This is a genomic window from Micromonospora palythoicola (assembly GCF_036689795.1).
Taxonomy (GTDB): Bacteria; Actinomycetota; Actinomycetes; order Mycobacteriales; family Micromonosporaceae; genus Micromonospora; species Micromonospora palythoicola.
The window spans coordinates 1-57,671 of the sequence record NZ_JBAGKI010000011.1 but is presented as its reverse complement, the minus strand read 5'-3'; the positions used below and the strand labels follow the sequence as shown (position 1 = coordinate 57,671).

The following is a 57,671-nucleotide window of genomic DNA, read 5'->3' as shown; positions in this document are numbered from 1 at the left end:
CGCTGGCGGGGTGTTCCGGGGCCGGGCCGCCTGATCCTGTTCTGCCTGGTGCTGTCCGGACCCCTGCTCTGGTCGAACACCTACCCCGACTCCTCGATCGGCTTCCTTCAACACGTGACCTCGGGAATCCCCGTCTTCGTGCTGTTGTGGCTGACGCGAGTGAGCTTCCGGACCGAGCCGCGACACGCCGCGGGCCGCGGGCGTGGGGTGGCGGGTACGGTGCGGTGACGGCACCGGCCGACCGACGCGAGCGCGTCGCGACGATCCCGCGTCCGCGCCGGCGGGCACTGTTCGCCCTGCTCGTCGTGGGGCTGTCCGGTCTCGGGAACTTCCTCGTGGCGGTCACCGTGGCCCGGCTGGAATCGGCCAGTGGCCTGGGTCAGTTCGCCCTGGCGTTCTCGTTCTACGTACTCGGTTCCGGGCTGGCGCGCAGCATGGTGACCGACACGGTGCTGGCGGCAGGAGACGGGGCGGCGTCAGCCGCCGGCCGAGTGAGCCTGCTCGGCGTGGCCGGCGGCATCCTGCTCTGCGGCGTCGGGCTGGCCCACGACCTCGGGTACCTGACGCTCGCCGGTCTCGCGCTACCCGGACTGGTGATCTACGACTACACCAAGGCGATCGCCGTCGGCATCGGTGCACCCAGGGCGGCGTTGAGCCAGGAGGCGGCCTGGGCGGTGCTCACCGTGGTCGTCGTGGTACCCGGCCTGCTACGCCTCGTCGACGCGCCTGTCGTCTTCGGAGTCTGGGCGCTCGGGGGAGCGGCCATCGGCGTTGTGGTCGCGACGCGACGTCGGTACGCGGTGCTGCCGGCGTGGCGGGCCGGGCGGGACGAAACCAGAGTCGCCGCGGGTTTCGGCGCGCAGTTCCTGCTGACCACCGGGTCGGCGCAGCTCGCCCTGACAGGGGTGGCCGCCTTCGCCGGTACCGCTGTGGTCGGGGCGCTCAGTGCCGGACGGACCCTGCTGGGGCCGGCGAACCTGGTGCACTCGACGGCGGCGACCCTCATGGTGCCGCACCTCGCCCGAACCCGGGCGGAGTCCCGTTCGGTCCGGACCCGGGCCGCCGGCCGGATCGTGCTGCTCGTCGTCGCCGGACTGCTGCCGATGACCGTGGCCGTGGCCCTGCTGCCCGATTCGATCGGGACGACGTTGCTCGGGGCGAACTGGACGCTGGCCCGCGAGTTGTTGCCGCTGCTCGCGCTGGAGAGCCTGCTCGCCGTGCCGGCCGCCGTCGGCTTCGCTGGGCTGCGGATCGAGCGGGCGAGCCGGCGGGCGGTCACCCTCGGACTGGTGCTGGGGGTGCTTCGCGTCCCCGTGGTGGTGGCCGGGGCGGTCCTGTTCGGAGCCACCGGAGCGGCCGGCGCGCTTGTGGTGCTCGCCCTGGTCAGCGCCGTCGCCTGGGCAGGCAGCTACCTGCTGCTCCTGGGCGCGGGCACCAGGACGGCTCCGCCCCGCGGTCCCGCCGACCCGGTAACCGCGACGACGGCCCAGCCTCGGCGGGGCCGCGTCACGGCGCGGCGCGGCTGACGGTGGCCAGCACCCCACGGAGGCGTTCGACGACTGTCTTGACCCCGGGATCGTCCAGGTCCGCGTAGGTGGGCAGGTTGATGCCCCGGCGGCTGAGGTCCCGAGCCACCGGGACGACCGCTGCGGGATCGTGGTGCGCGGGCAGCTCGGAGACGGGCACGAAGAAGGGGCGGGTCTCCACGCCCACCCGGTCGAGGGCGCGGGCCAGCGCGTCGCGGAGGAACTCGTCGCCCTCCGGGCCGACCAGGAACGAGGCCATCCACGGTGCCCGCCGTACCCCCGCCGCGACCGGCTGCGGCGTCAGCAGAGCCTCGTCGGCCAACTCCTGTTCGTACCGTGCGATCACCCGCCGGCGCCGGGCGATGATGTCGTCGGCCCTGTCGAGCTGGGCGCAGAGCAGCGCGGCACCCAGGTTCGTCAGCCGGTAGTTGTAGCCCAGTACGGGGAAGTGGTACCGCCGTTGCGGATCCATGCCCTGGTTGCGCAGCAACCGCATCCGGTCGGCCAGCGCCGTGTCGCAGGTGGTCACGCAGCCACCCTCGCCGGAGGTGATCACCTTGTTGCCGAAGAAGGAAAAGGTGGTGGCGTCGGCCAACGAGCCGGTGGGGCGGTCGTCGAGGGTGGCGCCGAACGACTCCGCCGCGTCGGCCACCAGGAGCAGCCCGTGTTGGCGGCAGAGCTGGCGCAGTGCGGGGTAGTCGGCCGGATGACCGTACAGGTCGACGGCGATGACGGCCCGGGTGCGCGGTCCGATCGCGGCGCGTACCGCCTCGGGGTCGACGCACCAGGTCTGCGCCGACACGTCGACGCAGACGGCGCGGGCACCGCAGTACGCGACGGCGTTGGCGGTGGCCACGTAGGTCAGCGCGGGAACGATCACCTCGTCGCCCGGTCCGATGCCGGCGGCGGCGAGCACCAGGTGCAGGGCGACCGTACCGTTGCTGGTGGCCAGCGCCACGTCGGTGGCGCAGCGCCGGGCGAAGCGTTCCTCGAAGTCGCGCAGGTACGGCCCCTGGGACGAGACCCAGCCGCTTCGCAGCGCGTCGAGCACGTATCGCTCCTCCAACTCGGAGAGGCTCGGCCGGGCGACCGGATAGGTCTCGTCCATGCTGATCGTCACGCTTCCTGGTCGGCGAGGGTGGCGGCGAACGCGGATCGTGGTACCGGATCGGATCCGCCCTGCGCTGCCCATCGCAGCACGTCGAGATAGTCGCGGCCGGTGGCGGCCCAGGTGCGGCCGGCCAGGCGCTCGTTCGCGCGGCGCGCGGCGGCGGCATAGTGTTCGCGGTCGTCGAGCAGCCGCCGTACCGCGTCAGCCAGGGACCGTGGTTCCCGGGCCCGGAAGACGGTTGCCTCGGCCCGGGTGAACTCCAGCTGGGCCCGCAGCGGCTCGACGTCGGCGCAGGCCACGGGCAGTCCCCAGCTGAACGCCTCGAGCATCGCGCCGCTCGCCGCCTCCCACAGCGAAGGCACCACCACGGCGTCCGCCCGGGCGTAGAGGGCGTTCAGTTCGTCGAGGCTGACGAAACCCGGGAACGACACCCGTCCACGCAGGTCGGGCCGGGCTGCCCGGGCGAGCAGCCGACTCGCCTCGGGCTCGACGAGCGGCCCTGGGCAGATCAGCCGGCAGCCCGGCAGCAGCACCATCGCCTCCAGCAGGGTCATGTGGTTCTTGTGTTCCGCGGTGGAGGAGGGGTAGACAAGCAGCCCCGGCTCGGGACGCGCGTGCGCGCGTTCCGGTGCCGGCTGGAACGTCGGTGTCGGGATGAGTACGGTCCGCTCGGCGGCCTCGGGGAAAAGCCGCAACGCTTCTCGGTACGGGTGCGGCCAGGTGACCACGATCGCCGACGCGCGGGCGACGTTCTCCCGGATCACCGCGGCATATCCGGGCGAGTGGAAGTCGGCGCCGAAATGACGCAGGTCGTGCAGGACGACGACGGACGCGCCCCGGCCGATCGGGGCGCTGTGGACCGGGTGAAGCGTCGCGTCCGTCTCGGCGTGCCGCACGACGGAGCGCTGCCGGACGGCGTTGACGGCCGTGCGTACGACGACGGAGTTGCGCAGCCGTGCCGGTGTCCACCGGCGCAGTACCTGGCCGGTGGGGTTGTCGGAGCGTAGCGGCTGAGCCACCTCGGTCCAGGTGATCCGGGGGCTGGGCACCTGGCTCCGCCACTGGTCCAGCGTGCCGCGCAGGACGTTCACCCGAAGGTCGCAGTCGTTGTCGACAGCGGCCATGCCGGTGAGCAGGCCGTAGGTGAAGGCTTCGAGTCCGGCGGCGTGGCCGGGGCGGATCGGCGAGGCTTCGACGGCGACCCTCACCGGTCCACCCGGACCAGTCGTCCCATCCGCTCGTCCTCGAGTAGTTGCCGATCGGCGTCGACCATGACCCGGACCAGGTCGCTGAAGAGGGTCTTGGGTGCCCAGCCGAGGGCTCGCCGTGCCTTCGTGTAGTCGCCGATGAGGGCGTCCACCTCGGCCGGACGAAGGTACGCGGGATCGGTCGCGACGTACTGCCGCCAGTCCAGCCCGACGTGGCCGAAGGCCGCCTCGACGAACTCGCGTACCGTGTGGCCCTCGCCGGTGGCGATCACGTAGTCGTCCGGGTGGTCCTGCTGCAGGGCCAACCACATCGCCTCGACGTACTCCGGTGCGTAGCCCCAGTCCCGTACCGCGTCGAGGTTGCCCAGGTAGAGCTTGTCCTGGATGCCGGCCTCGATCCGGGCCACCGCCCGGGTGATCTTGCGGGTGACGAAGTTCTCGCCGCGACGCGGGCTCTCGTGGTTGAACAGGATGCCGTTGACGCAGAACATGTCCCACGACTCGCGGTAGTTCACCGCCGACCAGAAGGCGTAGACCTTCGCGCACGCGTACGGGCTGCGTGGATGGAACGGCGTCTCCTCGCGCTGCGGAGGTGGGCTGGAGCCGAACATCTCCGACGAGGACGCCTGGTAGAACCGGCAGCCGACGTCGGCCGCCCGGGCCGCCTCCAGCATGCGCAGCGCGCCGACTCCGGTGACGTCCGCGGTGTAGCCGGGGATGTCGAAGGAGACCCGGACGTGGGACTGCGCACCGAGGTTGTATATCTCGTCGGGCTGGATGTCCCGGATCAGCGCGGTCAGCGAGGCCGGATCGGACAGGTCACTGTAGTGCAGGAACAGGCGGGCGTCGCGGCTTCGTGGGTGGACGTCGACGTGATCGATCCGTTCGGTGTTGAACGAGGACGACCGACGTTTGATGCCGTGCACCGTGTATCCCTTGTCGAGCAGGAATTCCGACAGGTAACTGCCGTCCTGACCGGTGATGCCGGATACGAGCGCCACTCGCGACATGGATTTCCCTCTCCTGCTGCGTACATTCTTGTGCACGTTCCTTATATCTGATCCGGGACGGCCGATCGTGGGGTTTCGGGTACTGGCGGTGAATTTCTCGGCGCGCCATTTCCGAGTCACTCATCGGGCCTCCGATCGTTGTCTCACTCGATCCTGTGTCGCGAGCGAGGAGCGAGGATGGCCGGCGAAACCACCCCCGCGGCGGACGTCGGAGAACTGCTGGCGACGAACAACGAGAACAAATTCCGCGTTCTTGTCACCGCTGGCTACTTCGCTCCCGGATGGCGCGCCGGAGGTCCGGTGCGGTCCATTTCCGACGTGCTCGAAGCGGCCAGTGAGGACATCGAGACGACGATGCTCACCCGGGACCGCGATCTCGGCTGCCGCGATCCCTACCCAGGGCTCTCCGGCCGATGGACCCGGGTCGGCCGTACCAGGGTCTTCTATCTCGGCGTCCGTCGGTTGGGGCACTGGCGATCGCTGTGGCGCTCGCTGCGCAAGGTGCGGTTCGACCTGCTCTACGTGAACAGCGTCTGGTCCGTGTTCTCGATTCTTCCCATCGTCGCGGCCCGGTTCGGCCTGCTGCGCACCAGACGCATCCTGGTGGCCCCCCGGGGCGAGTTCGGCGCGGCCGCTCTCGGGCTGCACCGGATCCGTAAACGGATCTTCCTGGCCGGTTGGCGATGGGTGCTGCTCGGTCCGCGGGTCCTGTGGCACGCCACCACGCCGATCGAGGCCGCGGACATCCAGCGGGTGCTGCCCCGGGCGCGGATCGGCGTCGTCGCCGTCGCCAGCGGCCCCGAACCGGAACCGCCACCGGCCGAGCTGTTCAGCGCCGACCGTGCGCGGCTGGTCTTCATCGGGCGGATATCGCCGATGAAGAATCTCGACCTCGTGCTCGCCGCGCTGGCCTTCGTGCCGGTGCCGGTATTGCTGGACATCTACGGTCCGGTCGAGGATCCGGCGTACTGGCGGCGCTGCCGGGACCTGCTGGACGCGCTGCCGGCCTCGGTCGTCGTCAACTACCGGGGCGAGTTGCTGCCCGACCAGGTCCGCCCGACCTTCTCCCGCTACGACGCGTTCGTGCTGCCGACCAGGGGGGAGAACTTCGGCAACGCCATCGCCGAGAGCCTCTCGGCGTACTGTCCGGTGCTCTGCTCGGACCGGACACCGTGGACCGCGGTGCTGCGTGACGGCGGCGGCCTGGTCCTCCCGGAGCTGACCGCGACGGCGTTGGCGGAGCTCGTCACCCGGGTGGCCGCCGCCTCGCCGGAGCAGCGGCAGGCGGCCCGGGTCGCCGCGGGTGCGGCCTACCGGCGGTGGCGGGCGGGCAGGGCGTCGATCAGCGTGCTCGACCAGGTCCGGCGGGTGGTCCGCGATTCGTCGCACCGGGTGCCGCCGCAGGGACGCACACCGTGAGACCGATGACCGAACAGCGACCAGGAGGCGACACGTGACCCGGGTGATGACCGTTGTCGGCACCAGACCGGAGATCATCCGGCTGGCCCGAGTGATCGACGCCCTCGACCGCACCGTTGACCACACGTTGGTGCACACGGGGCAGAACTGGGATCCCGCGTTGTCCGACGTCTTCTTCACCGAGTTGGAGGTCCGGCCACCGGATCTCTTCCTACGTGCCGAGACCCGCTCGCTCGCCAGCCTGCTCGGCGGCGTTCTGGTCGGCACGGAGAAGGCCATCGCGGAGCTACGCCCGGACGCGCTGCTGGTGCTCGGCGACACCAACAGCGCGATCTCGGCGCTCATCGCCCGTCGGATGAAGGTGCCGGTGTACCACATGGAGGCCGGTAACCGCTGCTTCGACCTGAACGTCCCGGAGGAGACGAATCGTCGTCTGGTCGACCACGTCTCGGACTTCAACCTGGTCTACTCCGAACACGCGCGCCGCAACCTGCTTGCCGAAGGACTGCATCCGCGTCGCATCCTGCACACGGGCTCACCGATGCGCGAGGTGCTCGACCACTACCGGCCGCAGATCGAGCGGTCCAAAGTGCTCGCGCAACTCGAACTCGAACCGGGCGGCTACTTCGTCGTCAGCGCGCACCGGGAGGAGAACGTCGACCATCCGGACCGGCTGCGTCGGCTGCTGGACTGCCTACGGGCCGTACGGGACGAGTGGCGGTTGCCGCTGCTGGTCTCCACGCATCCGCGTACCCGCAAACGGCTGGAGGCGCTCGCCGCCGACGGGCTGCACCTCGACGGTGTGGCCTTCCACGAGCCGTTCGGCTTCTTCGACTACGTGACCCTGCAACGCCATGCCCGGTGCACCCTCTCCGACAGCGGAACCGTGAGTGAGGAAGCGGCGATACTCGGGTTCGCGGCGGTGACCCTGCGGGAGTCGATCGAGCGCCCGGAGGCGCTCGACTCGGGTTCGATCGTGATGACCGGTCTCGACCCGGGCGGTGTGGTGGAGGCCATCCGGGTGCAGGTGGCCCAGGTCGCCGCCGGGTCGGTCACCTGCCCACTCGACTACCAGGTGCCGGACACCTCACGCCGGGTGGTCGACTTCATCCTGTCGACGGTGCGCCGCCACCACGACTGGGCCGGCATCCGCCGCTGAGCGGCGCGCCGGTCGGGCCGGTACGCCCGTCACCACGACGCCGTCGGCGACGTCCCGGGTGACGCACGCACCCGCGCCGACGACGGCGTCCCGCCCGACCGTCAGTTTCGGCAGGACGGCCGCGGTGGTACCGACCATCACGCCCTCCGCCAGCCGGCAGTAGCCGGAGACGGCGGCGAGGGGGTTGACGGAGACGTAGTCGCCGAGCACGGCGTCGTGACCCACTGTGCAGTTCTGGTTGAGATGCACGTGCCGGCCGAGAACCACATTGGTCGTCACCCGGGCCCCACCGGCAGCGAACAGTCCCTCCCCGTGCACGCAGTCCGGCCCGACCTCGGCGGCCGGATGCACCACGGTGGCGGCCGGTAGGCCGTACCGGGCGATCGCCTGGTCGGTCTCGCGGCGCAGCCGCGGCTGCCCGACGCCGAGAGCGACGTGGGTGGTGGTCGGCTGACCGGCCAGCCAGTGGCTCGATCCGAGGAACGGAACGCCGAGGCGGTGGACGAGGTCGACGTGCGACTGGTCGGGGTAATCGTCGACGAAGCCCAGCACCCGCCACCTGGGGAGGCCGGTGGCCAAGCGGTTGAGCAGACAAATTACCCCATATACCTCACGGCCCATTCCTCCCGCTCCTACGATCACTACGTCGGTCGTCAACCGTCACACCTCCGCTTCGGGGAATCCTGGCGGCACTCCGTCATCTGAACCGCCGTGAAGGGCCGGTGGTGACGGCCGGGCGACGGCCGAGCGCCCGAGGGCCGCGAGCGACAGCTCCGCCGACTCCGGACGTCACATGCGAGCCGCTGCCGTCGAGCACGCTCTCGCCACATCCTGACGCGTTGCGGGTACGACGTGGGTGCCGACCCGCGCCGGCAAGTAAAGGTGAGTCGTACGTGAATGAGCTGACCGAGGCCCGTCACCCCGAAGGTGTCGAGGCGCCACCGGCATCGGCCCGGCCGGCCGCCGGATACCGGGTTGTCGCCACCGCTGGCGTGTTCGAGCCCGGCTTTCGCGGTGGCGGGCCGATCCGTTCGCTGCGCTTCATCCTGGACACCCTGCCGGACGATCTGGACGTCACGCTCGTCACTCGGGATCGCGACCTTCGCGCGTCCGTACCCTATCCCGGACTGTCCGGGCGGCTGGTGCGGCGCGACGACCGCTCCGCCGTTTTCTATCTCGACCCGTTCGCGCCACGGCACTGGGCCCGGCTGGTCCGGCAGATCCGGTCCCAACCGGTCGACCTGCTCTACCTCAACAGCCTCTGGTCGCTCTTCTCGGTCCTGCCGATCCTGGCGGTGGCGCTGCGGCTGGTGAGTGTGCGGGCGATCCTGCTCGCTCCGCGTGGTGAACTGTCACCGGGTGCCCTCGCCATCAAGACGTACAAGAAGCGGCTGTTCCTGGCGATGTGGGCCCCGCTGCTGCGCCGGCTCGGCGTGCGCTGGCAGGCGTGCAGTTGGCTGGAGGAGAACCAGATCCGCGCGAACGTGCCCTGGGCACAGGTGATGGTGAACGGCAACGAGTGCCCGATCCCGGACCGGCCGGCGCCGCCGGTCGTCGTGCCCGACGGGCCGCTGCGGTTGGTCTTCGTCGGTCGCATCTCACCGATGAAGAACCTGACCACCGCGCTCGAGGCGATGACGGTGGTGACCCGTCCGATGGAGTTCGACATCTTCGGGCCACGGGAGGACGAGCAGTACTGGGCGCGCTGCCGCAGCCTCGTCACGGCGATGCCCGAGCACGTCCGGGTCCGGTACCGCGGTGAGCTCGCCGCGGACGAGGTGATGCCCACCTTCAGCCGGTACGACGCCTTTCTCTTCCCGACCCTCGGGGAGAACTACGGCCACGTCATCCTGGAGAGCCTCGCCTCCGGCTGCCCGGTCGTCTGCTCCGACGCGACACCGTTCAGCGCACTGATCGCCGACGCCGGGGGAGTGGTGGTTCATCCCGTGACGGCGGCCCGGCTCAGCGCGGTGCTCGACCGGCTCGCCGATCGTCCGGTCGGCGAGCGGGCTGCGGCGAAACAGACTGCCGGGCGGCGGTACCGGCAGTGGCGGCGGGAGGTCCGGGAACCCAATGTGCTGGATCACGCCCGCCGGTTCTGCGGTTGAGCCGGCTGGCAGCCGGCCACCGCCACGTCACCCGGTACCGGGCCGGCTCGTTGCCTGGTATGGCCGGGTCGATTTGCACAGGTCCGGGTTTTCGGTAGCAGCCGGGTCAGATGAGCGAGGACAGCAGGTGCCCAGTCGCGTTCGTACCTACGTCCGGAGGGTGCGGGACCACCTGGCCGCCTCCCGCGACCCCGAGGCGTTCGTCAGGTCCCTTGGCGTCAACCTGAACGGACGGGTCAGGTTCTACGGTGTCAACCGGGCGATGTTCGGCTCGGAGCCGTGGCTCATCACCATCGGGGACAACGTCTACATCACCTCCGAGGTGCAGTTCGTCACCCATGACGGCGGGACACTGATCCTCCGCAAGGAGTACCCGGACCTGGACTGGACGGCGCCGATCACCATCGGCGACGACGTCTACATCGGCATGAGGTCGATGATCCTGGCGGGGGTCACCATTGGAAACCGGTGCGTGATCGGAGCGGGATCGATCGTCACCCGCGACATCCCGGACAACACGGTCGCCGCCGGGGTGCCCGCGCGACCGCTGCGCAGCACCGACGAGTATCTCAAGCGTCTACAGGCGAAGTCGCTGGGCATCGGGCACCTGCCGGTCCCGGCCAAGCACGAGGCGATGAAGCGGATCTACGGGGTGACCCCGGCCGGGCCGAGGGCCTGAGCCGGCGTAGCCGCCCAGGGCGGGGCAGGGTGGTCAGGCACGCCGGTACGCGATGCGCGGCGGTGGGAACTGGTGGACTCCGGCGACGGTGATCATGCCCAGCGCACCGATCGTGCCCGTCACCTCGTAACCGAACCGGTCTCCGGTCATCGCCGACGAGTTGGCGCCGATGTTCAGCGACGTGCCGGCGCCGGCGTTGGTCCGCAGGGCGGGTGCGGTGGTACCCGTCACCTGCCAGACGTGGGCGTACCAGTGCCAGCCGGCGGGCAGCGTCACGGGCGTGCTCAGGACCGATTCCTGCACTCCGGCGGAGGTGACGGGGAGGCTACCGAAGTCCGCGATGGGACCGAGGGTGGCGGGCCGGCCCGTCGCCGGATCGTGTGCGTACACCCCGTGCCGCACCACGCCGGTGCCCGCCGTGGTCACCTCGACGCAGACCCGGTCCACCGGGGTCGGCTCGGCCAGGTAGACCGGATGCAGCAGCAGCCGTTGGAAGGAGCCGGTGCAACTGGTGCTTTGTGTCGGCCCGGACCGGGGCAGGAAGTAGGTGCCGCGCGCGTAGCTGGTGCCGGGCAGCGGTCGGGTCCGGGCCTCGTCGGGGTCCGCACGCCACATCCCGTAGCCGGGGGAGACCGGCACGCGGTACGGGATTCCGTCGATGGTGACCCGGTCGGGCACGGCGAGGTTGGTCGGCCCCACCGGGACGAGCCGCCGGTGGAACAACTGCGGCGCCGCCAGCCGTGCCTGGGTGACGGTACCGACCCGTTCGATCATCACGAATTCCTGGTCGCCGTCCGAGACGACGATCTCGGTGGCCGCCGAGGGCGGGGCCAGGTAGCGGCGGTAGGCGGTGCCGGTGACCGATTCCCCCGCGTCGAGGACGCGTCCCCAGACCAGCTGCGGGTAGTTCTTCTTGAGGCTGGAGCTGATGAACCAGCACTTGGTCGTGGTGTACCGGGACCGTACGGCCGGCAGCGCGTCGGCGGTCGGTAGCAGCCCCACGGAGATCCCCCACTGCTGGGCGCCGGCACTGCTGACCACCCACTGGGTCATGCTGCTCGCCGGGGTCAGCTTGTCCCGCAGGGCCGCCGGGGTGACGTCGGCGATGGTCGTGAGGGTGTCGAGGTTGGCCCAGACCGACCAGTTCAGACCACCGGCGGAGCCGACGTTCGGCATGAACTGCCGGCGGGTGCTGCCGGTCGGAGCGGTCAACGGGCCGCACTGGGTGACGCCCGCGTTGAGGGCGAACCGCGCCAGGGCGGTCACCGTCTGGGTCACGAGCAGTCCTCCGGCCGACCAGCGGTAGACGTTCGTGATGCGGCACAGCGACGGGATCCGGGGCATGATCGTGGCGATCGGCGTGCCGATGCTGGCCCGCGCGGTGTCGATCATGCCCGGGTAGCTGGGGACGACGTACGACTCCCTGATCACCAGTTCCTGACCGGTCGACCGGCCGTCGGGGACCAACCGTCCGTCGAGGTCGACGCTGACCGCGTGGGAGTGGGTGGCCGGGCGGATCTGCACGTCGGGCGTCAGGCTCGTGATCGGCACGGTGTTCCGGTTGGTCGCGCCCGAGACATGGGTCAACGGTGCGGCCGGCCGCACCCGGGCGCCCTGAGCGATGCCGTCCACGACCACGTACGGATTGCCGAACAGCAGGCTGTTGACGTTGGTGACGGCCAGCAGCGTGAAGACGCGGGTGCCGTCGGTCCACTGGGAACCCACGTCGGCGGTCGTCTTGCCGTGCCCGGTCACGGCGATCTGGCAACCGACGTTGTAGCCGTGGTTGCCTCCCACGTACGACCAGCCGGTGTTGATCGGACAGTTGTCGTCGGACGTGTCGTGGATTCGGGTGCCGACGGCGGTCAGCACCGGCCACACCTGGGCGTCGGTCGCCGCCGAGGGCACCAGGGCGACCTGGGGGAGCCCCGAGTGCCACATGCCGACCATGCCGCCGGAGTACGCCAGGTTCGCCGGCATCACCAGGTCACGGGTGTTGTCGAAGCGCGACCTGATGGACATCAGCGCGTTGGACCGGTACACGATCAATTCAGCCACTCGACACCTCCACCGCGACCGCGACGATGGTGACACTGTCCGCCTTTCCGCTGGTGGCGGCGGTTTACGGTCGGCGTGACGACACCAGCTCTGGTCATTCAGCCGAGCCGGTTATGCGCAAGTTCGTCAAGTTTGTGGCAAAACTCGTTATCGTTCCTTTGTGGTGGCCCGCGAATCGGTCCGGTCCGCAGGGAGCCGGGGCCACGTACCGAGGAGTGGCGATGCGAGTTCTGATCACCGGTGGGGCCGGCTTCATCGGGTCCAACCTGGTTCGCGCCGCGCTCCGCGAGCCTGCCGTGAAGGAGGTGACGGTGCTCGACGACCTCTCGGTCGGGCTGCGGGCCAATCTCGACGGGCTGGATGTCGACTTCACCGAGGGATCGATCCTGGATCCGGGTGCGCTGGCGGCGGCGATGGCCGGTCGGGACGCGGTCGTCCACCTCGCGGCGCTGGGCAGCGTCCCCCGCTCGCTCAACGACCCGGTGGCCTCTCACCACGCGAACGCAACCGGAACGTTGATGGTCCTGGAGGCGGCCCGCCGGCACGATGTGGGCCATGTGGTGATCGCCTCCTCCTCGTCGGTCTACGGCATGAACCCGCAACTACCCAAGAGCGAGTTGACCTGGACCCGCCCGATGAGTCCCTACGCGGCGAGCAAGCTCGCCACCGAGGCGTACGCGCTGGCGCATCAGGCGTCGTTCGGGCTGCCCACCCTCGCCTTCCGGTTCTTCAACGTCTTCGGCCCCGGGCAACGGCACGACCACGCGTACGCCGCCGTGATCCCCCGCTTCGTCCACGCGGCCCTGCGTGGCGAGCCGGTTGTGGTGCACGGGGACGGCACCCAGTCCCGTGACTTCACCTTCGTCGGCACGGTCTGCGAGGTCCTCCTCGACGCGCTGCGGCGCAGTGTGTGCCATCCGCATCCGGTGAATCTGGCGTTCGGCGCACGAGCCAGCCTGCTCCAACTCCTCGACGAACTCGGCGACCTGCTCGGGCGGCCCCTCGCCCGGCAACACGCCGCCCCGCGCGACGGCGACGTCCCGCACTCCCTGGCCGACGACGGCAGCCTGCGAGGGCTTTTTCCGGACATCGAGCCGGTCGCTCGGGTCGATGGTCTCCGGGCGACCGTCGAATGGATGTCCGGGCGGATGGGCGTCGAACCCCTCGCGTCGCGGTGACCCGGGCGATGAGCCGGGCCGCGACCGGACCGGCCGCCGCGACGACGGCCGCGACCGCCGAGCCGGCCACGGTACGGGTGGTGGCGCCGGCCGGTGGCAGGCGACCGGCGGCGGACCGGGACCGCACGGTCACCGTCGGGGTCGCCACCGCGATGGTGGCGAAGGGGATCGGCATGGCCGCCCCCCTGGTCATCACCCCCGCCTGCTTCCGATACCTCGGCGATCAACGGTACGGCCTCTGGATGGCCGTCACCGCCTTGACCGGGATGGCCTGGTTCGCGGATCTGGGCCTGGGAAACGGCCTGCTCACCCGGCTCAGCCACCTCGGCGACGACGTTCGGCAGCAGGCCCGGGAGATCTCCAGCGCCTACGCCACTCTCGGAACGGTGGCGGTGGCGTTGCTCTGTGGGCTCGTCCTGGCCGGTCCGCTGGTGCCGTGGGTCGGCTTGTTCGGCGTCACCGATCCGGCCGTCGCGGCCGAGACGTCCGCCATCGTGCTTGTCTGCTTCGGGGCGTTCCTGGTGAACGTCCCGCTCTCGCTGATCCAACGGATCCAGTACGCCCGGAGTCAGGTGGTGCAGAGCAGCGTGTGGCAGTCGGCCGGTTCCCTGGCCGCGATGGGGGCCGTACTCGGCGCCATCGCCGCCGGTTGGGGGCCGCTTGGCGTGATCGCCTGCGCGGTACTGGCCGTCCCGGTCACGAACCTGCTCAACACCGTCGTCCATTTCCTGATCCAGGCACCGGCCACCCGGCCCCGCCCGGCACTCGTGCACCGGGCCACGGCCACCGGCCTGCTCCGGCTGGGTCTCCGGTTCTTCGCGATCACCGTGATGTCGTCGATCGCCCTCAACCTGGACAACCCGCTTGTCGCGAACATCCTCGGGCTGGCGGCGGCTGCCCACTACGCCGTCGTATGGAAGCTGTTCGGTGTCCTCGGGGTCTTCGTCGGGTTGGTCGGGATGACCGTCTGGCCGGTGAACGGTGCCGCGCTGGCCCGGGGCGAGGTGGCGTGGGTACGCCGCAACACCCGCCGGATGGTGCTGCTCTACGGGGCGATCGTCGGTGCCGTCGGGCTCGCGCTGGTCGGCTACGGACACCGTCTGGTCGAACTGTGGGTCGGCGGGATCGACGCGTCGGTGGTTTCGGTCCCGGTCCTCGCGGGCCTCGCCTGTTGGTCCCTGCTGGTGGCCGTCACCTCTCCGCTGATCATCGTGCAGAACAGCGTCGGCGCACTTCGTCCGCTCTTCGTCGGCTGGGCGTCCTTCCTGATCCTGGCCACCGCGCTCAAGATCTGGGCCTTGCAGCGGTTCGGGCTCGTGGGCCTGCCGGCGGCCGGATGCGTCGCGTACCTGCTGACGATGTGGCCCGCCGTCCTGGTCGGCTACCGGCGGGCGCTGGAAGGGTCGGGGAGGCGATGACCGGCAGGTGCGGCCGCCGCGAAGAGGCCGGCGCGGTGCGGCACCCGGGCACCTACCGGGTGCTGCGGGTGGTCGGCGAGCTCAACTTCGGTGGCACCGAGATGCGAACGGCCGAACTGTTGCCCCGGCTCAGCGTCGCTGGCGTCGAGGTCCACCTCCTGACGCTGTGCCACCGGGTCGGCCCGGGACCGTTGGCCGCGGTGATCGCCCGGCACGGTGGCACGATCACTCCGATGCCGCTCGATCTCCACTTTCCGGTGCGGTTTCTGCGCCTGCTGCGTCGCCTGCGCGTCGACGCGGTGCACGTCGACTGCGCCAACTTCTCCGGCGTGCTGCTCGCGCTCGCCGCGCTGGGTGCGGTTCCCGTCCGGGTCGCGCACTTCCGGGGCGACGACAACCAGTACCGCAACCTGCGGCGTCGCGTGTCCCGGTGGATCTTCGGCCGACTGCTGCGCGTCTCCGCCACCGACATCCTCGGCGTCTCGCCCAACTCGCTCACCTGTGGCTACGACCGCGACTGGCGTGACGATCCGCGATGCCGGGTGGTGCTCAACGGTCTGGACCTCGACCGGCTGCGCCAGCCCGCCGCCGACGACCTTCGGGCCATGATCGGCGCCGGCCCGCACGACCTGGTGTGCGTGAGCGTGGGGCGGGCCGCACCGGAGAAGCGACGCTGGCTCCTGCCGCCGATCCTGGCCGCGCTGCGCGCGCAGGGCGTCTCGGCGCACGCCGTGCTGGTCGGCCCGGGCGACGACGAGGACGACACCCGGGTACGGCGGGCGGCCGTCGCCGCCGGTGTCGCCGACCGGGTGCACCTGCTCGGCCCGCGCACCGACGTGGGCGGTCTGATCCGGCAGGCGGACGTGGTCGTCCACCCGTCGTGCCTGGAAGGGCTCCCGGGTGGGGTGCTGGAGCCGGTGGCCCTGGGGGTTGGCACCGTGGCCGCCGCCCTCCCGGGCGTGCTGTTCATCGACGAACACCTGCCGGGCGTGACGGTGGTGGACGTCGACGCGACGCCGCAGACCTGGGCCGAGGCCGTGCACCGCGCCGCGGCGTTCACCGCCACGGACACCGCCGAGGCGGCGGCCGCGCGTTTCGCGCGCAGCCCCTTCGCCATCGACACGGCGGTCACCACCCACCTGGCGATCTACCGCCGGTCGGCCCCGGCCGGCCCACCGCCTGCGTCCACAGTACGAATCGGGGGTCGATCAGCAAGCGACCCGGAACGGGGACCGAGATGAACGACGCGACCACCGCCGTCGGCCGGACGGTCGTGCCCGCGGGTGTTCCGAGGCGACGGACCGACCTGCCCCGCCCGTTGCTCCTCGGCGCGTACGCCTTCCCGCACGGGGACGCCACCTCGAACCGACTGTTGCAGCTCGCCCGGTGCGCCGCGTCCGAGGGGGCGCGCACCCTCGTCGTCAACGACTGGCCCTGCGAGGTGCCCTGGCCGACCCGACCCGATCCGGTCACCGGTGTCGAGCTGGTGACCCTGCGGGTCCGGGGGCGGAACAGAGTCACTCGCATGGGGGCTCGCCTGGCCCGCCCGGTTCGAGTGCTGCGGGCGATACGCCGCCGTGGCGTGGGCCGGGGCGACGTCTCCGTGGTGCTGCTGCCCATGGCGCTGATGACGCTCGGAAACTGGGCGGTGCTGCGGCTCGCGTTGCGGTGTCCGGTGGTGGTGGACGCCAGCGAGCGCCACGACCGGCGTCAGTTCCGACGCGGCTGGCTGACCCCCTACTTCGTGCGGCACCGTTGGTCGACGCTGCTGGCGACCCGGCTCGTCGGGCGCGCCACGGCGGTCTCCACCACGCTGGCCGGTTATCTGGCCCACTACGGCATGGAGGTGCTGGTGGTGCCGCCGCAGGTGGACTGCGGCGAGTTCAGCGACCCTCGACCACCGTCGACGGCCGACGGCCTGCGGCTGCTGTACGCGGGAACGCCCGCTCGCAAGGACATGCTCGACGTGATCCTGCGGGGAATCAGTCTGCTCACGCCGGACGACCAGCGACGAGTGCGGCTCACCATCGCCGGCGTCAGCCGGGAGGACGCGACGGCCCGCTCCGACCTGGACGTGGCACTGCTGGACGCGGTGGCCGCTGAGGTGGTCTTCCTCGGCCGGGTGCCCCGGGACACCGTGCTGACCCTGCTCGCCGACTCGCACTTCTCGATGCTGGTCCGCCCCACCGGTGGGTACGCGGCCAACGGCTTCCCCTCCAAGGTGCCGGAAAGCCTCGCCGCCGGTTGTCCGGTGATGCTCAACCACACGAGCGACCTCGCGGACTACGTGCATGACGGCATCGAAGGGATCGTGCTCGGCGGTAATGGACCGGACGACGTCCGGCGCGCCGTCGAGCGGGCGCTACGGCTCCGGGACGAGGAGTGGACGGCGATGAGCGAGGCCGCGCGGGCGAGGGCGGCGGGGTCGTTCGACCATCGGTCCTGGCGGGTCCGGGTCAGTACTTTCCTGGTCAGCGGCACCGCACCGGCACCACGGGATCGGTGACGGCCCTACCGCGTGGTGTGGCACTCCTCGGCCCGTGGCCGGTCCGCCCCCGCGTCCGTCCGGGTGCCCGGACGTCGGCTCGCCACGTCGGCCGGCCGAGCGCCGTCGGCAGCAGCCGAGCGAGCGCGGTCGGACGGACGAGCACCCTCGACCGGCTGTGCTGTGCCTTCGGCGCGACCCGACACGGCCACCTGCCGGTCGCGGGGAAGGTGCAGCAGCACCGCCCCGACCGCGAACCAGAACACGTACGGGTACGTCTGCCCGGTGCCGAACATGGCCGACTCGGTGAGCTGGATCAGCAGGCCGGTTCCGACGAGCCAGACCAGACCCGAGTTCGCCCGGCGCAGGGGTGCCCGCAGCAGGACCCGCCCGGCGACGAGCAGCAGCAGCACCAGCGGCACGACAGCGGTCAACCCCAGCTCCAACAGCAGCTGAAGATAACTGTTGTGCACCACGCTGACCCCGGCGGCACCGACGCCGAAGTACTCGTCGTAGCTGGCCAGCTCGAACAGGTGGTTACGGGAGGCGTAGCCGTAGCCCAGGGTGGGCCGGTTCTGCCACCACAGGTCGACGGTGGTCTGCCACATCTCGGTGCGGCCGTTGGACAGGTCGCCGTTGACAGGGGCGGTGAAGCGTGTCACGAACCGCTGCGTCCAGGCCGCTCCGACGATGCCCGGTAGCAGATCGAACAGGTACGCCACGAGCAGGGCGACGCTGGTCCCGGCGGCCAGCCGGGCCAGCGGGCCGAGCCCGTGTCGCAGCAGGACCCAGAGGGCGCCGACGAGCACGGCGACGAAGCCGGTACGGGACTGGGACAACGTGACACAGGCGACCGCCGGCGCGATGCCGAGCAGTTCGACCCGGTTACGCGAGTGCCGGTAGACCGCCCAGCCGAGCGGGATCGTCAACGCGCAGACGATGCTCAGCATGTTGGGGTTGTTGTAGAGGCCCTGGAACCGTTCGCTGCTGCCGACCGACGCCGCGAGGGTGCCGTCGGTCAACCCTCGGCCCAGGCTGATCACGGCGGACAGACTCAGCACCACGTAGATCACCCGGAGGTCCGCCATCATCGTGGTGCGGTCGCCCCATCGTTTCCGCAGCAGCACGTGCGTCAGCGCGGCAAGCATCAGCAGCGCGAGCCCACGCTGCATGGTCTCCGCCGGAACGATCGACCAGGCGACGCTCGCCGTGGCCAGCCCGCCCATGGCCCAGAGGGCACCGACGAACACGCGGGTCCACGGGTCGAGCCGGGCCACTTGCCGATGCGGCAGGCACAGGCCCCAGACGATCAACGCGCCCACGGCCGCGTACCGGGGGTAGAAGCTGGCCTGGACCAGCGACTCCAGGTTCGAGGAGGCGCAGACCAGCAGGGTGATCGTGAGCGCCAGCAGCCACCGCCAACCGTCGACTCGTCGGGCGAAGGCGAGCAGGAGCAGCAGCGCCGTCGCGACGAACGCGAGCAACGGCTTCTGTACGGCGACGAAAGTGGTAGCCACTACCAGACATCCCGCGCCGACGAGAAGCCCCCACTGGCTGATCTGCTTAACCACGTGATGTCCTTCTGAATCCGGCAGCCGGCGCGGCCGTCGGTGGTCCTTGGTCGGCTCTCAGGCCGGGATGTGGTGCCGGTCCGGCCGAGGCTGACCACCGGTCCAGCGGGCCCGCGCCGCGTGCATCGCCCGGATCATCTCGGGCCAGGACGGTGGCCGGTAGCCGGTCGCCGTGGCGAGCGCGTCAGCGCGCATCGACCGGTCACAGACGAACTCGTCGTACGCGACGAGCTCGCCCTGCCATCCGTACACCTCGGCCACCAGTCGGAGCAGTTCGTACTTGGAGATCGGCTCGGCGGCCACATGGAACAGCCCGGTGAGTTCCTCCCGGGGCAGCACCACCGTGCGGAGCAGCCGCGCGAACTCCACGGTGGTGACCCCGCTGTAGATGGCCCGGGTGTAGCCCCGGACGCGGCCCCGTTGGGAGAGGAACCAGTCCACCAGGGACCGGCTCGACCGCAGTTCATGCCCGATGATCGAGGTACGCAGCGTGAGCGACGGACCGGTTGTGGTCTCGCCGAGCAGCTTCGAGCGTCCGTAGAGGTCGGGTGGGTCCGGCAGATCCTGCTCGACGTAGCCGCCGCGCCCGCCGGAGAAGACACAGTCGGTGCTGACGTGGATCAGTCTGCTGCCCACCTGCGCGCAGGCCGTGGCGAGCTGGTGGGGCAGGAGAGCGTTGAGTGTCACGGTCGTCACGGCGTCCTGCACGTCCGGGCGTTGCTTGATGACGCCCACGCAGTTGACGACCACGTCCGGTCGAAGCTCGTCGAGGACCTGCCGTACCTGCTCGAAGCGGCCCGCGTCGACGGACGCGATGATCCGGGCGAGCAGGTGCGCCGGGAAGAGCACCTCCCGGCTGTCGAGGCTGCGGGCCAGACCGTACACGTCGAGTTCCGCAGTCTCGGCGAGTTCCCGGATGACGGCGTGGCCGAGCATGCCGGTGGCTCCGAGGACGAGGACCCGTCGGCGTGGTCGGTCCGGGTCCCGGCCGGTGTCGCTGCGCCGTCGGGGTACCCGATCCGGTCGCGCGACGGAGCCGGTGACCGCGCTCATGCCGGTACGGCTGCCGTCCCGGCGGCGTCGAGCTGCGCCCGAACCTCCGGCAGGGCCAGCAGCAGTGTCTCGACCTCGGCGACGGAGAGCCGCCGGGCGTTGTGGGAGTTGAAGTCGGCCAGGCCGCCACGCTCGACGTTGCCTTCGTCGAAGTAGAGGGCGTAGTTGAGATCGCGGCTGTCCACCGGCACGCGCAGGAAGTCGCCGAGGTCCTCGGCGTGGGCCAGCTCCTCCCGGCTGGCCAGGGTCTCGTACAGCTTCTCGCCGTGTCTGATGCCGAGGACGTTGAACTTGGCCGGCACGCCGAACAGGTTGCACAGGGCCGTGGCCAGATCGCCGATGGTGCAGGCGTCGGCCTTCCGGATGAACACGTCGCCGGGCTGCCCCCGGTGGAAGGCGTGCTCGACCAGCTCGACGGACTGGGACAGCGACATCAGGAAGCGGGTCATCGACGGCTCGGTCACCGTCGGCAGCACGCCTCGGCGGATCTGATCGATGAACAGCGGAATGACCGATCCCCGCGAATACATCACGTTGCCGTAGCGCACACAGCAGACCCGGGTGCGGGCCGTGACGTTGTTGCGGGAGTGCGCCTGCGCCACCTTCTCCATGAGCGCTTTCGTCATGCCCATCGCGTTGACCGGGTAGACGGCCTTGTCGGTGCTCAGCAGCACCAACGCCTCGACGCCGGCGCGCTCGCTGGCGTCCACCACGTTCGCGCTGCCGACGATGTTGGTACGCACGGCCTCCAGCGGGAAGAACTCGCACGACGGCACCTGTTTGAGAGCGGCGGCGTGGAAGACGAACTCGATGTCGCGTACCGCCTTGGAAACGCTGTCGTAGTCGCGGACGTCGCCCACGTAGTACCGGACCCGGTCGTCACCGAGGCGATGCCGCATGGCGTCCTGCTTGGACTCGTCGCGACTGAGGACCCGGACCTCGGCGGCACCGGCGTCCAACAACCGGGTGACCATCGTCTGGCCGAAGGAACCGGTGCCCCCGGTGATCAGGAAGCGCCTGTCCGATAGCGAGGAAACCACTTCTCCCCCTGCATGTTCGCGTTGGATCACCCTTGGAGATCGGAATATCGTCGACCGTGACCATACAGTTCCAAAATGGTCGTCGCGCCTTTTTCGGAAACAGGAACGCGAATCATGTTGCTGTTCGTGGTCTGCGGGCGGTCGTGTGTGAAGACAATTCATGACGGCCGTCGTGAGACACGCCGGGCCGCGATCCGGCGCACGGCGAGCACAAACATGAAAAGGCGATCCGGCGGCGATGGAGATGGTATGCGTACAGCATGGCGAAAATTGCGGTGAAGACCGCGCGGCCGCACCCGCATGATCCCGGCGCGAATGGCGGCCGGGAGGCGTCGGACCCGGCGCCCCGGCGCCCCTACGATCGCTGGAAGAGGATTCTGGACGTGGTCGGGGCGCTCCTCGTCCTCACCCTCGGCGCACCGGTGCTGGGGCTGGTGGCCCTCGTGGTGCTGGCGGCACACGGACGACCGGTGCTGTTCCGGCACACCCGCCCCGGTCTGCACGGCGAACTGTTCGAGCTGGTCAAGTTCCGCACCATGCGTCACCCGGACCCGGAGCGTGGGCTGCTGACCGACGCTGAGCGCCTGACCCGCGTCGGTCGCTGGCTGCGCGCGAGCAGCCTCGACGAACTACCGGAGTTCTGGAACGTGCTGCGCGGCGAGATGAGTGTCGTCGGTCCCCGGCCACACCTGGTCCGCTATCTGTCCCTCTACAGCCCGGAGCAGGCCCGCCGGCACGAGGTGCGGCCGGGAATCACCGGGCTCGCCCAGGTCCGTGGCCGCAACGCGCTGGACTGGTCCGCCAAGTTCGCCTACGACGTCGAGTACGTGAACCGACGGTCCCTGCTGCTGGATCTGAGGATCGTGCTGGCCACCGTGTGGGTGGTGCTCGCCCGCAAGGGCATCTCCGCGCCCGGCGCGGCCACCTGGCACGAGTTCACCGGAAACCTACCCGCGCCGGCGGTCGAGGGCGGCCAGGAAACCGTGCTCCGCCGATGAACCGCGTGCTGCTGCTGGGCGGTGGCGGATTTCTCGGCCGGCACATCGGTGCCGCGCTCGCCGCGCACGCGGTCGTTCGCGCACCCTCCCGACAGGAGTGTGATCTGGTCGAGGTCGAGCTGTCCGCCCTGGCCGAGCTGATCGCGCGGGAAAACCCGGACGTGGTGGTGTGCGCGGCCGGTCGCATCGTCGGCTCCGGCTACGACTTCGTCCGGGCCCATGTGCTGACGACCGCGAAACTGATCGAGGCGATGGCCGGCGCCGCGTCCGGGGCACGGCTGATCCGCATCGGGTCCGCCGCCGAGTACGGCGTGGTGCCGCACGGTGTCGCGGTCGTCGAGGAACACCCGGCCGTGCCGGTCGGGGAGTACGGTCTCAGCCACCTGACCGCCACCCGTCTGGCGGACCTGGCCGGGGCGAGCGGCCGGGTCGACACGATGGTGCTCCGCGTCTTCAACCCCGTCGGCCCGGGCATGCCGCCGGGCAACGTGCTCCGTCGGGTGACCGAGTTGATCAGGTCGGCGATGGTCGAGGGGAGCGCAAGGATCACCGTCGGTCTGCACGACACGTACCGGGACTTCGTCGACGTGCGTGACGTGGCAGCGGCGGTGCTGGCCGCGGCACGCTGCGAACCAGGGCCCGAACGGGTCTTCAACATCGGCAGCGGACAGGCGGTGTCCACCCCCGAGGCGGTCAGAAGACTGGCCGAGGTGGCCGGTTTCAGCGGTCGCGTGGCGGGCGGCGGCTTTCCACCCGACGCGGGACGTTCCGCGACGGTGCCCTGGATGTGTGCCGACATCCGGCGTAGCGGTCGCCTGCTCGGGTGGGCTCCGGCGTACGACCTGACCGAGTCACTGAAGGCTCTCTGGGCGGAGGGTTCGCAGCGGCCCGCCCGGCCGTTGTCGGACGCAGGAGTCGGTACGGATGCGAGGTGCGGTTGATGCGGATCGGCATGCTCACCCAGTGGTTCGACCCGGAGCCGGGACCAGCCGCGCTGCCCGGGATGCTCGCCGCGGAACTGGCCCGGCGAGGTCACGAGGTGCAGGTACTGACCGGCTTCCCCAACTATCCTGATGGCCGGCTCGCACCGGGCTACCGACTCGCCCGCCGGCTCGACGAGCGACACGGGGCGGTGCGGGTCCGTCGGGTGGCCCTCTACCCAAGTCACGACCGCTCCGCCCTGCGACGGGTGGCGAACTACGGCTCGTTCGCCGTCTCCGCGCTGGCTTCGGGCACCCAGGTGCTGCGCGGTCTCGACGCCCTGTGGGTCGGCAACTCGCCGATCAGCGTCGCCCTACCGATGTGGTTCACCCGTCACCTGTATCGGGTGCCGGTACTGCTGCACGTCATGGACCTCTGGCCGGACAGCGTGGTGGCGAGCGGATTTCTCGGCTCCGGTGGTGTCTCGCGCCGGGTGGAGCGGGCGATGGCCGCCTGGTGCGACGGCATGTACCGCAGCGCCGCCCGCGTCGCCTGCGTCTCACCGACCGCAGTCGATCTGCTCGCCTCCCGCGGCGTTGCCCGGGAGAAGCTCGTGCACATCCCGGTGTGGGCGGACGAGAGACTGCCGGCACCCACCGCGGATCTCCGCGTCGAGCTCGGGCTCCGTTCCGACCAGGTGGTCGTGGTGTACGCCGGTGCGCTCGGCGAGGCGCAGGGCCTGGACTCGCTCATCGACGCCTGTGCCCGGGTGGACGACCACCGACTGGTCTGTCTCATCGCCGGCTCCGGCACGACCGAGCAGCGACTACGCGATCGGGCCGCGGCCGCCGCCGTGTCGAACGTCCGCTTTCTCGGGCAACTGCCCCGGCACCGGATTCCCGCCCTGCTGGCGACCGGTGACGCGCACTACGTGAGCCTGCGACCCGGCGGCATGTCCGCGTACACGATGCCGAGCAAGGTCCAGGCCACCCTCGCCGCCGGGCGTGCGCTGCTGGTGGCCGCGGAGGGAGACGTCGCCGCGGTCGCCCGCGACAGCGGCGCCGGAATCACCGCGCGCCCGGGTGACCCCGACTCGATCGCCGACGCGCTGCGGGAGCTGTGCGAGCTCGGCCGGGAGAAGCTGGAACTACTGGGGCAGGCCGGTCGGCGGTACTACGACCGTGCCTTCTCCGTGGCCAGCGGGGCGGCAAAGGTCGAGCAGGCCCTGTCCGAGGCGGTGCGGAGCAGCCGACGACGGTGACCGTGACCGCCGGCCCGGCGATGGCCTCAGCCGGGCCGCTCAGCCGTCCTCGGCATCGAGGCGCTGGCTGAGCAGTTCCGCCAGCGGCAACGATTCGCCGTCCCGACCACCACGGCCGATCACCAGCGGCGGCGGGGAGGGCTCGGGTGCGGCCCCGAACAGCAGCGACCGCAGGCTGGTCGGCACCGTGAGCAGGTAGAAGTTCCCCTGCGCGTCGACCGCCCGGCTGCGCGCCCGGTCCACGTACCAGCCCACGATGCGGGTGCGGTAGCGGTACCGCCCGTCGTAGGACGTGGCGGTGAGCCGAACCGTCGGCAGTCGCCGTGCGGTGGCGTCGGCCGCGAAACGAGCAACCAGCTTCGCCGCCGACTCCTGCTCGGTGGCGCGGGCCCGAGCTTCCGCCTCGGCGTGTGCCCGCACCGCACGCTCCCGCTGCTCCCGCCAGCCCAGCCCGTCGCCATGCACACCCCGACGCTACGCCACCCCTCGCCCCTCGGTGAACAGCCGGGCGGTGAACGCCAGCGCCGCCTCCTCCGCGCCGCTGGTTGCTCGCCCAGGCAGCACCAGCCGGGTGGCACGGCCGATATCCGCGCCCGGCGCAGCCGGTGTGGCGGGCCGGCTCGGAGCCGGCCGACCCGCCGCAGCGCGTCGACTCAGAGCAGGCCAGCCCGGCGCAGCGCGTCGGCCATCGCCCCGTCGGGCGGCGCGCCCCCGCCGCTCCGGTCCTGCCGCACCTGGCCACCGCGACCCTGCCCGCCACGCGCCTGGCCGCCCCGGCCCTGACCGTCGCGGCCGCGCTGGGCGCCGCGCTCCTGCCCGGACCGCCCGCCGCGCTCCTGGCCGCCCTGCCCGCCGCCGCGTACCTGCCCCGTACCACCACGCCCCGCGCCGGGCTCCGCTTCGTCGTCCAGGCGCAGGGTCAGCGAGATGCGCTTGCGCGGCACGTCGACGTCCAGCACCTTGACCTTCACCACGTCGCCGGACTTCACCACGTCGCGCGGGTCCTTCACGAAGGTGCGGGACATCGCCGACACGTGCACCAGCCCGTCCTGGTGCACGCCGACGTCCACGAACGCGCCGAACGCGGCCACGTTCGTGACCACGCCCTCCAGCACCATCCCGGGCGTCAGGTCGCTGATCTTCTCCACGCCCTCGACGAAGGTCGCCGTCTTGAACTCGGGTCGGGGGTCGCGGCCCGGCTTCTCCAGCTCGGCGATGATGTCGGTGACCGTGGGCAGGCCGAACGTGTCGTCGACGAAGTCGGTGGCCCGCAGCCCCCGCAGGATCGCCGACTTGCCGATGATCGACCGCAGGTCCTGGCCGGTCGAGGTGAGGATCCGGCGCACCACCGGGTACGACTCGGGGTGCACGCTGGAGGAGTCCAGCGGGTCGTCGCCGCCGGGGATGCGCAGGAAGCCGGCGCACTGTTCGAAGGCCTTCGGGCCGAGCCGGGCCACCTTCTTCAGCTCCGCCCGGGTGCGGAACGGGCCGTTGGCGTCCCGGTGCAGCACGATGTTCTCGGCCAGCCCGGCACCGATGCCGGAGACCCGGGTCAGCAGCGGCGCGGAGGCGGTGTTGACGTCCACGCCGACGCCGTTGACGCAGTCCTCCACCACCGCGTCCAGCGACCGGGACAGCTTCACCTCGGACAGGTCGTGCTGGTACTGCCCGACGCCGATGGAGCGCGGGTCGATCTTCACCAGCTCGGCGAGCGGGTCTTGGAGGCGGCGGGCGATGGAGACCGCGCCGCGCAGCGACACGTCCAGCCCGGGCAGTTCCTGGGCGGCGTACGCGGAGGCCGAGTAGACCGACGCGCCGGCCTCGGAGACCACCACCTTGGTCAGCTTCAGCTCCGGATGCCGCTTGATCAGGTCACCGGCCAGCTTGTCGGTCTCCCGGCTGGCGGTGCCGTTGCCGATGGCGACCAGCTCGACCCCGTGCGCGGCGGCCAGCGTGGCCAGGGTGTGCAGCGAGGCGTCCCACTGCCGGCGCGGCTCGTGCGGGTAGATCGTGTCGGTGGCGACCACCTTGCCGGTGGCGTCCACCACGGCCACCTTCACCCCGGTCCGCAGCCCGGGGTCCAACCCCATGGTGGGCCGGGCGCCGGCCGGCGCGGCCAGCAGCAGGTCGCGCAGGTTGGTGGCGAAGACCCGGACGGCCTCCTCCTCGGCCGCCTGCCAGAGTCGCATCCGCAGGTCCGCGCCGAGGTGGATGAGGATGCGGGTACGCCACGCCCAGCGCACCGTGTCGGCCAGCCACTTGTCGGCGGGCCGCCCCTGGTCACTCACCCCGAACCGGCCGGCGATGGCGGCCTCGTAGCGGGTCGGCCCGCCGACCACCGCGTCGACGTCGCCGTCGGCCTCCGGGTCCATGGTCAGGTCGAGTACGCCCTCCTTCTCGCCCCGGAACATGGCCAGGATGCGGTGCGAGGGCAGCTTCGGGTACGGCTCGGCGAAGTCGAAGTAGTCGGCGAACTTCGCCCCGGCGGACTCCTGTCCCTCGCGTACCCGGGACACCAGCCGGCCCTGCGACCACATCTGCTCGCGCAGCGTGCCGATCAGGTCGGCGTCCTCGGCGAACCGCTCGATCAGGATGGCCCGCGCCCCGTCCAGCGCGGCGGCGGCGTCGGCCACCCCCTTGTCCGCGTCGACGAAGGTCGCGGCGGTCGCGCGCGGGTCCTGGGTGGGATCGCCGAGCAGCGTGTCCGCGAGGGGCGCCAGCCCGGCCTCGCGGGCGATCTGCGCCCGGGTCCGCCGCTTCGGCTTGTACGGCAGGTAGATGTCCTCCAGGCGGGACTTCGAGTCGGCCGCCATGATCTGCGCTTCCAGGGCCTCGTCGAGCTTGCCCTGGGAACGGATGGACTCCAGTACCGCGGCGCGCCGCTCGTCCAGCTCCCGCAGGTACCGCAGGCGCTCCTCCAGGGTGCGCAGCTGGGTGTCGTCGAGCAGGCCGGTGGCCTCCTTCCGGTACCGCGCGATGAACGGCACGGTGGCACCACCGTCGAGCAGCTCCACGGCCGCGCGTACCTGGCGCTCGGCGACGCCGAGTTCCTCGGCGATGCGCTGATGAACTGAGAGGGTCACGTTGTCGCTCCGCCTTCGGGTGTGGGTTCCGTGGTGCATTCTGCCGGGCTACCGTGGCGATCATGGAACCACCTGTGGAGCCCCGGGCGCGCCGACTCTTCGGCGGCAGCGCGCGGGCCCTCGGCGACCTGGCGACCAGCCCGTTCCGGGCCGACCGGGACCGCATCGTCGGCTCGCCGTTCTTCACCCGGCTCGGCGGGGTCACCCAGGTGATCAGCCCTGGCGGGTCCGGGCTGCTGGTGCACAACCGGCTCACCCACAGCCTGAAGGTCGCCCAGGTGGCGCGGGCGATCGCCGAGCGGCTCACCGCCGACGGCCACCAACGCGACCTGGTGGAGAAGCTGGGCGGCTGCGACCCGGACGTGGTGGAGGCCGCCGCGCTCGCCCACGACCTCGGTCACCCGCCCTTCGGGCACCTGGGGGAGCGGGTGCTGGACCGGCTGGCCCGGCACCGGCTCGGCCTGACCGACGGGTTCGAGGGCAACGCCCAGTCGTACCGGATCGTCACCTCGACCGAGATCCGGGGTGCGGCGACCACCGGCCTGGACCTGACCGCGGCGGTGCGGGCGGCGATGCTGAAGTACCCGTGGACCCGGCTGGACCACCCCGACCCGCACCCCCGGGCGATGGATCCGCCGCCGCGCGGCGCCACCCCACCGCCGGACGACCCGGACAGCGGCTCGCTGAAGTTCGGGGCGTACCGCACGGAGCTGGACGACCTGCGGCAGGCCCGGGCACCGTTCGCCGGCCGGATCGCCGACTGGCAGCAGACCGTCGAGGCGTCGGTGATGGACACCGCCGACGACATCGCGTACGCCATCCACGACGTGGAGGACTTCTACCGGGTCGGTGTGCTCCAGCAGGGCGCGGTGGCCGCCGAGCTGATGGCCTGGCAGCGCGAGGGCGGTCACCTGCGGGCGATCACCGACTCCGCGCTGGCCACCTCGGCCCGCCGCCCCGGCTCGTCGATCGAGCGGCTGCGCCGCCAACTGCACCACAAGGACGCCTGGATCGCCGACGACGAGGCGTTCGCCGCCGCCGTCGAACACGTCCGGGAGGAACTGGTCGAGGGGCTGCTGGCGGTGCCGTTCGACGGTTCGATCGAGGCGGAGCAGTACGTGGCCCGCTTCTCCGCCCGGTGGACCACCCGCTTCGTGGACGCGATCACCGTCGTCGAGCAGCCCGCCGTACGCTCCGGGCACGTGCTGCTGGCTCCGGCGCAGTGGCACGAGGTGCAGGTGCTCAAGTTCGTGCACCATCGGTTCGTGCTGGCCCGCCCGGACCTGGCGTTGCACCAGCGCGGTCAGGCCCGGCTGCTCGACACCCTGGTCGAGGCGCTGCGGGAGTGGCTGCTCGACCCGGAGGAGGAGTCCCGGCTGCCCCGGCGGCTGCACGACCTGGTGGAGCTGGCCGAGGCGGAACTGCATCCACGTACCCCGGACCGGATCGGCAAGGCGCGCGGGCGGGCCATCGTGGACTTCGTCGCCCAGCTCACCGACGGTCAGGCGGTGGCGATGCTGGACGCGCTCTCCGGCCGTTCCGGCGCCCTGTGGACCGACGCCTTCGTCCTCTGAGGCGACCGCCTCGGGCCGTCGGGGCGGCGGCGACTCAGGCGACGGCCTGCCACCAGCCGTCGACCGGCGGCGGGTCGTCGACCACCACCCGCTCGCCGGGTCGTGGCACGGCCAGCCGCACGTCGCGGGCCTTCGCCTCGGCCCAGAGCCGGTCCACCGGCTCTGACCAGTCGTGCAGGGCGAGGTTGAACGTGCCCCAGTGCACCGGCAGGAACAGCCCACCGCGCAGGTCCAGGTGGGCGGCGACCGCCTCCTCCGGGAACATGTGGATGCCGGGCCAGGCCCGGTCGTACGCGCCGATCTGCATCAGCGTCACGTCGAACGGCCCGTGCGCGGCGCCGATCTCGGCGTACCCGCCGAAGTAGCCGGAGTCTCCGGTGTAGTAGACGCGCCGCTGCCGGCCGGCCACCACCCAGGAACTCCACAGGGTGCCGTTGCGGCGCAGGCCCCGGCCGGAGAAGTGCTGGGCGGCGGTGCAGGTGATCTCCAGCTCGGCCACCCGCTCGGTCTGCGACCAGTCCAGCTCGATGATCCGCTCCGCCGGTACGCCCCAGCGGTCGAGGTGGGCGCCGACCCCGAGGGGCACCAGGAACGGCGCCGACTGCCGGGCGGTCAGCTCCCGCACCGTGCCCATGTCGAGGTGGTCGTAGTGGTCGTGCGAGATCAGGATGGCGTCGAGGCGGGGCAGTTCGTCGAGGCGTACCGGCGGTTGGTGCAGCCGGCGCGGGCCGACCGCCGTGGAGGGGGAGCACCTGTCGCTCCACACCGGGTCCAGCAGCACCCGGCGGCCCTCGATCTCGATCAGGGCGGAGGCGTGGCCGTACCAGACGACGTTCAGCTCGCGCGCCGGGTCGATGCCGGTCTCGGCGGCCGGCCGCAGCAGTGGCACGGGTGCGCCCGGCCGACGCTTCTGCTTGCCGAAGAGCAGTTCCCGGAACAGGTTGCGGTCGGAGACGGGCACCATCGTGCGGGTGTCCGCGCGGTTGTGGAAGGTGCCGTCGCGGAACTGTGGCGACCGGGCCGCCCGTTCGGCGCGCGCGCCGGCCAGCCGGCCGCCGATCGCGGCCGGCACGTTGCGCGCGGCCCAGGCGGCGGTGGCGAGCCCGGCCACCGCGGCCAGGCCCGCCACCGACCCGGTGATCCGCCGACCGGTGGTACGTCCGTTCGGCTCGTTCGACGCCCGCATGGTTCCCCCTCGGTTGATCCCCGAGGTCCACGGTAGCCGCCGCCGGCCGGGTTCAGCCGCCGTTGCTGGGCCGGTACGTGGGCTTGCGGTGCCTGGTGCCGGTGCCGCCGAAACCGTCGGTCAGGTCCATGACCCGCCGGCCCCACCGGGCGCGTGCCTGCACAGCCGGGTGGGTGGCGCCGAAGTCGTCCGCGCCGGCCTGCCCGTCGGCGAAGAGGGCGTACGTCACCAGTGGCGCACCGGCGGTGTCGAAGATCACTCCGGCTTCGTGTCGGGCGTCGGCGAACCAGCCGGCCTTGGTGGCGACGCGGGCCCGTTCGGCGGAGGACATCTCCCGGCGTACCCCGTCGGTGAACGCCACCGGTGAGCGCAGCAGTCGCAGCACCCGCTCGGTCGAGGCGGGGGAGAGCAGGGTGCCGGCGACCAGCGCCCGCAGCAGGTCATGGGTCTCCCGGGGCGTGCTGGTGCCCAGGTAGAAGCGGTTCGGATTCGCCACCGGCTGCACCTGCGTGTTCGGGAAGCCCTTCGCGACCAGGATCTGGTTGATCTCGGCGGCCGGGCAGACCAGCCCGCAGAGCCGGACCGCGGTGTCGTCGGAGACGGTCAGCAGGTTCGCCAGGACGTGGCCGACGGTCACCAGACTGGGGTGGGCGCCGTCCAGGCTGAAGATGCCGTCGCCGCCGGTCACCACGATCGCCTCGGTCACCTCCACCTGGTGGTCGATGGCGAGCAGGCCCCGGTCGACCTTGTCCAGCACCGCGACCGCCACGGCGATCTTGTTGACGCTGTACGCCTCGATCCGCAGGTCCGCCGACTCGTCCACCGCGACCAGCGGCCCGTCCGGACCGGCCAGGCTGACGTACGCCTGCCAGTTGCCGCCGGCCCGGGTGCTCACCCGTTGGAAGACCGCGCCGATGCGGGCGGCGAGCCGTTCGCGGTCACTGCCCGCCTCGCCACCCGTGCCCGCCTGCCCGGTCGGTTCAGCGGCGGCGGGCATCGCGGTGCCGAACACGGCGCCGGCCGTCGCCACGGTGCCCAGGCCGAGCGCGGTCCTGCGGTCCATCCGAATGGTCACTCGTCTCTCCCGTCGGTGCCCTGGTGTGTCCAGGACACACCCTAGGCCGAAGGATCGACGTAGGTGACCCCGTCGATGGGCTCACGGGGCGAGAACGACCTTCACGCAGCCGTCCTGCTTCTTCTGGAACATCTCGTAGGCCTGCGGCGCCTGCTCCAGTGGCAGCCGGTGGGTACGCAGGTCGGTCACGCCGAGCGGGTCGTCGTCGGTGAGCAGGGGGATGATCTCGTCGGTCCAGCGCCGCACGTGGCACTGACCCATCCGCACCTGGACGCCCCGGTCGAACATCTCCATCAGCGGCAGCGGGTCGACCTCGCCGCCGTACACGCCGGAGATCGAGACGGTGCCGCCGCGCCGGACGGCCTTGAGCGCGGCCTTGAGCGCGACCAGCCGGTCCACCCCGACCCTGTCGATCATCGGCTGGGCGAGCTTGTCCGGCAGCAACCCGGCGGCGGCCTGGCCGAGCTTGCCCAACGGCGCGCCGTGCGACTCCATCCCGACCGCGTCGATCACCGCGTCCGGCCCGCGCCCGTCCACCAGGTCGATCAACGTGCCGGGCACGTCGTCGAGCTGGGTGACGTCGAGCACCTCCACGCCGTGCCGGCGGGCCATCTCCAGCCGCTCCGGCACCACGTCGAGGCCGATCACCCGGTCCGCGCCGAGGTGGCGGCCGATGCGGGCGCAGAACTGCCCGACCGGGCCCAGCCCGAAGACCGCCAGGGTGCCGCCGGGCGGGGTGTCGGCGTACTTCACCGCCTGCCAGGCGGTCGGCAGGATGTCGGAGAGGTAGAGCCACCGCTCGTCCGGCCCGTCGTCCGGCACCTTGATCGGGCCGAACTCGGCGAACGGAACGCGGAGGAACTGGGCCTGCCCGCCGGGGACCGCGCCGTAGAGGGAGGTGTAGCCGAACAGCGCGGCACCCTTGCCCTCGGCGGTGACCTGGGTGGTCTCGCACTGGGCGTAGAGCTGCCGCTGGCACATCCAGCAGGATCCGCAGGAGATGTTGAACGGCACCACCACCCGGTCGCCGGGCTTGAGCCGGGTCACCCCCGACCCGACCTCCTCGACGATGCCCATCGGCTCGTGACCGAGGATGTCACCCGGCTCGAGGTAGGGCCCCAGGACTTCGTAGAGGTGCAGGTCCGAGCCGCAGATGGCGGTCGAGGTGATCCGCACGATCGCGTCGGTCGGGTCCTCGATCCTCGGGTCCGGCACCTCCTCGACCCGTACGTCCCGCTTCCCCTGCCACGTCAGTGCCCGCATCTCGACTCCCTCTCCGCCACCGTCCCCGCGCCCAACCCCCTACCCCCACCAGCACCCCCTAACCGACCACCCCCCACCATCTCGCAGGGTTGATCATGAGGTTGGCGGCAGTTTGAAGATCAACAACTGCCGCCAACCTCATGATCAACGGAGAAGGTGAGGGGTGGGGTTTGGGGTTGGGGGTCAGGTGCCGGGGGTTTCGGCGTGGCGGGTGGTTGCCGTGAGGTAGTCGCGGTTCAGGCGGCCGATGGTGGTGAGCGGGATGCCCTTCGGGCAGACCACGGTGCACTCGCCGGCGTTGGTGCAGCCGCCGAAGCCGGCCTCGTCGTGCGCGTCGACCATGCCGATCACCCGGGTGTAGCGCTCGGGCTGGCCCTGGGGGAGCAGCGACAGCTGGGTGACCTTGGCGGCGGTGAACAGCATCCCGGAGCCGTTCGGGCAGGCGGCCACGCAGGCGCCGCAGCCGATGCAGGCGGCGGATTCGAAAGCGGCGTCGGCGTCGGCCTTGGCCACCGGTACGGAGTGCGCCTCCGGCGCGCTGCCGGTGGGCGCCGTGACGTACCCGCCAGCGGCGATGATCTTGTCAAAGGCGTTGCGGTTGACCACCAGGTCCTTGATGACCGGGAAGGCCCGGGCCCGCCACGGCTCGATGTCGATCGTTTCGCCGTCGGAGAACTGCCGCATGTGCAGCTGGCAGGCGGTGGTGCCGCGCTGCGGGCCGTGCGCGTCCCCATTGATCATGAGGCCGCACATGCCGCAGATGCCCTCGCGGCAGTCGTGGTCGAAGGCGACGGGCTCCTCACCGGCGAGAATGAGCCGCTCGTTGAGCACGTCGAGCATCTCCAGGAACGACATGTCCGGGGAGACGTCATCGACCTGGTACGTCACCATCCGACCCTTGTCCTGGGGGCCGGACTGGCGCCAGATGCGCAGGGTCAGGTTCACTTGTAGCTCCGCTGCGTGGGGTGGACGTATTCGAAGTTCAGGTCTTCCTTGTGCAATACCGAGGGCTCACCCGTGGCGGTGAACTCCCAGGCCGCGACGTACGCGAACCGCTCGTCGTCGCGCTGCGCCTCGCCCTCCGGGGTCTGGTGCTCGGCGCGGAAGTGGCCGCCGCAGGACTCCTCCCGGTGCAGGGCGTCGATGCACATCAGCTCGGCCAGCTCGAAGAAGTCGGCCACCCGGCCGGCCTTCTCCAGCGACTGGTTCAGCCCCTCGCCGTTGCCCGGCACCCGCACCCGCTGCCAGAACTGGTCCCGCAGCGCGCGGATCTCGTCGATGGCCTTGCGCAGCCCGGCCTCGGAGCGCTCCATGCCGCAGTGCTCCCACATGATCTGGCCCAGCTCGCGGTGGAACGAGTCCACCGTCCGGTCGCCGTCGATCGCGAGCAGCCGCTGGATGCGGTCCTCCACGTCGCGCCGGGCCTCGACCGCCGCCGGGTGGGTCGCGTCGACCTTCTCGAACGGACCGGCGGCCAGGTAGTTGGCGACCGTGTTGGGCAGCACGAAGTACCCGTCGGCCAGGCCCTGCATCAGCGCGGAGGCCCCGAGCCGGTTCGCGCCGTGGTCGGAGAAGTTCGCCTCGCCGATGACGAACAGGCCGGGGATCGTCGACTGGAGGTCGTAGTCGACCCAGAGGCCGCCCATCGTGTAGTGCACGGCGGGGTAGATCCGCATCGGCACCTCGTACGGGTCCTCGCCGGTGATCCGCTCGTACATCTCGAAGAGGTTGCCGTACTTGGCCTCGATGGCCTTGCGGCCCAGCCGGTCGATGGCGTCGGCGAAGTCGAGGTAGACCCCGAGCTTCGTCGGGCCGACGCCCCGGCCCTCGTCGCAGACGTTCTTCGCGGCGCGGGAGGCGATGTCGCGGGGCACCAGATTGCCGAAGGACGGGTAGATGCGCTCCAGGTAGTAGTCGCGCTCGTCCTCGGGGATCTCGCGGGGATCGCGGTCGTCGCCCCTGGCCTTCGGCACCCACACCCGGCCGTCGTTGCGCAGCGACTCGCTCATCAGGGTCAGCTTCGACTGGTGGTCGCCGGAGACCGGGATGCAGGTCGGGTGGATCTGGGTGTAGCAGGGATTGGCGAAGTACGCGCCCTTGCGGTGCGCCCGCCAGGTGGCGGTGACGTTGCAGCCCTTCGCGTTGGTGGAGAGGTAGAAGACGTTTCCGTAGCCGCCGGAGGCGAGCACCACGGCATCGGCGAACTCGCTGGTGATCTCGCCGGTGACCATGTCCCGGACCACGATGCCCCGGGCCTTGCCGTCCACGACGATCAGCTCGAGCATCTCGTGCCGGGAGTTCATCTCCACGTTGCCCAGGCCGATCTGCCGCTCCAACGCCTGGTACGCGCCGAGCAGCAGCTGCTGGCCCGTCTGGCCCCGGGCGTAGAAGGTCCGCTGCACCTGCGCGCCACCGAACGAACGGGTGTCGAGCAGGCCGCCGTACTCGCGGGCGAACGGCACCCCCTGGGCGACGCACTGGTCGATGATGTTGACCGAGACCTCGGCCAGGCGGTGCACGTTCGACTCGCGGGAGCGGAAGTCACCGCCCTTGACAGTGTCGTAGAAGAGCCGGTGCACCGAGTCGCCGTCGTTGCGGTAGTTCTTGGCGGCGTTGATGCCGCCCTGGGCGGCGATCGAGTGCGCCCGGCGGGGGCTGTCCTGGTAGCAGTACGACTTGACCCGGTAGCCCTGCTCGGCGAGCGTGGCGGCGGCGGAACCGCCGGCCAGGCCGGTGCCGACCACGATCACCGTCATCTTGCGGCGGTTGGCCGGGTTGACCAGCTTGGCCTCGAAACGGCGGCGTTCCCAGCGGGTCTCGATCGGCCCGTCGGGAGCCCTGGTGTCGGCGATCGGGTCGCCCTCGGTGAACAGATCCATGGTCAGGACACCAATCCGGTGAGTACGGCGAACGGGACCACGAGGTAGCCGGCGCAGAGCACGACGGCGAAGACCAGCGCCACCACCCGGGCCCGCTGCTCGCCGCGTGGGGTCTGCTGGCCGAGGCTGCGCAGCGCGCTGAACACCCCGTGCCGCAGGTGGAAGCCGAGCGCGACGATCGCCAGGGTGTAGAAGGCCGTGACGTACCAGCGCTGCGGGGCGAAGTCGGCGACCACATTGGCGTACGGGCGGGACGGGTCGCCGACCGGGTTCAGCGTGCCGGTGGTCAGGTCGAGGATGTGGTAGACCACGAAGAGCAGGATGATCACGCCGCCCCAGCGCATGGTCCGGGCCGCGTAGCTGCCCCGGACCTTCTTGCGGTGGGCGTAGCGGACCGGGCGGGCGGCGCGGGCCCGCAACGCCAGCACGGTGGCGGCCCAGATGTGCAGCAGCACCGCCGCCAGCAGGCCGACCCGTTGGATCCACAGGAACCCGGCGCTGGGCAGCAGCGGTACGCCGATGTCACGCAACCAGTGCGCGTAGTGGTCGAACGAGGACGCGCCCGAGAAGATCTTCAGGTTGCCCAGCATGTGGGCGATGAGGAACAGCACCAGCAGGATGCCCGTCACCGCCATGACGGCCTTGAGGCCGACATTCGATCGGATGGGCGACCGGGTTCTCGTCGTGACTACCACTCGACCGACGCTAGGAGGACTTCGATCAGTCGTCCAATGCATCGACACCGCAGTCTTGATAGCCATAAGCTATGAAGATGCAGCTCCATCAGCTGAAGTACTTCGTCGCGGTGGCCGAAGTACGACATTTCACCCAGGCGGCCGACATCGTGGGCATCACCCAGCCGTCGTTGAGTAAGCAAATTCACGCGTTGGAGGACACCCTCGGCGCACCCCTGTTCGAGCGGGTAAGGGGCAACATAACGCTGACCGCGGCGGGGGAGGTGCTGCTGCCGTTGGCCACCCGGATCCTGGCCGACGTCGAGACCGCCACCCGCGAGGTGCAGGAACTCGTCGGCCTGCGGCGCGGCCGGGTACGCCTCGGCGCCACCCCCAGCCTCGCCACCTCGCTCGCTCCGCCGGTGCTCCGCCGGTTCCGCGACGCCCACCCCACCGTCGACCTGCGGATGGAGGAGGGCGGCTCCCAGGACCTGGTCCGTGACCTGCTCCGGGGCGACCTCGACCTCGCACTGATCATCATGCCCGCCCAGGGCACCGACGCCGGCCTGCGGGCCGACCCCATCCTCACCGAGAACCTGGTGGTCGCCTCGGTCGACCCGGTGCCCACCACCACCCCCGGTGCCGACCTGCGCATCACCGACCTGCGCGACCAGCCGATGGTGATGTTCCGCGAGGGCTACGACCTGCGCGACGCCACCCTCCAGGCGTGCCGGGACGCCGGCTTCGAGCCGACTCTGTCGGTGGACGGCGGGGAGATGGACGCGGTGCTCAGCTTCGTCGAGGCCGGGCTGGGCATCGCCGTGGTACCCGGCATGGTGGTGGCCCGCCGGACCGGCATCCGGGTCACCCGGCTGGCCCCACCCGGCGTCCGCCGCACCATCGCGGTGGCCCGCCGCCGCGACGCCGTACCCACCCACGCCGGCCGCGAGCTACGCCGCATCCTGCTCGACTACATCCACACCGCCACCGCCACCCGCCAACTCCCCCCCGGCGTCGAACCCCTCCCCTAACCCTCGCCCTCGCCGTCGCCCCCGCGATCTTGCACTTTCTGTCGCGACAAACCGTACTGAAGAGGGCGAATCAGCGACCAAAACTGCAAGATCGCGGGAGCGGGAGCGGGAGCGGGGGCGGGAGCGGGGGCGGGGGCGGGGTCAGCGGGCTTCGGCGTCGTCCATGGCGCGGTAGATGCGTTGTTCGGAGACGGGGTGGGGGGTGCCGAGGGCCTGGGCGAAGATGCTGACCCGCAGTTCCTCGATCATCCAGCGGATCTGGCGGACCGCCTGCGACGAGCGTCGCGCCGCGGGCAGGGCGGCCAGGAAATCGTCGTACTCGCGCTGCACCACCGCGACGCGGTCCTGTTGCTGCTTGTCCCGTGCCGGGTTGCTCGGCAGCCGGTCCAGTCGACGCTCGATCGCGGTCAGGTAGCGCAGCAGGTCGGGCAGTCGGCCGTAACCGGCCTCGGTGACGAAGCCGGCGTGCACGAGGCCGGTGAGCTGGTTGCGGATGTCGGCCAGGGCGGCCACCACGGCCAGGTTCCGCGTCGCGCCGAGGCGCTGCTGCACCGCGTGGGCGGCGGCGAGCACCGCCCGGAGCCGGTCCATCACCGCCACCACCGTGTCCACCAGCTCGGCCCGGACCTTGTCGCGCAACGCGACGAAACCCGCCTCGTCCCAGGCCGGCCCGCCCGCGTCGGCGATCAGCTTGTCGATCGCCGCGCCGGCCGCGTCCTCGATCAACGCCTGCACCCCGCCGTGCGGGTTACGGGACAACGCCAGCTTCGCCTCGTTGCTCAGCCGCCCCTGGAGGAACTTCGCCGGTGACGGCACGGTCAGCCGCAGCAGCCGCCGGGTACCCGCCCAGTGGGCCGCCTCCTGCTCGGCCGGTGAGTCGAACACCTTCACGCCCACCGTCGAGCCCTCGTCGACGAGCGCCGGGTAGGCGGTCACCGCGTACCCGGCCCGGACCTGCTCGATGGTGCGCGGCAGCGTACCGATCTCCCAGCCGGTCAGCCCCGACCGGGCCACCTCCGGCGCGGCGGCGGCCACCACCTGGCGTACCTCCGCCTTGAGCTGGCGTTGCAGGGCCGGCAGGTCCTTGCCCTCGGCGACCGGTTCGTCGTCGTCGCCGAGCACCCGGAAGGTGACCCGCAGATGCGGCGGCAGCCTGCTCAGATCCCACGCGTCCCGGGGCACGGTCACCCCGGTCATCCGCCGCAACTGCCGGGTCAGCGCGTCCAGCAGCGGCTCCTCGCCGACGGTGATCGCGGCGAGCGCGGCGCGGGCGTAGTCGGGCACCGGCACGAAATTGCGCCGTACCGGCTTCGGCAGTGACCGGATCAGCGCGACGACAAGCTCCTCGCGCAGCCCCGGCACCTGCCAGTCGAAGCTCTCGGCGGGCACCTGGTTGAGCAACGGCAGCGGGATGTCCACCGTCACGCCGTCGGTCGGGGCGCCGGGCTCGAACGTGTACGTCAGCGGCAGCTCCACCCCGTCGGCCCGCCACTGGTCGGGGTAGTCGGCCTCGTCCAGCCCGCCCCGGCCCGCGTTGACCAGCAGTTCCCGGGTGAAGGTGAGCAGCTCGGGCCGCTCCCGGCGGGTCCGCTTCCACCAGCTGTCGAAGTGCCGCCCGGAGACCACCTCGGCCGGGATCCGCTCGTCGTAGAACTGGAAGATCGTCTCGTCGTCGACCAGGATGTCGCGCCGCCGGGCCCGGTTCTCCAACTCCTCGATCTCGGTCAGCAGCTTCTGGTTGTCCCGCCAGAACTGGTGGTGGGTGGACCAGTCGCCCTCGACCAGCGCGTGCCGGATGAACAGCTCCCGGCTCAGCGTCGGGTCGATCCGGCCGAAGTTGACCTTGCGCGAGGTGACCAGCGGGACGCCGAAGAGGGTGACCTTCTCGTACGCCATCACCGCCGCCTGCTTCTTCTCCCAGTGCGGCTCGCTGTAGCTGCGCTTGACCAGGTGCTGGGCGAGCGGCTCGACCCACTCCGGCTCGATCCGCCCGTTCACCCGCCCCCACAGCCGGGAGGTCTCCACCAGCTCGGCGGCCATCACCCAGCGGGGCGGCTTACGGAACAGCGCCGAGCCCGGGAACAGGGCGAACTTCGCTCCGCGCGCGCCCAGGTACTCGTGCTTCTGCGCGTCCTTCAGGCCGATGTGCGACAGCAGGCCCGGCAGCAGCGACTGGTGCACCTTCGGTGTGTCGATCTCCTCCGGCAGGTCCGCCCCGCCCTGGCGCCGCCCGCCGCCGTCGGGCGCGGCGTCCGGGCCGCCCCGCCGGCCGCGTCCCCGGTTCCGGTCGTCCGGGGTACGCAGCACCTGGCGCAGCTGGCTGACGATGTCCTGCCACTCCCGGACCCGCAGGTAGTTGAGGTACTCGGCCCGACACATCCGGCGGAACGCGCTGGAGGACAGCGCCCGCTGCTGCTCCCGCAGGTACCGCCAGAGGTTGAGGTACGCGACGAAGTCGGATTCGGCGTCGGCGAACCGGGCGTGCGCCTGGTCGGCCTGGGCCTGCTTCTCCGCCGGCCGCTCGCGCGGATCCTGGATCGACAGGGCTGCGGCGATCACCATCACCTCGGTGGCGCAACCGTTGCGTTCCCCCTCCAGCACCATCCGGGCCAGCCGGGGGTCGACCGGCAACTGGGCCAGCCGCCGGCCGAGGGACGTGAGGCGGCGGCTCGGCTCGGTCTCGGTCGGGTCGATCGCGCCCAGCTCGTGCAGCAGATTCACGCCGTCGGTGATGTTGCGGCGGTCCGGCGGGTCGATGAACGGGAACGCGGCGATGTCGCCCAGACCGATGGCGGTCATCTGGAGGATGACCGAGGCCAGGTTGGTCCGCAGGATCTCCGGATCGGTGAACGCGGGACGGGAGTCGAAGTCCTGCTCGTCGTAGAGCCGGATGCAGATACCGTCCGAGGTACGCCCGCAGCGACCCTTGCGCTGGTTGGCGCTGGCCTGCGAGATCGGCTCGATCGGCAGCCGCTGCACCTTCAGCCGCTGCGAGTAGCGGGAGATCCGGGCGGTGCCGGGATCCACCACGTACTTGATGCCGGGCACGGTCAGCGAGGTTTCCGCGACGTTCGTGGCCAGCACCACCCGGCGTCCGCCGTGCGGGGCGAAGACCCGGTGCTGCTCGGCGACGCTGAGCCGGGCGTACAGCGGCAGGATCTCGGTGTTGTGCAGGGGCCGCCGGTTCTGCACCAGCTTGCCCAGCGCCTCGGCGGTGTCCCGGATCTCCCGCTCACCGCTGAGGAAGACCAGGATGTCGCCCGGTCCCTCAGCGGCCAACTCCTCGACGGCGTCGCCGATGGCCTGGATCTGGTCGCGGACGTTCTCCTCGTCGGCGTCCTCGTCGCCTTCGGCGACCTCGACAAGTGGCCGGTAGCGCACCTCGACCGGATAGGTCCGCCCGGAGACCTCCACCACCGGTGCCGGCTCGCCGTCGGGATGCTCGGTGGTCGGCGGCCCGGCGAAGTGCCGGGCGAACCGGTCGGTCTCGATGGTCGCCGAGGTGATGATCACCTTGAGGTCGGGGCGGCGGGGCAGGAGCTGCCGGAGGTACCCGAGAATGAAGTCGATGTTGAGGCTGCGCTCGTGCGCCTCGTCGATGATCAACGTGTCGTACTGGCGCAGCATCCGGTCGGTCTGCAACTCGGCCAGCAGGATGCCGTCGGTCATCAGCTTGACCAGGCTGTTCTCGCTGACCTGATCGGTGAAGCGCACCTTGTAGCCGACCACGTCACCCAGCTCGGTGCCGAGTTCCTCGGCGATCCGGTCGGCCACCGTACGCGCGGCCAGCCGCCGGGGCTGGGTGTGCCCGATCAGCCCGCCGATGCCGCGCCCCAACTCCAGGCAGATCTTCGGCAACTGGGTGGTCTTGCCCGAGCCGGTCTCACCCGCCACGATCACCACCTGGTGGTCGCGGATCGCCGCGGCGATGTCGTCCTTGCGTTCGCTGACCGGCAGGCTCGGCGGGTACGTGATCGTCGGGACCGCGGCCTTCCGCCGCTCCAGCCGACCCTCCGCCGCGGCCGTCTCGGCGACGATCTCCGCCAGCACCGACTCGCGGCGCTGCGGATCGCGGAGCTTCCGCAGCCCGTCGAGCCGACGGCGCAGGTGACGCTGGTCGCGGAACATCAGCGGAGACAGGCGACGCTGCAACTCGCGGACGGGATCGGTCGCGGCGGGTGAGGCTGGATTCTGCATGTCGTGGCCAAGGATAGGCAGCCGCCCGCCGGTCCGCCTCCTGGTTACCCGGGCCTCGCTCCGGCCTGCTCCGGCCGGTCTGCTTCGGCTGGGCTGGCCGGGATGGGGCTGGTCCGTGATGTGGCGTCCGGGCCTGGTCGGGGGCGCACGGTGTCGTGTGCCGCCTGAGGTTGGCCGCCGCGCCTCCTTTGCTCTGCTTCACCCGGCGCAACGGTTGCGGCCTCGAATTGATGCGTGGGTTGAAGCAGAGAAAAGGAGGCGGTGTGGTGGCACCAGCGCGGCGGAGGTCTATCGTTGGGCGCCGAGCTGGGAGCGGAACGTGGGGACGCTGATGACGATGCGGGACACCGACCGGGCACTGGTACAGGCTGCCAGCGCGGTGGCGAAGCTGCGTTGCCGCAGCGTAGCCCACACTCTCGCAACGGCGGCCCGTACCGCTGACGGCCGGGTGATCTCCGCCGTGAACGTGGCGCGCGCGGCCGGCGGGGCCTGCCCCGAGGTGGTGGCTCTCGCGACCGCCGCCACCCAGGGCGTGGGGGAACTGGAGACCATCGTCACGGTCGGCGACCGGGGCAGGAACCTGGTCACCCCCTGCGACGCCTGCAGTCACCTACTGCTCGACCACTTCCCCGCGTTGCGCGTCATCGTCGGTCCGCCCGAGAACCCAAAGGTGCTGCCCCTCGCCGACCTGCCCCAGCAGGCGAATCATGATCCGAACAACTTGCCGGATGTTGTTGCCTCCGCCGATACCTGAGGCAGCAACATCCCCGAAGTTGCTCGGATCTTGAGGGCGCAGGATCAATGTGCGCGGTGGGCCAGGGCGTGGCGAAGCTCGGCGAGGAAGCCATCGAAGTCGTCGCGCATGCGCTTCGCGGTGACGTGCAGGACGATCCAGTCCTCGCCGAGGATCCGGTTGAGGCGTCGCCGGTCACGGTGGAACTGTTCAGGGTCGTCATGCCAGAGCCCGTCGTACTCGACGGCCACCCGCAACTCCGGCCAGGCCAGGTCGACCCGGGCGACGAACCTGCCCCGGCGTGTTACCACGAACTGGGTCACCGGCCTGGGCAGCCCGGCCAACATGATGCGTACCCGCAGCCGGGACTCGGGGATGGACTCCGCCCCGGCGTCGGCGAGCTCGACCACACGTAGCAGCCGCCGCCAGCCACGAAGGCCGACCCGGCGGCGGGCGAATGCCGCGACCTCGTCGAGGAGCACCACGCCTCGGGCGGCGAGCTGGTCCACGGTCGCCACCGCCTCCTCGATCGGGCACCACTGCGCAAGATCCCAGCAGGTGCGCTGAGGGTTGGTCACCGGGACGTTGTCATGCAGCATGATCTCGTCGCTGCCCAGATTGGCGGTGTGCACCACGAGACCTGAGACCGGACCGAACCGTTGACCTGTCGGGACGAGCACATCGACCGGCTCGTCAGTGTCGACGCCTCGGGCGCCGAACAGTGCCGCGGCGCTACGGCCTGCCACCGCGGCACCGTCGGGAAGCAGCAGTCGTGCCGCCGCCCGGCAACGGGTGCGGTGCGACATCGCCAGGTGGGAGTCGGCGTAGACATCCCGAAAGAGTTGCCGCCAGGCTTTGCTGCGCAGCTCGGTGCGGGTGAGTAACCCGCGGGCGACCATCTCGGATCCTCGGAAGATGCGCCCCCGCAACTGTGGGGGCCGCCTCGGTGGCACGGGCATGGCCCCACCTTGGACGAGCGGGCATGGGCGTCGCTGCCCCTGTGGATAACTCCGGAACGCGGCGGGCGGGCCGGGGCGACGTGACCGCGCGGCACGATGGGCGGATCGATGGTGGAGGGCTGCACCTGGGCCCGAGCGGGGTGGCTGGGCCCAGGTGCTGGCCGGGTGGCAGGGCCCGGAGCGGCCGGGTCGGAAGGTCGAGAGGTCTGAATGGAACAATCCCACCTCGCCCCCTGGACATCCGGCCACGGCCGGTGGTCGCTAAGCGGCGGCGGACCAGATGGCGCGGAAGGCGGCGGCTTCGCCGGCGAGCCAGCGTTCGATCTCGTCGGGCCTGGCGTTGTCGGGCATGCGGTGGGTGCTGCCCCGGCGCACGTCGACCAGGACCGGCTCGGCGTGCGGGAGCACGGCGTCCATGTGCCGGGCGGTCAGGTGCAGTGCCGCCAGCGTCGCCTCCTCGCTGGGCGGGTTCTCGTCGAAGTGCAGGCGCACGGCCTCGGCGCGGCCGTCGGCATACCGGATGCCGAAGTGCGGGTTGATCTTGATGGGTAGGTCGCCGAGCATGGCGAGCGCGTCGCGGGTCTGGGTCAGGTCGACCCCGGCGGGCTCGCCGAGGGAGTGCAGCCAGGCCGTCGCGCCGGGCACCAGCGCCTGGTAGAGCGGGCGCCAGCGGGGCTTGACCACGTCGACCACCTGCGCCAGGTGGGTGCCGCCGGTGTGGAAGGCGATGTCGGCCTTGAGCGCCTTCACGAACTGGCCGTGCGGGTTGAATCCGGAACGGCTCGCCCGCTGTCGACGTAGGCCACCGACGAAGCTGGCCTTGGTCGGGCCGGTGCGGTCGACGTACCGGGTGAAACCGAGGAGGGTGGCGTACGGCGTGAGGGGGGCGGAGATGGGCGCGGTCACGAGCATCCTCCCAGGTCAGGAACTCGATTAGTACATACATTCTAATCGACGACCCTGACATCGCCCAGGGTACGAAAGGGGCCGCCCGGGCATCCCGGACGGCCCCTTCGAAGAAAATTTCAGAGCTGGCCGACGTCGGTGATCCGGACGACGGCGGCACCCGCCTCGTCGGAGGCGGCGAGGTCGACCTCGGCGCTGATGCCCCAGTCGTGGTCGCCCTCCGGATCGTCCAGGATCTGCCGCACCGTCCACCGCTCCCGACCCTGTTCGATCATGAGCAGCGCCGGGCCCCGGGCGTCCGGACCGGTCTCGATCCCGTCGTACGACTCGAAGTAGGGCGCCAGCGCGTCGGCCCAGGCGTCGGCGGGCCAACCGGATTCGGCGTCCAACTCGCCCAGCGCGTCCCACTGCCGCAGCGCGGCCAGCTCCACCCGCCGGAACAGGGCGTTGCGCACCAGCACCCGGAACGCCCGCGGGTTGCGGGTGACCGCCGCCGGCCGGTCGTCCAGGGCGGCGGCCACCTCGGGCAGGTCGGTCGGGTTGCGCAGCCGCTCCCACTCGTCGATGAGGCTGGAGTCGACCTGGCGGACCAGCTCACCCAGCCACTCGATCAGGTCGACCAGTTCCTCGGTCTTGGCCTCCTCGGGCACCGTCTGCCGCAGCGTCTTGTACGCGTCGGCGAGGTAGCGCAGCACCAGGCCCTCGGAGCGGGACAGCCCGTAGAACTGCACGTACTCGGTGAAGGTCATCGCCCGCTCGTACATGTCCCGCACCACCGACTTGGGGGAGAGCTGGTGGTCGGCCACCCACGGGTGCCCCCGCCGGTACATCTCGTAGGCGTTGTCCAGCAGCTCCGCGAGGGGCTTGGGCCAGGTCACCTCGTCGAGCAGTTCGAGCCGGGCCTCGTACTCGATGCCGTCGGCCTTCATCGCGGCGACCGCCTCGCCACGGGCCTTGAACTGCTGCGCGGAGAGCACCTGGCGCGGGTCGTCGAGGATCGACTCGATCACCGACAGCACATCCAGGGCGTACGACGGCGAGTCGCCGTCGAGCAGCTCGATGGTGGCCAGCGCGAGGGGCGACAACGGCTGGTTGAGGGCGAAGTCGAGTTGCAGGTCGACGGTGAGCCGGACCCGCCGCCCGGTCTCGTCCGGCTCGGGCAGCTCCTCGACCACACCGCCGGCCCGCAACGCCCGGTAGATGGCGATGGCCCGGCGGATGTGCCGGCGCTGGGCAGCCGCGTCCTCGTGGTTGTCGGTGAGCAGGTGCCGCATGGCCGCGAACGCGTCGCCGGGGCGGCCGATGACGTTGAGCAGCATGGAGTGGCTGACCTGGAAGCTGGAGGTGAGCGGTTCCGGTTCGGCCTCCACCAGACGGTCGAAGGTCGGCTTGCCCCAGCCGATGGAGCCCTCCGGCGGCTTCTTGCGCACCACCTTGCGTCGCTTCTTCGGGTCGTCGCCGGCCTTGGCGAGCGCCTTCTCGTTCTCGATGACGTGTTCGGGCGCCTGCACCACGACCCGCCCGATGGTGTCGAAGCCGGCTCGTCCGGCCCGACCGGCGATCTGGTGGAACTCGCGGGCCTTGAGCAGCCGGGTGCGGACCCCGTCGTACTTGGACAGGCCGGTGAACAGCACCGTGCGGATCGGCACGTTGATCCCGACGCCGAGGGTGTCCGTACCGCAGATGACCTTGAGCAGCCCGGCCTGGGCGAGGGTCTCCACCAGCCGGCGGTACTTCGGCAGCATCCCCGCGTGGTGCACGCCGATGCCGTGCCGGACCAGCCGGGACAGGGTCTTGCCGAAGCCGGAGGTGAACCGGAACCCGCCGATCGCGGCGGCGATCATGTCCTTCTCGGCCCGGGTGCAGACGTTGACGCTCATCAGCGCCTGGGCGCGTTCCAGGGCGGCGGCCTGGGTGAAGTGCACCACGTACACCGGGGCCTGCTTGGTCTCCAGCAGCTCTTCCAGGGTCTCGTGCAGCGGCGTCATCGCGTACGAGAAGAGCAGCGGGACCGGCCGCTCGGCCGAGCGCACCACGGCGGTCGCCCGGCCGGTACGCCGGGTCAGGTCGTCGACGAACCGGGTGGTGTCGCCGAGCGTCGCCGACATCAGCACGAACTGGGCCTGCGGCAGCTCGATCAGCGGCACCTGCCAGGCCCAGCCCCGATCCGGCTCGGCGTAGAAGTGGAACTCGTCCATGACCACCTGACCGACGTCGGCCCGGCTGCCCTCGCGTAGCGCCAGGTTGGCCAGGATCTCCGCGGTACAGCAGATGATCGGGGCGTCGGCGTTGACGCTGGCGTCGCCGGTGAGCATGCCGACGTTCTCGGCGCCGAAGACCTCACACAGCGCGAAGAACTTCTCCGACACCAGCGCCTTGATCGGCGCGGTGTAGAAGGTCGTCCGGTCGTCGGCCAGCGCGGCGAAGTGCGCGGCGATGGCGACCAGGCTCTTGCCCGAGCCGGTCGGCGTATTCATGATCACGTTGGCCCCGGAGACGATTTCGATGACCGCCTCCTCCTGGTGGGGATAGAGGTCCAGGCCGCGCTCGGACGCCCAACTGGCGAACGCGTCGTAGAGGGTGTCGGGGTCGGCGGTCTTGGGCAGCGCGGCGGTGAGTGTCATGGCCGGTCCATGGTGCCTGGATCACGTGCCGGGACGCCAACCGGGCTCCGACGGCCGGCCCGGGCGGTGGGGTCGGCTCAGCGGCGGCGGTAGATCAGGTCGGCGATCGGGCGGCCGGCGCGCAGCGCCCGTCGCTCGAACCGGGTCACCGGCCGGTACGCGGGCCGGGGTGCGTACCCGTCGTAGGCGTTGACCAGGCCCGGGTCGGCGTCCAGGGTCGCCCGCATCGACTCCGCGTACTCCGCCCAGTCGGTGGCGCAGTGCAGCGTGCCGCCGACCGCCAACCGGGACCGCAGCCGCGCCACGTGAGTGGGCTGGATCAGTCGCCGCTTGTGGTGCCGGGACTTCGGCCACGGGTCCGGAAAGAAGACGTGTACCGCGTCCAGCGAGGCGGGCGGCAGCAGATCGAGCAACTCCATCGCGTCGCCGTCGACGATCCGGACATTGCCCAGGTCACGAAGGTGGATCAGGTCCAGCAGGTTGGCGATTCCGGGAGTGTGCACCTCGACCGCCAGATAATCTCGATCCGGGTCGGCGGCGGCCATCTCCGCGGTCGTGTCGCCCATGCCGGATCCGATCTCGACCACCAGCGGGGCCCGGCGGCCGAACAGGCCGACGGGGTCGAACGGGTCGGCGTCGGCGACGCGCAGCCCGTACCGCGGCCAGTGCTGTTCCAACGCCGCCACCTGCCGGCCGCTCATCCGGCCGCGACGCGGGTGGTAGGTGCGGATCGCCCGTACCGGATGCGGCACGGCGACGGCGGGAGTGGGGTCGGTGAAGGTCACAACACACCGAGCGTACGCGAACACGCGCCGGACCGGATGTGAGGTACGCCCGGTGGTGAGACCATCATCGGAAGAAGGCAGGACCGGGTGTCCGGCGGTGCCCGGCGACCGCCCCGGCGCACCGGGAGGGGGCAGCGTGTCAGCAGCGATCCACACTCGTCCGGCACCGTCCACCGCTCCGTGGCGCACCGTCGCGGCCGTCGCGCCACTGCTCGCGATCACGCTGGCCACCCCGCTGCTGACGCCCGTGCCGGCTGTGGCGGCGCCCCCGTCGGCGCCCGCCGGGGTGGCCGCACCGACCCGGTCCGCGCCGGCGGTGGAACCTCTGTCGGGGTCCGTGCCGAGCGGCACCGGATCCGGGTACCTGGCCGCACCGGCCCGGGCCGCCGTCGTGCCGGTCGTCGCCGGACGACCCGGCGTGCCCGAGGGCGCGCCGCAGCCCGGCCCGACCGTGTTCGTGGAGGTCTCGCCGAGCATGGTGGAGCCGGGCCACCTGGTCGGGCTCCGCGCCAGCTGCCATGACAACTCGGTGGGGGCCACCGTCGTCTCGGACGCGTTCGGTCGGGTCGCCGTGCAGCCGCAGCGCGGGCTGCTGACCGGCACGGCGATGGTCAAGGAGCGGGTGCTCCCCGGCAACTACCGGGTCAAGCTGGAGTGCCGGGGCGGCGAGACCGCCTCCACCATGATCCAGGTCGTACGCCAGATGAAGCCCAGCCGAGGGCCGGCGACCGGCTTCGGCGGCAGCGCCGGCGACATCACCGGCAATCTGCTGCTCCCCGGCGGTCTGGCGCTCACCGTCACCGGCATGGTCCTCTGGGTCACCGCGACCCGCCGTCGCGGCAGCCGACGGTGAGCCCGTCATGACCGCCGCCCGCGCACCCCGCCCCTCCGGTTCGGCCGGTGCGCCCGGCCCGGTCTCCGGCCGGGCCGGGCCGCGAACGGGTTCCGGTCGGTCGGCCCGCCCGGCCGGTGGCCCGCCCCGTCCCACCTATCGAACCGACCTGTTCATACCGCCGGACAGCTCGCCCCCGCGTCCCGGCGACCGTCCGGCCGGTGCCGGTCCCACGCCGCGTCCCGGCGACGGCGCGGCAGGCGCTGGTGCCGCGTCGGGTCGCGGCGGCCGTGCGGCCGGCTCCGGTGCCCCGCCGCGCCCGCACGGGTGGGCGGCGGTGCCGGACATGGGTTCCCGTCGCACCCGGGCCGCGGCGCCGTTCTCCGACCGTCGCCGGGCGCCGAGGAGTTCCAGGGGGACCGGCCGCACGTCGCGCTCCGGGCGCAGCCCATGGTCGCTGCCGCTGGCGGTGGTGCTCGTGCTGGCCGGCGTGTTCGCCACCGGCGCCGGGCTCGGGCACACCGTCGGGGGACCGCTCGACTGGACGGCCACCGGCGGCGAAGGGGGCTCCGGCGGATCATCGACGGTGTCCGCCGGGCGTACCGCCGCGCGGCCGGTGAGCCTGTCCATCCCGTCGATCGACGTCGCGGCGCCGGTGAAACCGGTCGGTGACGCACCGGACGGCTCGATCGCCGTGCCGCCGCTGAGCCGCCACGAGGAAACCGGGTGGTACGACCGGGGGCCGGTGCCGGGCGAACCGGGCCCGGCGGTCATCGTCGGGCACGTCGACACCAAGAGCGGCCCGTCGGTCTTCTACCACCTGGGCAAGCTGAAGGTGGGGGACACCGTCGAGGTGGCCCGGGAGGACGACTCGGTGGCCGTGTTCACCGTCAACTCGGTCGAACACTTCCCGAAGGATCGACTGCCCGCCGACCGGGTCTACGGCCACGAGGGCCCGCCCGGCCTGCGGCTGATCACCTGCGGCGGCGAGTGGCTCGGCGGCGGCACCGGCTACGCCGACAACGTCATCGCCTTCGCCACCCTGACCACCACCCGCCCGTCCTGACCTGTCCGCCGCTACTGCTCCGATCCGACACGCGCAGATAGTGCGATGGTCTGGTTGGCATGTCGGCACTCCTGGACTTCACCGTCGAGATCGTGGCGGTGATGTTCGAAGCGGTGAACGGCGCTCGGTCAGGGGACCTGCTGGACGACTTCGAATTCCAGGAGAGTGGCACCCGAGGCGACGGGTGGCCGCTTCTCCGCGCCCGGCGGGGTGGCGTGGGCGGCTCGGGCCGGGCCGGCGGCCCAGTCCTGGTACGCCTGCTCGGTCTCCCAGCGGGTGTAGACGAAGTAGCGGTTCTCGCCGGCCACCGGACGCAGCAGTTCGAAGCCGAGGAAACCGGGGGAGTTCTCCACCGCGCGGGCCCGGGCGGCGAACCGCTTCTCCAACTCCTCGCCACCACCGGGCGGAACATCGATCGCGTTGATCTTCACAACTGCCATGGTCCCACCCTAACCACGCATCCGACCCCGCCCGCCGGACCGGCCCATGTTCATGATCCCTGCAACTTCGCTGATACTGCTGCCTCGGAAGGCGCTCACCCAGCAGTATCAGCGAAGTTGCGCAACGGCGCGCAACGGCGCGCAACGGCGCGCAACGGCGCGGCACCGCGCAACGCGGTGTGGGATGGGGGCGGTCAGAAGGACTCGACGGTGGGGGTGAGGTCGGCGTCGACGACGATGGGGGCGTGGTCGGAGGGGCCCTTGCCCTTGCGGGCCTCCCGGTCCACGTACGCCGACCGGACGGCGCGAGCCAGCGGGGCCGAGGCGTACACCAGGTCGATGCGCATGCCCTTGTTCTGGTGGAACATGCCGGCCCGGTAGTCCCAGTAGGTGAACGGGTGCGGGCCCTTCATCGGGGTGGGCACCACGTCGGTGAGGCCGAGGTCGCGCAGCGCCGCCAGGGCGGCCCGCTCGGGCGGCGTGACGTGGGTGGAGCTGACGAACAGCGCCGGATCCCACACGTCGTCGTCGGTGGGTGCCACGTTGAAGTCACCGCAGACGGCCAGCGGTGCCGCGTTGGTCAGCTCGGTGTCCAGCGCGTCCCGCAGCGCCGCCAACCAGGCCAGCTTGTACGCGTAGTGCGGGTCGTCTGGCGTGCGGCCGTTCGGCACGTACACCGACCAGACCCGCAGCCCGCCGCAGGTGGCCGAGATCGCGCGGGCCTCCGGCTCGGGGAAGCCGGGCTCGCCGGGAAACCCGACGGTGACGTCGGCGAGGCCGACCCGGGACAGGATGGCGACCCCGTTCCACCGGCCGTCGCTGTGGCTGGCCACCGTGTATCCCAGCGCACCCACCTCGGTCACCGGGAAGGCACCGTCCGGGCACTTGGTCTCCTGGAGGCAGACCACGTCCGGCCGGGTGCCGGCCAGCCAGTCGAGCAGCCGGGGCAGCCGGGCCTTCACCGAGTTCACGTTCCACGTCGCCAGGCGCATGGTGCCAGCCTGCCCCATCCGGCCCCGACCCGCGCGGCCGGCGCGCTGCCGCCGCACCGGCCGAGGCGCCGGTGCTGGGTCAGCGGCGCCCCTTCCGGCCCGCGAGCCGTCGAGACGATGCCCTTCAGGGGGTGTCGTTGTTCGGGCGGGTCTGTTCGGCGAGGAACCGCTCCAACTCGGCGCCGAGTTCCTCGGCCGTGGGCAGCGGACCGTTCTCCGTGGCGAGCAGGTTCTTCTCGCCCCGCCCCCGGGCGTACGCGTCGTACTGCTCCTCGAGGGCCTGGACCAGGGTGGTGGCCTCGTCGCTCTGCGCGACCTGCCGGTCGATCTCCACCCGCACCACCTCGGCGGCCGAGCGCAGCCCGTCCCGGGGCAGCAGCAGCCCGGTGCTGCGGGACACCGACGCCAGCAGCACCTCGGCGGCGGCCGGGTACTCGGCCTGTGCCACGTAGTGCGGTACGTGCGCGGCGAAGCCCAGCGCGTCGCGGCCCGCCTCGCCGAGGCGGAACTCCAGCAGGTGGCCGACGCTGCCGGGCACCTGCACCCGTTGCAGCCACGGTTCGTAGCCGGCGATCAGGTCACGCCGGGTGGCGTGCGCGGTCACGCCGGTCGGTCGGGTGTGCGGCACCGCCATCGGGATCGCGTTGAGCCCGACGGTGAGCCGGACGTCCAGCCGGGCGGTAAGCCCGGCGACGGCGGCGGTGAACCGCTCCCACTGAAGATCGGGCTCCGGCCCGGTGAGCAGCAGAAAGGGAGTCTCGTCGTCGTCGTGGAGCAGGTGCAGCTCCAACTGCGGGTCGTCGTAGCTCTCCCAGTGGTCCTCGACGAAGGTCATCACCGGTCGGCGGGAGCGGTAGTCGAAGAGCTGGTCCAGGTCGAACCGGGCGATCGGGCGGGACTCCAGCGATGTGAGCAGTTGCTCGCGGGCGAGCCGGCTGGCGTTACCGGCATCGACGAAACCGGTGAGCGCCTGGATCAGGACCGGCTGACCGAGGTCGGGCAGATCGTCGGTGAGTTCGTAGAGCTCGTGTGGGTCGAGCACCGGTGCGGCCTCCCTGCAAGTGCGTAACGGGCCACCGGATCGCCGGCACCCCGATCGCCAGAACGTACCTGCCATCCTCGTGCATTCCTGCCGCGCCGGTCCGCCCGGCCCGGCGTCGCCGGGTGATCGGCCGACGGTACGCCGTTGCCCCCGCGGGGTACACATGGATGGGCGCCACCGAAAGGAGAGGTGATGAGCGACCCCGTACCCGCCGATGGCCAACCCGTCACCCCCGCCCCGCCTCCGCCGGGCGGCCGGGTCGTCGAGGCGCCACCGGCCACGCTGTGGGACCGGATGCGCCAGGATCCGCAGTACGCTCCCGAGCACCTCGCGCTCGAAGCGGTACGCCGGCTCGGCCCGGAGGCCGCGCAGTGGGTGCAGCGGGTCCGGGCCGCGCAGCCCGGGATCAGCGCCGAGGCCCTGGCGGACCAGGCGGTACGTCGGTTCGTCAACCAGGCCCGGCTCTCCGGTGCCGTCTCCGGTGCGGCCGGACTGCCCGGCGCGGTGATCGACGTCGGCGTGCTGGCCTGGACCCAGTCCCGGATGGTCCTGCACGTCGCCGCCGCGTACGGTGCGGACCCGACGAATCCCGACCGCGCCACCGACCTGCTGGTGTTGCAGAAGGTGCACAAGGTCGCCGCGAGCGCCCGGGTGGCGCTGGGAGTGGCGGCCGGACGCGAGCGCGCGGGCGCGCTGTTCGGTGGTGGCGGCCAGGCGCCGCTCGGCCGGGTGATGCTGCACCTCGGCGTCCGGCTCGCCCAGATGGCCGGGGTACGCGCGGCGAAGCGGCTCTTCGCCAAGGTGGTTCCCGGAGCGGCGATCATCCTCGGCACCTGGGCGAACTCCTCGGCCACCAAGAAGCTGGCCGAGCGTTCCCGGGCGCTCTACCGGCAGCCCGGCGGCCCCCGGATTCCGTTGCCCCGTCGTCCCGACCAGACGGGCGATCAGTCGGCGTAGCCGGCGGAGCGCCAGGTCACGTCGGCGAGGCGGGACTGACCGGCCGTGTTGGGGTGGAAGTAGTCGAGCCGGTTGACCAGGTCCAGGTCGAAGCGGACCCGGTGCGCGGCGCCGCCGTCGTAGCGGCACCGCGAGCCGTAGGCCCGGCACGCCGCCTTCAGCTGAGCGTTGTACGCGGTGATCCGCTCGCGGAACGCCGCGCGGCGGCTCCGGTCGGCCGGCGCGGTCGAGGTCGCGTCGGCCAGCAGCGCCGGGCACACGCCCCGTCGCCAGGCGCGGACCGCCCGGGGCTCGTCGTGGCCGACCTCCCAGAGCCGGTACAGGTTCGGGATGCTGACGACCAGGACCCGGGCCTTCGGTCGCCCCTCGCGCAGCACCCGCAACCCTCGGTTGATCTCGGCCCGGAAGTCGGCCACCGGGGTCATCGCGTCGATCGTGGCGCGGCAGGCGTCGTTGGCCCCGACCAGCACCGTGACGTAGTCGGCGCGGTCGCGTACCGCCGCCTCCGCCTGACCGGCCAGCGCGGACGCCCGGGCCCCCGCCCGGGCATGGTTGTGCGCCTTCCCGCGCAACCCGGGGTTCCGGTCGAGCAGCCGCCGGTAGTGGCTGTCCACCCGCAGTCCGTCCCCCGTCGACCAGGAGTTGCGCTGACACGAGGTGAGGACCAGGCAGGACCCGAAGCCGGTGGTGATCGAGTCGCCGAGGGCGGCCACGACGCGGGGGGAACCGGGCCGGACCGTGCCCGAGGGGCGCGGCGCCGCGTCCCCACCCGCCTCGCAGGCCAACGCGACGAGTGCGAGCAGGCAGACGGCGGCGGTGGTCCAGCGTCCAGGCATGACTTCCCTAGCCTCACAGCGCAGAGCGACGGCACGGTGACTCTACGCGGGTGAGGTCGGTTGGTCACGCGCTGTCGGGGATGCGCCAGTGTCCTGTCCTGTCCCCGACGGCCGTGCTATGCGCGGGGCGTCCGCTGCCCGCGCCAGGGCGCTTCCCGGCCGTGCAGCCACCAGTGCAGTGCCCGGGTGATCCGGGGTAGGACCAGGTAGGTCATCAGCGGGGTCAGGGTCAGCGTCATCACCAGGACCCGAGCCGCCGTCGGCAGCCCCGGCAGGAACTGGCCGGTCAGCAGCGTGGCGGTGAGACTGAGCGGGAAGAACGCCAACCAGATCGTCACCGCCTGCTTCCAGCGCGGCGGCGACTGCGCCACGGTCGGTTCCGCGTCCAGCGGCTCCACGGCCGCCGTGCGCGGCGGATCGAACCAGCCCTCGATGCCGGTCCGCCGCTCGACGTGGGTGTGCTCGACGATGCCCTGGGCCGACGTCAGCCACCAGTGGCGCTGCGGCGACTCCTCCCAGCGGCGCAGCGTGTCCGGGTCGGCGAACCGGTAGAGCATGTGCCAGTCGCCGGAGCCGGGGGCGCTGCGCACCCAACCCGCGCCCAGGAACCCCGGGAACGCCTCGGCCAGCGCCGTACCGGCCCGCATCCACGCCACCATCTCCTCGGTCCGGGCGGGGTCGGCGCGGCGGGCGACGGCGACGGTCACCGGCTCGGCATGGCTCACGGTCATGGGTCCATGGTCCCCGCCGATGCCCGGAATGGTCGGGTCACGCCGGCTTGGTGTAACGCAACGCACGGCCGGAAAGCGGGTGCGCGCTCGACGGTTAGCTCTGGCGGCGCGGGGTAGGTGGAGGTGATGACGAGATCACAGCCCCGGCGTGCCCGAGGCACGGTCGGTCACGCGTACAGCGCGCTGAACCTGCGGCTGGCGCTGGCCAGCTTCGGGCTCGTCACCATGACCGTTTTCGCGGTGTTGGCGTTCCGTGCCGACGTGGCCTGGTTGGGTGTCGTCTGCGCCGTTCTCGCGGTGGTTGCCGTCGTCGACCTGGTCGTCATCCAACGTCGTCGCGCCGCCCGCCGCCGGGAGGAGCCCGGCGCGCGGCACTCGCTGTTCGAGTGACAGGAGAAGTCCTGATGACCATCGCCACCACCAATCCGGTCAACGGCCAGGTGCTCAAGACGTACGAGCCGATGTCCGACGAGCAGATCGACGGCGCGATCGAACGGACCGACCTGGCGTACCGGCAGCTGCGCGGCACCACGATCGAGCAGCGCGGGCGGTGGCTGACCACGGCGGCCGGGATGCTGGAGGCGGAACGGGACGACATCGCCCGGCTGATGACCACCGAGATGGGCAAGACGCTCGCCGCGGCCAAGGCCGAGGTGACCAAGTGCGCCACCGCCTGCCGCTTCTACGCCGACCACGCCGCCGAGTTCCTCGCCGACGAGCCGGCCGACGCCGCAGCGGTCTCGGCGACCCGGGCATTCGTCCGGTACCAGCCGATCGGGCCGGTGCTGGCGGTGATGCCGTGGAACTTCCCGCTCTGGCAGGTCATGCGCTTCGCCGCGCCGGCCCTGATGGCGGGCAACACCGGCCTGCTCAAGCACGCCTCCAACGTGCCGCAGACCGCGCTGCTGCTGGAGGACCTGTTCCGGCGGGCCGGCTTCCCCGAGGGCGCGTTCACCACGCTGCTGGTCGGCTCCGAGGCGGTGGACCGGATCCTGAGCGATCCCCGGGTCCGTGCCGCCACGCTCACCGGCAGCGAGGTCGCCGGTCGGTCGATCGCCCAGATCGCCGGCCGGGAGCTGAAGAAGACGGTGCTGGAGCTGGGTGGCAGCGATCCGTTCGTGGTGATGCCGTCGGCCGACGTGGAACTGGCCGCCCAGGTCGCCACCACCGCCCGCTGCCAGAACAACGGCCAGTCCTGCATCGCGGCCAAGCGTTTCATCGTGCACACCGACGTCTACGACGCCTTCGCCGAGGCGTTCGCACACCGCATGTCGGCGCTGCGGGTGGGTGACCCGACCGACGACGGCACCGACGTCGGTCCGCTGGCCTCCGAGCGGGGTCGCGACGAGGTCGACGCGCAGGTCCGGGACGCCGTCGACAAGGGAGCCACCGTGCTCTGCGGCGGGGAGAAACCGAGCGGCGAGGGCTGGTTCTACCCGCCGACGGTGGTGACGGATCTGCACCCGGGGATGCGGATGTGGGCGGAGGAGGTGTTCGGTCCGGTGGCCGGGTTGTACCGGGCCGCGTCGTACGACGAGGCGATCGAGTTGGCCAACGGCACCAGCTTCGGGCTCGGCTCGAACGCCTGGACCCGCGACCCGCAGGAGCAGCAGCGGTTCGCCACCGACCTGGAGGCCGGTGCCGTGTTCATCAACGGGATGACGACGTCCTACCCGGAGCTGCCCTTCGGCGGGGTGAAGAACTCCGGCTACGGCCGGGAACTGTCCGCCCAGGGCATGCACGAGTTCTGCAACGTCAAGACGGTCTGGGTGGGGGAGGGGGCGGCCACCGCCGGTGCCGGCGCCCACTCCGAGTAGCCGCTGCTTACGAGCGGGCTCGGCTGGGTAGTGAAGCGCGGCATGACGGCGATCGCGTTTCACGCTTCCCACGAGCAGATCCACCCGCGTGAACTGTTGGCGGCGGTGGTCCACGCCGAGCAGGTCGGCTTCGACGCCGCCATGTGCTCCGACCACTTCGCGCCCTGGAGCGAGCGCCAGGGCCACTCCGGATTCGCCTGGTCCTGGCTCGGGTCGGCGTTGCAGGCCACCGGCCTGTCGTTCGGGGTGGTGAACGCGCCCGGGCAGCGCTACCACCCGGCGATCATCGCGCAGGCGATCGGCACGCTCGCCGCCATGTACCCGGGGCGCTTCTGGGCGGCCCTCGGTTCCGGTGAGGCCGCCAACGAGCACATCACCGGCGACGCGTGGCCACGCAAGGACGTACGCAACGCGCGGCTGCGCGAGTGCGTGGACGTCATCCGTGCCCTGCTTGCCGGCGAGGAGGTCAGTCACGACGGTCTGGTCCGGGTCGACCGGGCGAAGCTCTGGAGCCGCCCGGAGCAGCCGCCGGCACTTGTCGGCGCCGCGGTCAGCGTCGCCACCGCCCGCTGGTGCGCCGAGTGGGCGGACGGCCTGATCACGGTCAACGCGCCGACCGACCACCTGCGCCGCATGATCGACGCTTACCGGGACGCCGGCGGTCGCGGACCGGTGCATCTCCAGGTGCACCTGAGCTGGGCGCCGGCGCAGGCCGAGGCCGAGGCGATCGCCTACGACCAGTGGCGCAGCAACGTCTTCGCGCCGCCGGTCTGCTGGGACCTGGCCACTCCCGAACACTTCGACGTGGTCTCCGCCGAGGTGCCGATGGCCCGGCTCGCCGAGGTGGTCAACATCTCCGCCGACCTGGGCCGGCACGTCGGCTGGCTGGAGGAGTACGTCGACTTGGGCTTCGACCAGATCGCCCTGCACCACGTCGGCCAGGACCAACGCCCCTTCCTGGACACCTTCGCCGACCAGGTCCTCCCCAAACTCCGCCCCTAACCCCACCCCACCCCACCGACCGTCCCCGTTGATCATGAGGTTAGCGGCAGTTGTCGATCTTCAAGCTGCCGCTAACCTCATGATCAACGCAGGTGGGCGGGCTAGAGGGGGCGGGTGAGGACCTGGCCGGGCCAGGGTGGGTGGTGGGGGCGGGGGACGGTGAAGGGGGTGGTGGGGGTGAAGCCCTGGCGTTCGTACCAGCGCACCAGCGCGCCGTCGTCGCCGGCGTAGCAGTCCACCCGCAGTAGCCCGACCCCGCGTTGCCGGGCCAGGTCGGCGGCGTGCGCCAGCAGCCGCCCACCGATTCCCCGCCCGGCGTACGCCCGGTCGGTGACCAGCAGGTTGACGTACAGCTCCGGTTCGGTCGCGGGCGGCACGTACTCGGTGGCGGTCCCCACCACCAGTGCACCGACCGGACGTCCGTCCAACTCGGCCAGCCACAGTCCGCCGCCGGTGGCCCACGCCTCGGCCTGGGCGATGCGGCGGGGATCCGTCGAGGCGGGTCCGGTGCCCCACTGCCCGGTCCGTCCCTGCCGCACCAGCCAGGCCGTCGCGTCGTCGAGCAGCCGCAGCACCTCCGCCGCGTCCGCCGGCCCGCCGGCTCGCAACGTCGTCCCATGGTCGTCGTTCACGCCCCCGATCCTGCCGCACGACACCGACCCCGCCACCCGTGCCCGACGACCAAGAAGTTCTGGTCCGGACTCGTCAGGAGTCCGGACCAGAACTTCTTGATCACTGCGGGCGGGACGGGGGCCGCGGGGGGGGGCCGGGGGCGGCCGCCCCC

The 57,671-nt window shown here is 71.4% G+C and carries 49 protein-coding genes (1 of these 49 running past the window's edge); 22 read left to right on the top strand and 27 right to left on the bottom strand.

The features are described 5' to 3' along the window. Both V5O40_RS07380 and V5O40_RS07375 read left to right on the top strand, forming a co-directional pair. Positions 1–228, top strand: partial view of a hypothetical protein gene (locus V5O40_RS07380; protein WP_332904775.1) — the end only. Its footprint begins 1,047 nt before the window's first position; 228 of the gene's 1,275 nt are visible here — the last part of the coding sequence; the start codon falls outside the window, past its left edge; its stop codon occupies positions 226–228. Beyond that, the gene (locus V5O40_RS07375) at positions 225–1,526 is read left to right on the top strand and encodes an MATE family efflux transporter (protein ID WP_332904774.1); all 1,302 of its coding nucleotides are present in this window, start codon (positions 225–227) and stop codon (positions 1,524–1,526) included. The genes V5O40_RS07380 and V5O40_RS07375 overlap by 4 nt, the downstream gene beginning before the upstream one ends. Here the strand turns inward: V5O40_RS07375 and V5O40_RS07370 are convergent. Genes V5O40_RS07370 through gmd form a run of 3 tightly spaced genes read right to left on the bottom strand, consistent with a single transcriptional unit; the run spans position 1,507 to position 4,855 of the window. After that, positions 1,507–2,646, bottom strand: coding sequence for a DegT/DnrJ/EryC1/StrS family aminotransferase (locus V5O40_RS07370; protein ID WP_332904773.1), 1,140 nt, complete (start codon positions 2,644–2,646; stop codon positions 1,507–1,509). The genes V5O40_RS07375 and V5O40_RS07370 overlap by 20 nt on opposite strands. Next, a complete protein-coding gene (locus V5O40_RS07365) occupies positions 2,643–3,845 on the bottom strand; it encodes a glycosyltransferase (protein ID WP_332904772.1) in 1,203 nt (400 codons plus the stop codon). Before V5O40_RS07365 ends, V5O40_RS07370 begins: the two co-directional genes overlap by 4 nt. Beyond that, positions 3,842–4,855: a GDP-mannose 4,6-dehydratase gene (gene gmd / locus V5O40_RS07360; RefSeq protein ID WP_332904771.1), complete on the bottom strand. Its 1,014-nt coding sequence runs from the start codon at positions 4,853–4,855 to the stop codon at positions 3,842–3,844. Before gmd ends, V5O40_RS07365 begins: the two co-directional genes overlap by 4 nt. Before the next feature lie 177 nt (positions 4,856–5,032). On the opposite strand from gmd, the gene V5O40_RS07355 reads away from it, so the two are divergent. After that, on the top strand, positions 5,033–6,274 hold the full coding sequence (locus tag V5O40_RS07355) for a glycosyltransferase family 4 protein (RefSeq protein WP_332904770.1): 1,242 nt from the start codon (positions 5,033–5,035) through the stop codon (positions 6,272–6,274). A 34-nt stretch (positions 6,275–6,308) separates the two neighbouring features. Next, positions 6,309–7,433 (top strand): non-hydrolyzing UDP-N-acetylglucosamine 2-epimerase, encoded by a 1,125-nt coding sequence (gene wecB, locus V5O40_RS07350; protein ID WP_332904769.1) that lies wholly within the window; start codon positions 6,309–6,311, stop codon positions 7,431–7,433. On the opposite strand, the gene V5O40_RS07345 is transcribed toward wecB, so the two are convergent. Beyond that, positions 7,362–8,075 (bottom strand): acetyltransferase, encoded by a 714-nt coding sequence (locus V5O40_RS07345; RefSeq protein ID WP_332904816.1) that lies wholly within the window; start codon positions 8,073–8,075, stop codon positions 7,362–7,364. The genes wecB and V5O40_RS07345 overlap by 72 nt on opposite strands. A gap of 251 nt (positions 8,076–8,326) precedes the next feature. Here V5O40_RS07345 and V5O40_RS07340 point away from each other — a divergent pair, with 251 nt between their 5' ends. Then, a complete protein-coding gene (locus tag V5O40_RS07340) occupies positions 8,327–9,541 on the top strand; it encodes a glycosyltransferase family 4 protein (protein WP_332904768.1) in 1,215 nt (404 codons plus the stop codon). A gap of 127 nt (positions 9,542–9,668) precedes the next feature. Continuing rightward, positions 9,669–10,220 carry an acyltransferase gene (locus V5O40_RS07335; RefSeq protein ID WP_332904767.1) on the top strand — a complete coding sequence of 184 codons (552 nt, stop codon included), beginning with the start codon at positions 9,669–9,671 and terminating at the stop codon, positions 10,218–10,220. Between the two features lie 33 nt (positions 10,221–10,253). Here the strand turns inward: V5O40_RS07335 and V5O40_RS07330 are convergent, their stop codons facing one another. After that, the gene (locus V5O40_RS07330; protein WP_332904766.1) at positions 10,254–12,278 is read right to left on the bottom strand and encodes a hypothetical protein; all 2,025 of its coding nucleotides are present in this window, start codon (positions 12,276–12,278) and stop codon (positions 10,254–10,256) included. 221 nt (positions 12,279–12,499) lie between these two features. On the opposite strand from V5O40_RS07330, the gene V5O40_RS07325 reads away from it, so the two are divergent. From V5O40_RS07325 to V5O40_RS07310, 4 genes are read left to right on the top strand one after another with little or no spacing between them, the layout of a single operon-like run. After that, positions 12,500–13,456 carry an NAD-dependent epimerase/dehydratase family protein gene (locus tag V5O40_RS07325; protein ID WP_332904765.1) on the top strand — a complete coding sequence of 319 codons (957 nt, stop codon included), beginning with the start codon at positions 12,500–12,502 and terminating at the stop codon, positions 13,454–13,456. Positions 13,457–13,464: 8 nt separating this feature from the next. Next, positions 13,465–14,874, top strand: coding sequence for a lipopolysaccharide biosynthesis protein (locus V5O40_RS07320; RefSeq protein WP_332904764.1), 1,410 nt, complete (start codon positions 13,465–13,467; stop codon positions 14,872–14,874). Then, the gene (locus V5O40_RS07315; RefSeq protein ID WP_332904763.1) at positions 14,871–16,115 is read left to right on the top strand and encodes a glycosyltransferase family 4 protein; all 1,245 of its coding nucleotides are present in this window, start codon (positions 14,871–14,873) and stop codon (positions 16,113–16,115) included. Before V5O40_RS07320 ends, V5O40_RS07315 begins: the two co-directional genes overlap by 4 nt. Continuing rightward, positions 16,112–17,380 carry a glycosyltransferase gene (locus tag V5O40_RS07310; protein ID WP_332904762.1) on the top strand — a complete coding sequence of 423 codons (1,269 nt, stop codon included), beginning with the start codon at positions 16,112–16,114 and terminating at the stop codon, positions 17,378–17,380. The genes V5O40_RS07315 and V5O40_RS07310 overlap by 4 nt, the downstream gene beginning before the upstream one ends. A gap of 5 nt (positions 17,381–17,385) precedes the next feature. Here the strand turns inward: V5O40_RS07310 and V5O40_RS07305 are convergent, their stop codons facing one another. From V5O40_RS07305 to V5O40_RS07295, 3 genes are all read right to left on the bottom strand, one after another. Next, positions 17,386–18,876: an O-antigen ligase family protein gene (locus V5O40_RS07305; protein ID WP_332904761.1), complete on the bottom strand. Its 1,491-nt coding sequence runs from the start codon at positions 18,874–18,876 to the stop codon at positions 17,386–17,388. A 111-nt stretch (positions 18,877–18,987) separates the two neighbouring features. After that, the gene (locus V5O40_RS07300; RefSeq protein ID WP_332904760.1) at positions 18,988–19,983 is read right to left on the bottom strand and encodes a dTDP-4-dehydrorhamnose reductase family protein; all 996 of its coding nucleotides are present in this window, start codon (positions 19,981–19,983) and stop codon (positions 18,988–18,990) included. Then, the gene (locus V5O40_RS07295; protein WP_332904759.1) at positions 19,980–21,023 is read right to left on the bottom strand and encodes an SDR family NAD(P)-dependent oxidoreductase; all 1,044 of its coding nucleotides are present in this window, start codon (positions 21,021–21,023) and stop codon (positions 19,980–19,982) included. The genes V5O40_RS07300 and V5O40_RS07295 overlap by 4 nt, the downstream gene beginning before the upstream one ends. A gap of 377 nt (positions 21,024–21,400) precedes the next feature. On the opposite strand from V5O40_RS07295, the gene V5O40_RS07290 reads away from it, so the two are divergent. The 3 genes from V5O40_RS07290 to V5O40_RS07280 are packed head-to-tail and all read left to right on the top strand — an operon-like array spanning position 21,401 to position 24,203. Then, positions 21,401–22,021, top strand: a complete 621-nt coding sequence (locus V5O40_RS07290) for a sugar transferase (RefSeq protein ID WP_332904815.1) — start codon at positions 21,401–21,403, stop codon at positions 22,019–22,021. Then, positions 22,018–22,962 (top strand): NAD-dependent epimerase/dehydratase family protein, encoded by a 945-nt coding sequence (locus tag V5O40_RS07285; protein WP_332904758.1) that lies wholly within the window; start codon positions 22,018–22,020, stop codon positions 22,960–22,962. Before V5O40_RS07290 ends, V5O40_RS07285 begins: the two co-directional genes overlap by 4 nt. Beyond that, entirely contained in the window at positions 22,962–24,203 is a 1,242-nt protein-coding gene (locus tag V5O40_RS07280; RefSeq protein WP_332904757.1) for a glycosyltransferase family 4 protein, read from the top strand. The genes V5O40_RS07285 and V5O40_RS07280 overlap by 1 nt, the downstream gene beginning before the upstream one ends. A 39-nt stretch (positions 24,204–24,242) precedes the next feature. Here the strand turns inward: V5O40_RS07280 and V5O40_RS07275 are convergent, their stop codons facing one another. After that, positions 24,243–24,668 carry a hypothetical protein gene (locus tag V5O40_RS07275; RefSeq protein WP_332904756.1) on the bottom strand — a complete coding sequence of 142 codons (426 nt, stop codon included), beginning with the start codon at positions 24,666–24,668 and terminating at the stop codon, positions 24,243–24,245. 188 nt (positions 24,669–24,856) lie between these two features. Next, on the bottom strand, positions 24,857–27,286 hold the full coding sequence (locus V5O40_RS07270; RefSeq protein ID WP_408631838.1) for a Tex family protein: 2,430 nt from the start codon (positions 27,284–27,286) through the stop codon (positions 24,857–24,859). Between the two features lie 62 nt (positions 27,287–27,348). Between V5O40_RS07270 and V5O40_RS07265 the strand changes: the two genes are divergently transcribed. Next, positions 27,349–28,860, top strand: coding sequence for a deoxyguanosinetriphosphate triphosphohydrolase family protein (locus tag V5O40_RS07265; protein ID WP_332904755.1), 1,512 nt, complete (start codon positions 27,349–27,351; stop codon positions 28,858–28,860). Between the two features lie 34 nt (positions 28,861–28,894). Here V5O40_RS07265 and V5O40_RS07260 read toward each other — a convergent pair whose 3' ends face one another. From V5O40_RS07260 to V5O40_RS07235, 6 genes are all read right to left on the bottom strand, one after another. After that, on the bottom strand, positions 28,895–30,046 hold the full coding sequence (locus V5O40_RS07260) for an MBL fold metallo-hydrolase (RefSeq protein ID WP_332904754.1): 1,152 nt from the start codon (positions 30,044–30,046) through the stop codon (positions 28,895–28,897). Between the two features lie 52 nt (positions 30,047–30,098). Continuing rightward, on the bottom strand, positions 30,099–31,109 hold the full coding sequence (locus V5O40_RS07255; protein ID WP_332904753.1) for a serine hydrolase: 1,011 nt from the start codon (positions 31,107–31,109) through the stop codon (positions 30,099–30,101). 93 nt (positions 31,110–31,202) lie between these two features. Beyond that, positions 31,203–32,384, bottom strand: coding sequence for a zinc-dependent alcohol dehydrogenase (locus V5O40_RS07250; RefSeq protein WP_332904752.1), 1,182 nt, complete (start codon positions 32,382–32,384; stop codon positions 31,203–31,205). Between the two features lie 183 nt (positions 32,385–32,567). After that, positions 32,568–33,329, bottom strand: coding sequence for a succinate dehydrogenase/fumarate reductase iron-sulfur subunit (locus V5O40_RS07245; protein ID WP_332904751.1), 762 nt, complete (start codon positions 33,327–33,329; stop codon positions 32,568–32,570). Beyond that, on the bottom strand, positions 33,326–35,263 hold the full coding sequence (locus V5O40_RS07240) for a fumarate reductase/succinate dehydrogenase flavoprotein subunit (protein ID WP_332904750.1): 1,938 nt from the start codon (positions 35,261–35,263) through the stop codon (positions 33,326–33,328). Before V5O40_RS07240 ends, V5O40_RS07245 begins: the two co-directional genes overlap by 4 nt. Before the next feature lie 2 nt (positions 35,264–35,265). Next, on the bottom strand, positions 35,266–35,958 hold the full coding sequence (locus V5O40_RS07235; RefSeq protein ID WP_332904749.1) for a succinate dehydrogenase cytochrome b subunit: 693 nt from the start codon (positions 35,956–35,958) through the stop codon (positions 35,266–35,268). Between the two features lie 71 nt (positions 35,959–36,029). Here V5O40_RS07235 and V5O40_RS07230 point away from each other — a divergent pair, with 71 nt between their 5' ends. Beyond that, positions 36,030–36,968, top strand: coding sequence for a LysR family transcriptional regulator (locus tag V5O40_RS07230; protein WP_332904748.1), 939 nt, complete (start codon positions 36,030–36,032; stop codon positions 36,966–36,968). Positions 36,969–37,109: 141 nt separating this feature from the next. On the opposite strand, the gene hrpA is transcribed toward V5O40_RS07230, so the two are convergent. Next, complete coding sequence (hrpA, locus tag V5O40_RS07225; protein WP_332904747.1) at positions 37,110–41,165, bottom strand: ATP-dependent RNA helicase HrpA; 4,056 nt, start codon at positions 41,163–41,165, stop codon at positions 37,110–37,112. A 319-nt stretch (positions 41,166–41,484) separates the two neighbouring features. Here hrpA and V5O40_RS07220 point away from each other — a divergent pair, with 319 nt between their 5' ends. Further along, positions 41,485–41,919 carry a cytidine/deoxycytidylate deaminase family protein gene (locus V5O40_RS07220; RefSeq protein ID WP_332904746.1) on the top strand — a complete coding sequence of 145 codons (435 nt, stop codon included), beginning with the start codon at positions 41,485–41,487 and terminating at the stop codon, positions 41,917–41,919. A gap of 44 nt (positions 41,920–41,963) precedes the next feature. Here the strand turns inward: V5O40_RS07220 and V5O40_RS07215 are convergent, their stop codons facing one another. From V5O40_RS07215 to trmB, 4 genes are all read right to left on the bottom strand, one after another. Next, positions 41,964–42,797, bottom strand: coding sequence for an endonuclease domain-containing protein (locus V5O40_RS07215; protein WP_332904745.1), 834 nt, complete (start codon positions 42,795–42,797; stop codon positions 41,964–41,966). Positions 42,798–43,118: 321 nt separating this feature from the next. After that, complete coding sequence (locus tag V5O40_RS07210; RefSeq protein ID WP_332904744.1) at positions 43,119–43,763, bottom strand: hypothetical protein; 645 nt, start codon at positions 43,761–43,763, stop codon at positions 43,119–43,121. Between the two features lie 119 nt (positions 43,764–43,882). Beyond that, positions 43,883–46,387: a DEAD/DEAH box helicase gene (locus V5O40_RS07205; protein WP_332904743.1), complete on the bottom strand. Its 2,505-nt coding sequence runs from the start codon at positions 46,385–46,387 to the stop codon at positions 43,883–43,885. 77 nt (positions 46,388–46,464) lie between these two features. Then, a complete protein-coding gene (gene trmB / locus V5O40_RS07200; RefSeq protein WP_408631837.1) occupies positions 46,465–47,172 on the bottom strand; it encodes a tRNA (guanosine(46)-N7)-methyltransferase TrmB in 708 nt (235 codons plus the stop codon). 208 nt (positions 47,173–47,380) lie between these two features. Between trmB and V5O40_RS07195 the strand changes: the two genes are divergently transcribed. Together V5O40_RS07195 and V5O40_RS07190 are read left to right on the top strand one after the other, a co-directional pair. Next, on the top strand, positions 47,381–48,025 hold the full coding sequence (locus tag V5O40_RS07195) for a hypothetical protein (RefSeq protein WP_332904813.1): 645 nt from the start codon (positions 47,381–47,383) through the stop codon (positions 48,023–48,025). 325 nt (positions 48,026–48,350) lie between these two features. Beyond that, complete coding sequence (locus tag V5O40_RS07190; protein WP_332904742.1) at positions 48,351–49,070, top strand: class F sortase; 720 nt, start codon at positions 48,351–48,353, stop codon at positions 49,068–49,070. A 128-nt stretch (positions 49,071–49,198) separates the two neighbouring features. On the opposite strand, the gene V5O40_RS07185 is transcribed toward V5O40_RS07190, so the two are convergent. From V5O40_RS07185 to V5O40_RS07175, 3 genes are all read right to left on the bottom strand, one after another. Further along, positions 49,199–49,510 (bottom strand): antibiotic biosynthesis monooxygenase family protein, encoded by a 312-nt coding sequence (locus V5O40_RS07185; protein WP_332904741.1) that lies wholly within the window; start codon positions 49,508–49,510, stop codon positions 49,199–49,201. Positions 49,511–49,704: 194 nt separating this feature from the next. Continuing rightward, positions 49,705–50,502, bottom strand: coding sequence for an exodeoxyribonuclease III (locus tag V5O40_RS07180; RefSeq protein ID WP_332904740.1), 798 nt, complete (start codon positions 50,500–50,502; stop codon positions 49,705–49,707). Between the two features lie 124 nt (positions 50,503–50,626). Beyond that, a complete protein-coding gene (locus V5O40_RS07175) occupies positions 50,627–51,544 on the bottom strand; it encodes a proteasome assembly chaperone family protein (RefSeq protein WP_332904739.1) in 918 nt (305 codons plus the stop codon). A 192-nt stretch (positions 51,545–51,736) separates the two neighbouring features. Here V5O40_RS07175 and V5O40_RS07170 point away from each other — a divergent pair, with 192 nt between their 5' ends. Further along, a complete protein-coding gene (locus V5O40_RS07170) occupies positions 51,737–52,501 on the top strand; it encodes an EcsC family protein (protein WP_332904738.1) in 765 nt (254 codons plus the stop codon). Here V5O40_RS07170 and V5O40_RS07165 read toward each other — a convergent pair. Both V5O40_RS07165 and V5O40_RS07160 read right to left on the bottom strand, forming a co-directional pair. Then, on the bottom strand, positions 52,489–53,337 hold the full coding sequence (locus V5O40_RS07165; RefSeq protein WP_332904737.1) for a GDSL-type esterase/lipase family protein: 849 nt from the start codon (positions 53,335–53,337) through the stop codon (positions 52,489–52,491). The genes V5O40_RS07170 and V5O40_RS07165 overlap by 13 nt on opposite strands. A gap of 116 nt (positions 53,338–53,453) precedes the next feature. Next, the gene (locus V5O40_RS07160) at positions 53,454–54,068 is read right to left on the bottom strand and encodes an antibiotic biosynthesis monooxygenase (protein WP_332904736.1); all 615 of its coding nucleotides are present in this window, start codon (positions 54,066–54,068) and stop codon (positions 53,454–53,456) included. Between the two features lie 126 nt (positions 54,069–54,194). Here V5O40_RS07160 and V5O40_RS07155 point away from each other — a divergent pair, with 126 nt between their 5' ends. From V5O40_RS07155 to V5O40_RS07145, 3 genes are read left to right on the top strand one after another with little or no spacing between them, the layout of a single operon-like run. Further along, on the top strand, positions 54,195–54,458 hold the full coding sequence (locus V5O40_RS07155) for a DUF6343 family protein (protein ID WP_269738912.1): 264 nt from the start codon (positions 54,195–54,197) through the stop codon (positions 54,456–54,458). A gap of 14 nt (positions 54,459–54,472) precedes the next feature. Next, on the top strand, positions 54,473–55,885 hold the full coding sequence (locus tag V5O40_RS07150; RefSeq protein ID WP_332904735.1) for an NADP-dependent succinic semialdehyde dehydrogenase: 1,413 nt from the start codon (positions 54,473–54,475) through the stop codon (positions 55,883–55,885). A 42-nt stretch (positions 55,886–55,927) separates the two neighbouring features. Further along, on the top strand, positions 55,928–56,887 hold the full coding sequence (locus V5O40_RS07145; protein WP_332904734.1) for a TIGR03885 family FMN-dependent LLM class oxidoreductase: 960 nt from the start codon (positions 55,928–55,930) through the stop codon (positions 56,885–56,887). A gap of 101 nt (positions 56,888–56,988) precedes the next feature. On the opposite strand, the gene V5O40_RS07140 is transcribed toward V5O40_RS07145, so the two are convergent. Next, complete coding sequence (locus V5O40_RS07140) at positions 56,989–57,519, bottom strand: GNAT family N-acetyltransferase (RefSeq protein ID WP_332904733.1); 531 nt, start codon at positions 57,517–57,519, stop codon at positions 56,989–56,991. Between the last annotated feature and the right edge of the window lie 152 nt (positions 57,520–57,671).

Coding starts and splice junctions, on each gene's coding strand:
- gmd (WP_332904771.1), bottom strand. CDS start 4,855: ATGTCGCGAGTGGCGCTCGTATCCGGCATCACCGGTCAGGACGGCAGT.
- V5O40_RS07355 (WP_332904770.1), top strand. CDS start 5,033: ATGGCCGGCGAAACCACCCCCGCGGCGGACGTCGGAGAACTGCTGGCG.
- V5O40_RS07325 (WP_332904765.1), top strand. CDS start 12,500: ATGCGAGTTCTGATCACCGGTGGGGCCGGCTTCATCGGGTCCAACCTG.
- V5O40_RS07320 (WP_332904764.1), top strand. CDS start 13,465: ATGAGCCGGGCCGCGACCGGACCGGCCGCCGCGACGACGGCCGCGACC.
- V5O40_RS07315 (WP_332904763.1), top strand. CDS start 14,871: ATGACCGGCAGGTGCGGCCGCCGCGAAGAGGCCGGCGCGGTGCGGCAC.
- V5O40_RS07310 (WP_332904762.1), top strand. CDS start 16,112: ATGAACGACGCGACCACCGCCGTCGGCCGGACGGTCGTGCCCGCGGGT.
- V5O40_RS07300 (WP_332904760.1), bottom strand. CDS start 19,983: ATGAGCGCGGTCACCGGCTCCGTCGCGCGACCGGATCGGGTACCCCGA.
- V5O40_RS07285 (WP_332904758.1), top strand. CDS start 22,018: ATGAACCGCGTGCTGCTGCTGGGCGGTGGCGGATTTCTCGGCCGGCAC.
- V5O40_RS07280 (WP_332904757.1), top strand. CDS start 22,962: ATGCGGATCGGCATGCTCACCCAGTGGTTCGACCCGGAGCCGGGACCA.
- V5O40_RS07265 (WP_332904755.1), top strand. CDS start 27,349: ATGGAACCACCTGTGGAGCCCCGGGCGCGCCGACTCTTCGGCGGCAGC.
- V5O40_RS07260 (WP_332904754.1), bottom strand. CDS start 30,046: ATGCGGGCGTCGAACGAGCCGAACGGACGTACCACCGGTCGGCGGATC.
- V5O40_RS07255 (WP_332904753.1), bottom strand. CDS start 31,109: ATGGACCGCAGGACCGCGCTCGGCCTGGGCACCGTGGCGACGGCCGGC.
- V5O40_RS07250 (WP_332904752.1), bottom strand. CDS start 32,384: ATGCGGGCACTGACGTGGCAGGGGAAGCGGGACGTACGGGTCGAGGAG.
- V5O40_RS07240 (WP_332904750.1), bottom strand. CDS start 35,263: ATGGATCTGTTCACCGAGGGCGACCCGATCGCCGACACCAGGGCTCCC.
- V5O40_RS07230 (WP_332904748.1), top strand. CDS start 36,030: ATGAAGATGCAGCTCCATCAGCTGAAGTACTTCGTCGCGGTGGCCGAA.
- hrpA (WP_332904747.1), bottom strand. CDS start 41,165: ATGCAGAATCCAGCCTCACCCGCCGCGACCGATCCCGTCCGCGAGTTG.
- V5O40_RS07215 (WP_332904745.1), bottom strand. CDS start 42,797: ATGGTCGCCCGCGGGTTACTCACCCGCACCGAGCTGCGCAGCAAAGCC.
- V5O40_RS07205 (WP_332904743.1), bottom strand. CDS start 46,387: ATGACACTCACCGCCGCGCTGCCCAAGACCGCCGACCCCGACACCCTC.
- V5O40_RS07190 (WP_332904742.1), top strand. CDS start 48,351: ATGGGTTCCCGTCGCACCCGGGCCGCGGCGCCGTTCTCCGACCGTCGC.
- V5O40_RS07185 (WP_332904741.1), bottom strand. CDS start 49,510: ATGGCAGTTGTGAAGATCAACGCGATCGATGTTCCGCCCGGTGGTGGC.
- V5O40_RS07180 (WP_332904740.1), bottom strand. CDS start 50,502: ATGCGCCTGGCGACGTGGAACGTGAACTCGGTGAAGGCCCGGCTGCCC.
- V5O40_RS07170 (WP_332904738.1), top strand. CDS start 51,737: ATGAGCGACCCCGTACCCGCCGATGGCCAACCCGTCACCCCCGCCCCG.
- V5O40_RS07165 (WP_332904737.1), bottom strand. CDS start 53,337: ATGCCTGGACGCTGGACCACCGCCGCCGTCTGCCTGCTCGCACTCGTC.
- V5O40_RS07160 (WP_332904736.1), bottom strand. CDS start 54,068: ATGACCGTGAGCCATGCCGAGCCGGTGACCGTCGCCGTCGCCCGCCGC.
- V5O40_RS07155 (WP_269738912.1), top strand. CDS start 54,195: ATGACGAGATCACAGCCCCGGCGTGCCCGAGGCACGGTCGGTCACGCG.
- V5O40_RS07150 (WP_332904735.1), top strand. CDS start 54,473: ATGACCATCGCCACCACCAATCCGGTCAACGGCCAGGTGCTCAAGACG.
- V5O40_RS07145 (WP_332904734.1), top strand. CDS start 55,928: ATGACGGCGATCGCGTTTCACGCTTCCCACGAGCAGATCCACCCGCGT.